At 45.9% G+C, this 54408-nt stretch carries 53 protein-coding genes, 1 tRNA gene, 2 rRNA genes and 1 riboswitch; of the genes, 39 read left to right on the top strand and 17 right to left on the bottom strand.

Translation table 11 applies throughout. The annotated features are described in order from the left end of the window. The 3 genes from R2S67_RS20805 to R2S67_RS20795 all read left to right on the top strand — a co-directional run. Positions 1-83: ribosomal RNA gene (locus tag R2S67_RS20805) — 23S ribosomal RNA — on the top strand; the annotation flags it as partial. A gap of 164 nt (positions 84-247) precedes the next feature. Then, positions 248-364 (top strand): 5S ribosomal RNA (gene rrf, locus R2S67_RS20800). A gap of 70 nt (positions 365-434) precedes the next feature. Next, positions 435-525: transfer RNA gene (locus R2S67_RS20795), tRNA-Ser, on the top strand. 706 nt (positions 526-1231) lie between these two features. Here R2S67_RS20795 and R2S67_RS20790 read toward each other — a convergent pair. From R2S67_RS20790 to hemC, 4 genes are read right to left on the bottom strand one after another with little or no spacing between them, the layout of a single operon-like run. After that, positions 1232-2413 carry a heme biosynthesis protein HemY gene (locus tag R2S67_RS20790; RefSeq protein ID WP_317346857.1) on the bottom strand — a complete coding sequence of 394 codons (1182 nt, stop codon included), beginning with the start codon at positions 2411-2413 and terminating at the stop codon, positions 1232-1234. After that, complete coding sequence (locus R2S67_RS20785; RefSeq protein WP_150915986.1) at positions 2413-3624, bottom strand: uroporphyrinogen-III C-methyltransferase; 1212 nt, start codon at positions 3622-3624, stop codon at positions 2413-2415. The genes R2S67_RS20790 and R2S67_RS20785 overlap by 1 nt, the downstream gene beginning before the upstream one ends. 17 nt (positions 3625-3641) lie before the next feature. After that, entirely contained in the window at positions 3642-4370 is a 729-nt protein-coding gene (locus R2S67_RS20780; RefSeq protein WP_317346856.1) for a uroporphyrinogen-III synthase, read from the bottom strand. Positions 4371-4372: 2 nt separating this feature from the next. Next, positions 4373-5311: a hydroxymethylbilane synthase gene (gene hemC, locus R2S67_RS20775; protein WP_301614990.1), complete on the bottom strand. Its 939-nt coding sequence runs from the start codon at positions 5309-5311 to the stop codon at positions 4373-4375. A 346-nt stretch (positions 5312-5657) separates the two neighbouring features. Here hemC and R2S67_RS20770 point away from each other — a divergent pair, with 346 nt between their 5' ends. Continuing rightward, positions 5658-8186 (top strand): class I adenylate cyclase, encoded by a 2529-nt coding sequence (locus tag R2S67_RS20770; RefSeq protein ID WP_317346855.1) that lies wholly within the window; start codon positions 5658-5660, stop codon positions 8184-8186. Between the two features lie 69 nt (positions 8187-8255). Here R2S67_RS20770 and cyaY read toward each other — a convergent pair whose 3' ends face one another. Further along, on the bottom strand, positions 8256-8570 hold the full coding sequence (gene cyaY / locus R2S67_RS20765) for an iron donor protein CyaY (RefSeq protein WP_012841286.1): 315 nt from the start codon (positions 8568-8570) through the stop codon (positions 8256-8258). A gap of 74 nt (positions 8571-8644) precedes the next feature. Between cyaY and lptM the strand changes: the two genes are divergently transcribed. The 7 genes from lptM to R2S67_RS20730 all read left to right on the top strand — a co-directional run bounded on the left by lptM (position 8645) and on the right by R2S67_RS20730 (position 15890). Then, positions 8645-8761 (top strand): LPS translocon maturation chaperone LptM, encoded by a 117-nt coding sequence (gene lptM / locus R2S67_RS22920; protein ID WP_005378746.1) that lies wholly within the window; start codon positions 8645-8647, stop codon positions 8759-8761. Positions 8762-8822: 61 nt separating this feature from the next. Further along, positions 8823-10076: a diaminopimelate decarboxylase gene (lysA, locus tag R2S67_RS20755; RefSeq protein ID WP_253658801.1), complete on the top strand. Its 1254-nt coding sequence runs from the start codon at positions 8823-8825 to the stop codon at positions 10074-10076. Between the two features lie 10 nt (positions 10077-10086). Then, complete coding sequence (gene dapF, locus R2S67_RS20750) at positions 10087-10917, top strand: diaminopimelate epimerase (protein WP_317346854.1); 831 nt, start codon at positions 10087-10089, stop codon at positions 10915-10917. Continuing rightward, positions 10911-11642, top strand: coding sequence for a DUF484 family protein (locus tag R2S67_RS20745; RefSeq protein WP_006743009.1), 732 nt, complete (start codon positions 10911-10913; stop codon positions 11640-11642). The genes dapF and R2S67_RS20745 overlap by 7 nt, the downstream gene beginning before the upstream one ends. Beyond that, complete coding sequence (gene xerC, locus R2S67_RS20740) at positions 11608-12540, top strand: tyrosine recombinase XerC (protein WP_317346853.1); 933 nt, start codon at positions 11608-11610, stop codon at positions 12538-12540. Before R2S67_RS20745 ends, xerC begins: the two co-directional genes overlap by 35 nt. An 8-nt stretch (positions 12541-12548) precedes the next feature. Beyond that, entirely contained in the window at positions 12549-13265 is a 717-nt protein-coding gene (gene yigB / locus R2S67_RS20735; protein WP_104971062.1) for a 5-amino-6-(5-phospho-D-ribitylamino)uracil phosphatase YigB, read from the top strand. 138 nt (positions 13266-13403) lie between these two features. After that, positions 13404-15890, top strand: coding sequence for an EAL domain-containing protein (locus R2S67_RS20730; protein ID WP_065646002.1), 2487 nt, complete (start codon positions 13404-13406; stop codon positions 15888-15890). Positions 15891-15962: 72 nt separating this feature from the next. Here R2S67_RS20730 and R2S67_RS20725 read toward each other — a convergent pair whose 3' ends face one another. Next, positions 15963-16577 (bottom strand): tRNA-uridine aminocarboxypropyltransferase, encoded by a 615-nt coding sequence (locus R2S67_RS20725; RefSeq protein WP_258645423.1) that lies wholly within the window; start codon positions 16575-16577, stop codon positions 15963-15965. Next, positions 16577-18127 carry a COG3650 family protein gene (locus tag R2S67_RS20720; RefSeq protein ID WP_114324078.1) on the bottom strand — a complete coding sequence of 517 codons (1551 nt, stop codon included), beginning with the start codon at positions 18125-18127 and terminating at the stop codon, positions 16577-16579. The genes R2S67_RS20725 and R2S67_RS20720 overlap by 1 nt, the downstream gene beginning before the upstream one ends. A 47-nt stretch (positions 18128-18174) precedes the next feature. Between R2S67_RS20720 and R2S67_RS20715 the strand changes: the two genes are divergently transcribed. Continuing rightward, positions 18175-18645: an EVE domain-containing protein gene (locus R2S67_RS20715; RefSeq protein ID WP_114324079.1), complete on the top strand. Its 471-nt coding sequence runs from the start codon at positions 18175-18177 to the stop codon at positions 18643-18645. A gap of 53 nt (positions 18646-18698) precedes the next feature. On the opposite strand, the gene R2S67_RS20710 is transcribed toward R2S67_RS20715, so the two are convergent. Then, positions 18699-19523 (bottom strand): Cof-type HAD-IIB family hydrolase, encoded by an 825-nt coding sequence (locus R2S67_RS20710; RefSeq protein ID WP_317346858.1) that lies wholly within the window; start codon positions 19521-19523, stop codon positions 18699-18701. Between the two features lie 236 nt (positions 19524-19759). Further along, the gene (locus R2S67_RS20705; protein ID WP_317346852.1) at positions 19760-20767 is read right to left on the bottom strand and encodes an alpha/beta fold hydrolase; all 1008 of its coding nucleotides are present in this window, start codon (positions 20765-20767) and stop codon (positions 19760-19762) included. 65 nt (positions 20768-20832) lie between these two features. On the opposite strand from R2S67_RS20705, the gene rhtB reads away from it, so the two are divergent. The 7 genes from rhtB to R2S67_RS20670 all read left to right on the top strand — a co-directional run bounded on the left by rhtB (position 20833) and on the right by R2S67_RS20670 (position 27514). After that, positions 20833-21450: a homoserine/homoserine lactone efflux protein gene (rhtB, locus tag R2S67_RS20700; protein WP_005393828.1), complete on the top strand. Its 618-nt coding sequence runs from the start codon at positions 20833-20835 to the stop codon at positions 21448-21450. 24 nt (positions 21451-21474) lie between these two features. Then, positions 21475-22698, top strand: coding sequence for an EAL and HDOD domain-containing protein (locus R2S67_RS20695; RefSeq protein WP_317346851.1), 1224 nt, complete (start codon positions 21475-21477; stop codon positions 22696-22698). Between the two features lie 155 nt (positions 22699-22853). Beyond that, complete coding sequence (locus R2S67_RS20690) at positions 22854-23189, top strand: metalloregulator ArsR/SmtB family transcription factor (protein ID WP_005393826.1); 336 nt, start codon at positions 22854-22856, stop codon at positions 23187-23189. A gap of 42 nt (positions 23190-23231) precedes the next feature. Continuing rightward, positions 23232-24233 (top strand): ArsJ-associated glyceraldehyde-3-phosphate dehydrogenase, encoded by a 1002-nt coding sequence (locus R2S67_RS20685; protein WP_048626822.1) that lies wholly within the window; start codon positions 23232-23234, stop codon positions 24231-24233. Between the two features lie 12 nt (positions 24234-24245). Beyond that, positions 24246-24740: a cyclin-dependent kinase inhibitor 3 family protein gene (locus R2S67_RS20680; RefSeq protein ID WP_317346850.1), complete on the top strand. Its 495-nt coding sequence runs from the start codon at positions 24246-24248 to the stop codon at positions 24738-24740. Between the two features lie 257 nt (positions 24741-24997). Continuing rightward, a complete protein-coding gene (gene arsJ / locus R2S67_RS20675; RefSeq protein WP_005393820.1) occupies positions 24998-26215 on the top strand; it encodes an organoarsenical effux MFS transporter ArsJ in 1218 nt (405 codons plus the stop codon). Positions 26216-26500: 285 nt separating this feature from the next. Then, on the top strand, positions 26501-27514 hold the full coding sequence (locus tag R2S67_RS20670; protein ID WP_005393819.1) for an acyltransferase: 1014 nt from the start codon (positions 26501-26503) through the stop codon (positions 27512-27514). Here the strand turns inward: R2S67_RS20670 and R2S67_RS20665 are convergent. Further along, entirely contained in the window at positions 27511-27840 is a 330-nt protein-coding gene (locus tag R2S67_RS20665) for a DUF2500 domain-containing protein (protein WP_005393817.1), read from the bottom strand. The two genes, R2S67_RS20670 and R2S67_RS20665, sit on opposite strands and share 4 nt — an antisense overlap. 328 nt (positions 27841-28168) lie before the next feature. Here R2S67_RS20665 and R2S67_RS20660 point away from each other — a divergent pair, with 328 nt between their 5' ends. From R2S67_RS20660 to R2S67_RS20645, 4 genes are all read left to right on the top strand, one after another. Then, complete coding sequence (locus R2S67_RS20660; RefSeq protein ID WP_005393815.1) at positions 28169-28537, top strand: hypothetical protein; 369 nt, start codon at positions 28169-28171, stop codon at positions 28535-28537. A 1081-nt stretch (positions 28538-29618) separates the two neighbouring features. Continuing rightward, on the top strand, positions 29619-30239 hold the full coding sequence (locus tag R2S67_RS20655) for a lysoplasmalogenase (RefSeq protein WP_005393811.1): 621 nt from the start codon (positions 29619-29621) through the stop codon (positions 30237-30239). A gap of 69 nt (positions 30240-30308) precedes the next feature. Beyond that, complete coding sequence (locus R2S67_RS20650; protein ID WP_005393809.1) at positions 30309-30530, top strand: YecH family metal-binding protein; 222 nt, start codon at positions 30309-30311, stop codon at positions 30528-30530. 107 nt (positions 30531-30637) lie between these two features. After that, positions 30638-31222, top strand: coding sequence for a YhgN family NAAT transporter (locus R2S67_RS20645; protein WP_005393807.1), 585 nt, complete (start codon positions 30638-30640; stop codon positions 31220-31222). A gap of 57 nt (positions 31223-31279) precedes the next feature. On the opposite strand, the gene R2S67_RS20640 is transcribed toward R2S67_RS20645, so the two are convergent. Next, entirely contained in the window at positions 31280-31546 is a 267-nt protein-coding gene (locus R2S67_RS20640; RefSeq protein WP_005378704.1) for a DUF1145 domain-containing protein, read from the bottom strand. A gap of 25 nt (positions 31547-31571) precedes the next feature. Further along, complete coding sequence (gene rsmD, locus R2S67_RS20635) at positions 31572-32171, bottom strand: 16S rRNA (guanine(966)-N(2))-methyltransferase RsmD (RefSeq protein ID WP_012841297.1); 600 nt, start codon at positions 32169-32171, stop codon at positions 31572-31574. 230 nt (positions 32172-32401) lie between these two features. On the opposite strand from rsmD, the gene ftsY reads away from it, so the two are divergent. The 6 genes from ftsY (at position 32402) to glpG (ending at position 37977) form a co-directional block, all read left to right on the top strand. Next, positions 32402-33631 carry a signal recognition particle-docking protein FtsY gene (gene ftsY, locus R2S67_RS20630; RefSeq protein ID WP_317346849.1) on the top strand — a complete coding sequence of 410 codons (1230 nt, stop codon included), beginning with the start codon at positions 32402-32404 and terminating at the stop codon, positions 33629-33631. A 22-nt stretch (positions 33632-33653) separates the two neighbouring features. Further along, on the top strand, positions 33654-34328 hold the full coding sequence (gene ftsE, locus R2S67_RS20625; RefSeq protein WP_005393800.1) for a cell division ATP-binding protein FtsE: 675 nt from the start codon (positions 33654-33656) through the stop codon (positions 34326-34328). Continuing rightward, on the top strand, positions 34318-35286 hold the full coding sequence (gene ftsX, locus R2S67_RS20620; RefSeq protein WP_005393793.1) for a permease-like cell division protein FtsX: 969 nt from the start codon (positions 34318-34320) through the stop codon (positions 35284-35286). Before ftsE ends, ftsX begins: the two co-directional genes overlap by 11 nt. Before the next feature lie 177 nt (positions 35287-35463). Beyond that, a complete protein-coding gene (gene rpoH / locus R2S67_RS20615; RefSeq protein ID WP_005378693.1) occupies positions 35464-36321 on the top strand; it encodes an RNA polymerase sigma factor RpoH in 858 nt (285 codons plus the stop codon). Between the two features lie 493 nt (positions 36322-36814). Next, complete coding sequence (gene glpE / locus R2S67_RS20610) at positions 36815-37135, top strand: thiosulfate sulfurtransferase GlpE (protein WP_005378691.1); 321 nt, start codon at positions 36815-36817, stop codon at positions 37133-37135. Then, positions 37135-37977: a rhomboid family intramembrane serine protease GlpG gene (glpG, locus tag R2S67_RS20605; protein ID WP_005393785.1), complete on the top strand. Its 843-nt coding sequence runs from the start codon at positions 37135-37137 to the stop codon at positions 37975-37977. The genes glpE and glpG overlap by 1 nt, the downstream gene beginning before the upstream one ends. Positions 37978-38035: 58 nt before the next feature. Here glpG and R2S67_RS20600 read toward each other — a convergent pair whose 3' ends face one another. Then, complete coding sequence (locus R2S67_RS20600; RefSeq protein ID WP_054868132.1) at positions 38036-38446, bottom strand: flagellar basal body-associated protein FliL; 411 nt, start codon at positions 38444-38446, stop codon at positions 38036-38038. A gap of 161 nt (positions 38447-38607) precedes the next feature. Here R2S67_RS20600 and R2S67_RS20595 point away from each other — a divergent pair, with 161 nt between their 5' ends. Then, positions 38608-39147 carry a chorismate lyase gene (locus tag R2S67_RS20595; RefSeq protein ID WP_317346848.1) on the top strand — a complete coding sequence of 180 codons (540 nt, stop codon included), beginning with the start codon at positions 38608-38610 and terminating at the stop codon, positions 39145-39147. Then, a complete protein-coding gene (ubiA, locus tag R2S67_RS20590; protein WP_317346847.1) occupies positions 39148-40002 on the top strand; it encodes a 4-hydroxybenzoate octaprenyltransferase in 855 nt (284 codons plus the stop codon). Positions 40003-40069: 67 nt separating this feature from the next. Here ubiA and plsB read toward each other — a convergent pair whose 3' ends face one another. Then, positions 40070-42496, bottom strand: coding sequence for a glycerol-3-phosphate 1-O-acyltransferase PlsB (gene plsB / locus R2S67_RS20585; protein WP_053807606.1), 2427 nt, complete (start codon positions 42494-42496; stop codon positions 40070-40072). Positions 42497-42864: 368 nt separating this feature from the next. Here plsB and lexA point away from each other — a divergent pair, with 368 nt between their 5' ends. The 3 genes from lexA (at position 42865) to dinF (ending at position 45882) form a co-directional block, all read left to right on the top strand. Continuing rightward, complete coding sequence (lexA, locus tag R2S67_RS20580; RefSeq protein ID WP_005393778.1) at positions 42865-43488, top strand: transcriptional repressor LexA; 624 nt, start codon at positions 42865-42867, stop codon at positions 43486-43488. Between the two features lie 188 nt (positions 43489-43676). After that, on the top strand, positions 43677-44477 hold the full coding sequence (locus tag R2S67_RS20575; RefSeq protein ID WP_411057801.1) for a class I SAM-dependent methyltransferase: 801 nt from the start codon (positions 43677-43679) through the stop codon (positions 44475-44477). 55 nt (positions 44478-44532) lie between these two features. Beyond that, positions 44533-45882, top strand: coding sequence for an MATE family efflux transporter DinF (gene dinF, locus R2S67_RS20570; protein WP_317346845.1), 1350 nt, complete (start codon positions 44533-44535; stop codon positions 45880-45882). A 57-nt stretch (positions 45883-45939) separates the two neighbouring features. Here the strand turns inward: dinF and sthA are convergent, their stop codons facing one another. After that, the gene (gene sthA, locus R2S67_RS20565; RefSeq protein ID WP_005389689.1) at positions 45940-47370 is read right to left on the bottom strand and encodes a Si-specific NAD(P)(+) transhydrogenase; all 1431 of its coding nucleotides are present in this window, start codon (positions 47368-47370) and stop codon (positions 45940-45942) included. 263 nt (positions 47371-47633) lie between these two features. Here sthA and fabR point away from each other — a divergent pair, with 263 nt between their 5' ends. After that, positions 47634-48275, top strand: a complete 642-nt coding sequence (fabR, locus tag R2S67_RS20560; protein WP_005378632.1) for an HTH-type transcriptional repressor FabR — start codon at positions 47634-47636, stop codon at positions 48273-48275. Continuing rightward, a complete protein-coding gene (locus tag R2S67_RS20555) occupies positions 48275-48640 on the top strand; it encodes a YijD family membrane protein (RefSeq protein ID WP_005378634.1) in 366 nt (121 codons plus the stop codon). Before fabR ends, R2S67_RS20555 begins: the two co-directional genes overlap by 1 nt. 66 nt (positions 48641-48706) lie before the next feature. Here R2S67_RS20555 and trmA read toward each other — a convergent pair whose 3' ends face one another. After that, the gene (trmA, locus tag R2S67_RS20550) at positions 48707-49816 is read right to left on the bottom strand and encodes a tRNA (uridine(54)-C5)-methyltransferase TrmA (RefSeq protein ID WP_033907263.1); all 1110 of its coding nucleotides are present in this window, start codon (positions 49814-49816) and stop codon (positions 48707-48709) included. Between the two features lie 184 nt (positions 49817-50000). Then, positions 50001-50201: riboswitch (cobalamin riboswitch) on the top strand. Between the two features lie 55 nt (positions 50202-50256). Between trmA and btuB the strand changes: the two genes are divergently transcribed. From btuB to murI, 3 genes are read left to right on the top strand one after another with little or no spacing between them, the layout of a single operon-like run. Further along, positions 50257-52092, top strand: coding sequence for a TonB-dependent vitamin B12 receptor (gene btuB, locus R2S67_RS20545; protein ID WP_317346844.1), 1836 nt, complete (start codon positions 50257-50259; stop codon positions 52090-52092). 60 nt (positions 52093-52152) lie between these two features. Beyond that, on the top strand, positions 52153-52836 hold the full coding sequence (locus R2S67_RS20540; protein WP_085344494.1) for an ATPase: 684 nt from the start codon (positions 52153-52155) through the stop codon (positions 52834-52836). Positions 52837-52876: 40 nt separating this feature from the next. Continuing rightward, the gene (gene murI, locus R2S67_RS20535; RefSeq protein WP_046874611.1) at positions 52877-53680 is read left to right on the top strand and encodes a glutamate racemase; all 804 of its coding nucleotides are present in this window, start codon (positions 52877-52879) and stop codon (positions 53678-53680) included. On the opposite strand, the gene R2S67_RS20530 is transcribed toward murI, so the two are convergent. Next, the gene (locus R2S67_RS20530; protein WP_031780357.1) at positions 53643-54098 is read right to left on the bottom strand and encodes an RNA-binding protein; all 456 of its coding nucleotides are present in this window, start codon (positions 54096-54098) and stop codon (positions 53643-53645) included. The two genes, murI and R2S67_RS20530, sit on opposite strands and share 38 nt — an antisense overlap. Between the last annotated feature and the right edge of the window lie 310 nt (positions 54099-54408).

Raw genomic sequence — 54408 nt, 5'->3', positions numbered from 1 at the left:
GACTACGACGTTGATAGGCAGGGTGTGTAAGCGTTGTGAGGCGTTGAGCTAACCTGTACTAATTGCCCGTGAGGCTTAACCATACAACACCCAAGGGGTTTTGATGGACTCAATGAAAGAACGTTGAATGTGTAGTAACGAGAATTAAGAAACAGCTTTCCGAATTATTCGATTTGCAAGCAAATCTCACCCTAAAGGGCCGCACTAAAGTGCGTTTGAATTTGCGAGCAAATTGATAAAGAATTTGCTTGGCGACCATAGCGTTTTGGACCCACCTGATTTCCATGCCGAACTCAGAAGTGAAACGAAATAGCGCCGATGGTAGTGTGGGGCTTCCCCATGTGAGAGTAGGACATCGCCAGGCTTTAAATATCGTTATTTGCATAGACAAGTAACAACATCATCAGTGTACTAATCTGTTGATGACAATTTGTGGAGAGATGGCTGAGTGGTTGAAAGCACCGGTCTTGAAAACCGGCATACGTTAATAGCGTATCTAGGGTTCAAATCCCTATCTCTCCGCCACTATTCAGAAGCCTCGCTAGAAATAGCGAGGCTTTCTTCGTTTCTGACGCTTGGAAATTTGTTAGGGACTGGACTTAATCCCTTAGTCGAACGTATCCCTGCACTATGTCACTTGAGAAGCCTTGCTTTAAGCGCGTTCTCGCTATCCACGGGTTGTGCTGCGACAGAAGTTCATAACTTTATCTTCTAACGAGAACCATCAAGTCTGAGTATTGGCATTCCTACCTCTAAGGGTGAAGTGTTTCTGTTAACAAGAGACTTGTCTTTACTCTTTACTCTATGTTACGTGCGTTAGCGATCTTAGTGTTACCTAATGGCTATTCGCTATCTTGCCCTAGTTGGTACAATAAATACGCTCTAAGCATTGTATAGGACAGTCCTTCATTGAAGAGAATGGAGAGTATCGGAGCTTATGTACCTATTTTTGCTTCCTGCACTATTTCAAGTTACCTGTATTTTGTTAGTAGAGCTCCTTCCTAGAAACTTATATTTGGTTGTTCACCTTGAAGAAAGTGTGCAAGCTATTTTTTTAGAGGATTTTAGTGGGCTTAATGGAGTGCTGCTGGAAGCGATGAGGCTCTCAATGAGGTTTAGGCGATTGAAGGGCATTAGCTCTAGTGGATATTGCAGGTTTGTGTAGTGTTGATGAGTGACAGGCAATAAAAAAGCCGACAGTAAACTGTCGGCTTGGTTAGATGACTGCTAATTAGTCGTTCTGAACTAGCGTGAGAGCTTTACGAGAGACTTCGTGAGCGGCTTTAGTTAGATTTTGTTTCTCTAGTGTATCTGCTAGGAATGCATAATCAGAGACGTCAGAGCGAAGCTTTAAGGCGATCTCAAAGTGGTCTTGGGCCTCTTGCCACTTCTCTTGACGGAAATAGAAGTGCGCTAATGCGCTATGCGCAGCGGCGTTATCTGGCTCTTTCTTCACTACTCCCTCTAAGAAAACCACGACAGGGTGGATATCTGGCAGGTTTAGATCTGGCAGTAGTTGATAAAGCTCAGGAGCCGGTTGTTTTTTCAATGCTTCTTTTAGCACAGTAAAGGCTTCAGCATCTGCTTTCCGGGCTATCAACTCACGAGCAAAACAGGCGACTAGGTGTGTGTCTTGTTTTACTTTGCGTGCAAGGCCATTCCAATGAGAGATAAGCCCTTCGCTACCTTGCTGCTGTGCCACTTCATGGAGTAAGCCGCATTGCGCCTTTTGAATCAGCTCTGCGTGTTCTTCTTCCGTGATGAGTCTTGCTTTGGTGAGTTGTGGCAAGAGGTCAATAAGAGGTTGCCACAATTTTAGCTGCATGTACGTTGTTTTCAGCAAGTTCAATACAATCGAATTACTCGCATACTGACCTTTTAACGATTGCAAAGTATCGAAAGCAGCCTCGAACTCGTTATCGCGAATAAACTGTTTAGCACGAGTTAGCTCTACTGCAAGATGAGCATTCTCTTGCTGGCTTGCTAGCTCCAGGTAGTGATCACGTTTTGCTTTATCACCTTGACCTTGTGCAGCTTCAGACGCAACTAAGTAACAAAGTAGCGGCATATCGTGATGATTCGCCCAACGAGTCACTTTTTTCTCGGCACCTTTCCAGTCTCCTTCAAGGAGTTTAATAATGCCTTCATTGGTGTATCGACGGGAATGGCGCATTTTGCGCACACTGAAGTAGTTCCATGTTGTAGAACTTGCGTAAACTAGCTTTTTAATTAGGTACTCAAGTAGAAAAAGACCTGCGAGTGCTGCGATAACGAATACGACCAATGTCGTTACGCTCATCTCGATCGTTTTCTCAGCGATGGAGATGAGTACATAGCCTTGCTGACCAGAAAATTGAGTGCCAACAAATAGTCCTGCACCTAGTACAACAAATAGGAAAATAAGACGAAACATTACTTATCCTCCATACCTGTCATCGTTGTGACTTCGCGACGTAGGCGCTCACGGATGACATCTGATAGTTGAGACTGACTTTGCAGTTTCGTTGGGTATTCCACTTGAATGTTTTGCTGGCTTAACTGGTTAACAGTTTTGTTGAACTCTTTAACGGAATTATCGCCTTGGTTGAAGAAAGCTAATGCCCATTTGTCGGCCGTTTTTAGAGACGTGGTGTAAATTTCACCTTGCTCTTGGTACACCGCTTTTATTGCGGTCTCCAATTTGGCTTTGATGTTTTCTTTTAGGTAAAAGTGTTGCTCAGGAGAAAGCAGTGGAATGACGTTACCATCGCGCGTGCGGAAGGTAATGAAGTTTTCTGAAAAGTCTTTCAGAGATGTCATTAAGTTATCTTGCCAGTTTGCAATATCTTCCGACACTTCAGTGTTCTCTACGGCTTCTGCTTCTGGGAGTAGTGCATTGGCGAGAGGTAGCTTGTCTACTTGCTGTTGCAGAGCAGTTAAGCGTAGTACCAATCCATCACGGTCAATCAGCGGGATAGTACGAAGTTTGGTGATATCGTTCGCCATTGCTTTACGTAGTTTGACGAGGCTAGGGTCATTCAGTGCTGCAATGCGTTGATCAGCACTTTCCATTAGTTGAGTTGCGCTTTCTACGTCATGTTCTAAGAACAGTTTACGACCTGCTAATTTGACGAGGTAATCGGCTTCAGCAAGTAGCCAGTCGTTTGGTCGACGACCTTTCACATCGGCAACGGCAAGCTGTAAGCTTTCAATGCTCTTCTGTTGCTGTCCCAGTACCACTTCCGCTTTGTGTGTCACGGTCGTTGCTTTCTCGATGGTTTCTTCTTGTACCCGGCTGAGCTCTTGCTTCATGGAAGCTTGAGTGCTTTCTAGCTGACTTTTTAGTTGGGCGATCTGCGCTTGGTAATCGGCTTGCTGCTGATGTAGCTTGTATGCGAGGCCACCGCCAAAAATAATCGATAAGATGATAGCGACTGTGCCTAGTTTAACTCCGCGCTTGCCTTGTTTTTCTTCAAATTCGACTTTGGCTGGCTCGGCTGTTTTTGGGGGCTCGGCCACTTTTGGCTGTTCTTTTTTAGGGGCCGCATCCTGCTGCGATGTGCTTTTTTCGGCTAGCGGTGCCGATGAGGTTTCTTCGGAAAGGTTTTTATCGTTATTTTTTTGGTCGTTATTTTTACTTGTCATGCCTATATCCTGTGTAGCTAGGGCTGGAGAGCCGCCAGTAATTCTTGGTTGGATGCGCTTCCCGTGCATCTCACCCGAGTGAACCCCCTTTGAAGTGCGATGTCAGCGATACGCTGACTGGGGATATACAACTCTTGTTGATTAAGCCAAGTCAATTGCTCTGACGTCAATTGGCTGCACAAATAATCCAGTTGCTCACCACTGGTGACGATGATCTGGTCAATTTGTAGGGTTTTCCATAGTGAGACACAGCTTACTGGATCGAATGGGATGAATTCTCTCTTGTAAGTCTCACTATAGTGAACTTTTGCGCCACGTCTCACCAATGCATCTTTGATCAGCTCTCTTCCACCGTTCCCACGAAGGATAAGAACCTGTTGTTGTGCCACATTATTGAGCTCTGGCAGTCGCAATAAATGTTCACTATCACTGACTTGGGGATAGTGTACTTTCTGTTGGGTACATTTGCTTAAATAGTGTGCTGTTTTTTGACCAACGGCAAGGTAAATGGCTTGTTTCGGCCATGATGTCTCGTTGCTGGCTATGATTTGCTGTGCACATTGCACGGCATGTCGACTAACAGCGATAACAATTTGAGCTTGATGCAGGTGTTTAGAGAGGTGCGTGTCCGTGAGATCGGCGACAATGTCGATCAGAGGATGGTGATATGCGGAAATGCCGTGCCTTTCGAGCAGAGAGCAAAGCGCGTTGCCTTGCTCTCCCGGCCGAGTGACCAACACTGCCATGATTATTCGTGATCTGCGTACAGCTTAGTTAGGATTTCACGAGCGCCGTTATCCAGTAGTTCATTGGCTAACTGCACTCCTAACGTTTCGCCGTCTTTACGATGGCCACGGATTTCACCACGAACAATTTCGCTGCCATCTGGTTCGCCAACTAATGCGCGTAGCCAAATGTTGTCGCCGTCTAGTAGGGCATAGCTGCCAATCGGTACCTGACAGCCGCCTTCTAGCGTAAGGTTCATTGCGCGCTCACACAAAACGCGGTCTACGGTGTCTTGGTGGTTAAGTGGCTCAAGCAGCTTAAGCAGTCTTTCATCGTCAAGGCGGCACTCAATACCGACAGCACCTTGGCCAACCGCAGGTAATGATTGCTCTGGCTCGATAAAGCTACGAATGCGCTCTTCAAGTTTCAATCGTTTAAGGCCAGCCGCAGCAAGAATGATTGCGTCATACTCACCCGCATCTAACTTACCAAGGCGAGTGCCCACATTACCGCGAAGCTCTTTGATGATGATGTCCGGACGATATTCTTTCAGTTGGCATTGACGGCGCAAACTGCAAGTACCAACCACGGCACCTTGAGGGAGCTCATCAATGTGGCTATAGGTATTAGAGACGAAGGCATCACGAGGGTCTTCACGTTCACAAATGGTCACGAGGCCAAGACCTTCCGGGAAATCGACGGGCACGTCCTTCATTGAGTGAACGGCAAGGTCTGCACGGCCTTCTAGCATTGCGACTTCAAGCTCTTTTACGAATAAGCCTTTGCCGCCAACTTTTGCTAGCGGTGTATCTAAAATCACGTCACCTTTGGTCACCATGGTTACTAACTCGACTTCCAAACCAGGGTGAGCGGCTTGAAGGGCGTCTTTGACAAAGTAAGCTTGCCATAAAGCAAGAGGGCTTTTTCGAGTTGCAATGCGAATAGGTGTGGATTGTGTCATGATCTTCTCAATGCTGTTTGGATTTGGGTTTATCCTACCATTCTCATCAAGAAATGCTTACTGTTAGTTCGTTATCTCTGAGAGCTATGAATGGAATTACATGACGTTATGAAAATAGTGTGACTGGATTCTCAATTAGACTAAGGACTATTATTAGTAATAGGTAATAAGAGCGACACTACCGCGCGATTAATTTTGTGACTAAAGTATGGTTTTGCATCCTGATTGGTGCGTGGGCGTGAAACTTTACCCGCACCAATAAAAGTGTTAAATTGATCACGTTTTTAGGCCATTTTGGTTTAAAACGTCAGCAGATTTTCGTGATTGTTCAACCAAGGAATTCCCCTTGCAGGCTTACACCCAAAAAATCATTCAGCGACTAGATAATTTGAATCAGCAGCGAGTTGATCGCGCGCTGGCGCTTATGAATTCGCAAAGCCAGCAAGTCTTCCACTTGATTCCTGCCTTGTTGAACTACAACCACCCTGTGATTCCTGGCTATTACGATGCCGATGTCCCGTTTGGTGTACATGGGCTGGCGCTAAATAGCATTCAACAGCAATTCATTGATGACATTCAACTCGCGATTGGTCAGCCACTTAAGACGGCAGAGAAACCGGCTATCTTGGGCTTATACACCATGGGCAGTACCTCATCAATTGGTCAAAGTACTTCTAGTGATTTAGATATTTGGGTGTGTATTTCGCCAGATATGGATTGTGACGAGCGAGAATTGCTGACCAATAAATGCTTGCTGATCACCGACTGGGCACAAAGCCAAGGGGTGGAGGCGAACTTCTTCTTAATGGATGAAGAACGCTTTAGAAGCAACCATTCTGAAGAGATGACGGGTGATAACTGTGGCTCATCTCAGCACTTACTTTTGCTTGATGAATTCTATCGTAGCGCGGTGCGTATTGCTGGACAGCGTTTATTATGGCAAATAGTGCCGCCAGAAATGGAAGAGTGTTACGACGAGTACGTTTCTCAATTGTGCAGTGAAGGTTACATTGACTGTAGTGAATGGATTGACTTTGGCAAATTGAACCGCATTCCTGCTGAAGAGTACTTCGGCTCGAACTTGTGGCAGCTATACAAAAGTATCGATTCTCCCTACAAATCGGTATTAAAAGCCATTCTGCTTGAAGCTTATTCGTGGGAATACCCGCATACGCAACTGTTAAGCATCGATACCAAGCGTCGTTTCTTTGCCCATGAGCCAGACCTTTATGGCATGGATGCATACTACTTAATGCTGGAAAAAGTAACCCGCTATTTAGAGCGAATCCAAGACGACACTCGTTTGGATTTGGTGCGCCGTTGCTTCTATCTCAAAACCCATGAAAAGTTGTCGCGTGAACCAGATGTCGGTTCAGTGGCTTGGCGCCGTGAAGCGCTGAGCGACATGATTGCAAAATGGGATTGGGATGCCAGCGTTGTTGCTGAGCTCGATGATCGCCGCAACTGGAAAGTTGAACAGGTAAAAGTGGTGCATCATGCGTTGCTGGATGCGTTGATGCAGAGCTACCGTAATTTGATTCAATTTGCGCGTCGCAACGACATTACCTCCGCTATCAGCCCGCAAGACATCAGTATTTTGGCTCGTAAGCTTTACGCCGCTTTTGAAGTATTGCCGGGCAAAGTGACGTTGCTCAACCCACAGATTTCCCCTGATTTGCATGAACCGGATTTAAGCTTCATCGAAGTGAAAGATGGTGGTGTGAACAAGTCTGGTTGGTATCTCTATAAACAACCTCTGATCGCGCACCGCATTTTGGGGCAGCCATACTTAGAACATCATGAATACTTGAGCAAGTTAGTCTCTTGGGCATTCTTTAATGGTTTAATCACCGAGTCGACTCGTTTGCACGCGGTGGTGCGTGAAGCGCAACTGGATATCGATAAGTTCTACCAAATGGTGAGCGACTTACGAAATACCTTTGCGCTGCGTAAGCGCCGTCCGACGATGCAGGCATTAGCGAGCCCATGTGAAATAAGCCAGCTAGCGATGTTCATCAACTTTGAAAATGATCCTACGTCAGAGCTTTCGGGCCGTTCACTGAAAGTGGATGTAAAAAATACCGATATCTTCAGTTTTGGTCCGGAACATAAAAACTTAGTCGGCAGTGTCGACTTGGTTTACCGTAACTCCTGGCATGAAGTGCGTACGCTGCATTTCAAAGGGGAAACGGCGATGCTGGACGCACTGAAAACCATTCTGGGCAAAATGCACCAAGACGCGTTGCCACCAGAATCGGTGGATGTGTTCTGTTATGCGAAGAACATGCGTGGTGTGATGCGTAATATGGTCTACCAGCTTTTAGCGGAATGTATCGACTTACGCTTGAAGCCAGTAGAGCAAGAAAAACGCCGCCGCTTTAAAGCGATGCGCCTCGGTAACCAAACTTACGGGCTGTTCTTTGAACGTCGTGGTGTGTCGGTGCAGAAGTTAGAAAACTCCATTGATTTCTATCGCAGCATTTCTACTAACAAACTTAAAGGCTCGCCGCTATTAATGCTCGATCGTGAGCAAGAGTATCAAATGCCAGAAGCGGTGGATGGTTTTGCCAGTGAAGGTCTGGTGCAATTCTTCTTTGAAGATAATGAAGATGGCTTCAATATTTATGTGTTGGATGAGTCAAACCAAGTTGAAGTGTATCACCAGTTTAGTGGCTCCAAAGACGAGATGATTTCGTCTGTGAACAGCTTTTACACATCCGTAAAAGATGACAGTCGTGTTGCGTCGAAATTTATCAACTTTAACCTGCCGCAGTACTACCAGATTATCCATCCTGAAGAGGGCAATGCTTATATCATCCCTTATCGTAATGATGGTTGCTCGCCGCATCGTCCGACGAAAGCGGTAAACGCGTAATTAAACCCGTATCAATAAACAAAAAGAGCACTTCGGTGCTCTTTTTGTTTTGGTGACGATTGACCAGCATTATGCCCAATCAATGGCTTCGCCCGCGTGCTTTTCACACTCTTGCTTCACCATTTCAAATAGCTCCATGCCCGTTTTTGAGCAGGTCCATTTATCTTCAATAAGTTTGAAGTGGAAACCACCAGATTTGGACGCTAGCCAGATCTCATGCATCGGCTCTTGGCGGTTAATGATGATTTGGCTGCGGTCTTCAAATTCCAATGTCATTACGTTGCCAGTGACTTCGTAATCAATGTCTGCGCCTGAATCATCGATGGATTCTTCGATGATTTGCATCTGCGCATCCACCAGTTGATGAAATTCAGTATCGTTCATCCGTCTATCCTATTGCTTTTCCTGAGTGTGGTGCGATTATAGGGGGCATTGATTCAATAATCACGATATGCGAAATGAAAAAATTAGTTACTGTGTTGTTTGTGATGGTTGCCGCGACGTTAGCGGGATGTGGCCAGTCTGGCTCACTATACATTCCAGATGACACTCAACAGAATGAGCAATCACAATAAATAACCGCGCCTTAGGGTGAAATTAGGGTTCAGCAGTCGAATAAAATAAGGGAAGCGAATTTTGGATTACTTCAACTATCAGGATGATGGCCAGCTTTGGGCCGAAGACGTCCCACTTCAAGCTCTTGCAGAGCAATATGGCACTCCTCTTTACGTATATTCTCGAGCCACGCTAGAGCGCCACTGGAAGGCGTTTGATAGTGCTGTGGGTCAACATCCTCATCTAGTTTGCTACGCGGTGAAAGCGAACTCAAACCTAGGCGTATTGAACGCACTGGCGCGTTTGGGGTCGGGCTTTGATATCGTATCAGGTGGTGAACTTGAGCGTGTGATTGCCGCAGGCGGTGATCCGAAGAAAGTCGTCTTCTCTGGTGTTGGGAAAACACCTGCAGAAATGAAGCGTGCTCTTGAGCTGGGTATCAAATGTTTCAACGTTGAATCTGAGCCCGAGCTAGAACGTTTGAATAAGGTTGCGGGTGAGCTTGGTGTGATTGCGCCAATTTCTCTGCGTATCAATCCAGATGTCGACGCGAAAACACACCCTTACATTTCGACTGGTCTTCGCGACAATAAATTCGGCATTGCGTTTGATCGTGCGCCAGATGTTTATAAATTCGCGCAAAGCCTGCCGAACTTGAATGTGCAAGGCATCGACTGCCACATTGGTTCTCAGCTCACCAATATCGACCCATTTATCGACGCGACAGACCGTTTATTAGCCCTGATTGATGATTTAAAAGCGCAAGGCATTAACATTCGTCACCTTGATGTCGGCGGCGGTTTGGGTGTGGTCTATCGTGATGAGTTACCACCTCAGCCTTCAGATTACGCCAAAGCGTTACTAGGTCGTCTTGAAAATCACCAAGACTTGGAGCTGATTTTTGAGCCGGGCCGAGCAATTGCTGCGAATGCAGGTATCTTGCTAACGCGTGTTGAGTTTTTAAAACATACTGAGCACAAGAACTTTGCCATCATCGATGCGGCAATGAACGACTTGATGCGTCCTGCACTATACCAAGCATGGCAAGATATCGTGCCAGTTTCGCCGCGCATGGGTGAAGCACAGACTTACGATTTGGTTGGCCCTATTTGTGAAACCGGCGACTTCTTGGGTAAAGATCGCGCACTCGTTTTGCAAGAAGGTGATCTACTCGCGGTTCGTTCAGCAGGTGCCTATGGTTTTGTGATGTCTTCGAACTACAATACTCGTACCCGAGCGGCAGAAGTAATGGTGGATGGTAAACAAAGCCACTTAGTTCGCCAGCGTGAGGAGCTGACCAGTTTGTGGCAGCTGGAACAGATTCTACCGGAGTAACACACAACAAATGCATTTCCACTTTTCCAAAATGCACGGTTTGGGCAACGACTTCATGGTCGTCGACTGTATTACCCAGAACGTGTTTTTCTCGCAAGACCTGATCCGCCGTTTGGCGGATCGTCATACCGGCGTTGGTTTTGACCAATTGCTCGTGGTAGAAGCCCCTTACGACCCGGAAACTGATTTCCATTATCGGATTTTCAATGCCGATGGTAGTGAAGTCGAGCAGTGCGGGAATGGCGCGCGCTGCTTCGCGCGTTTTGTTCGCTTAAAAGGGTTGACCAATAAATACAGCATCAGCGTAAGCACCAAAAAAGGAAAGATGATTCTCAACATCGAAGATGATGGAGAAGTGACGGTCAACATGGGCGTTCCAGAGTTTGAGCCGAACAAGATTCCTTTTAAAGCCAAGCAAAAAGAGAAAACCTACATCATGCGCGCTGGTGAAAAAACGCTGTTCTGTGGCGCGGTAAGCATGGGTAACCCGCATGTGGTGACGGTGGTTGATGACGTGGATACTGCTGATGTCGATACATTAGGCCCGCTGCTTGAGTCGCACGAGCGTTTTCCAGAGCGCGTCAACGCTGGCTTTATGCAGGTGGTGAGTCGTGACCATATTCGTCTTCGAGTTTACGAGCGAGGCGCAGGTGAAACACAAGCTTGTGGTAGTGGCGCATGTGCGGCGGTAGCGGTAGGGATTCATCAGGGTCTGCTGGATGAAAACGTTAAGGTTTCTCTACCAGGTGGTGAACTGCGAATTGCGTGGCAAGGTCCGGGTAAGCCGTTGTTTATGACCGGACCTACAACGCATGTATTTGATGGTCAATTGTCTTGCTAGTAGAAGAAAAAGGAAACGGTTTGTCTCAAGTAGAAGCAGATGCCTTAACGGCTGAAGTGGTGGCCGAGTACCTCAAAGATCATCCCGATTTTTTTGTGCAGCGTCCAGAGCTTGTGGATCGTCTATCTTTCCCACACTCAGACTTGGGTGCGGTGTCTTTGGTGCACATACAAATGAATCGCCAACGTCAGCGCATTGAAGAGTTAGAGGAAGAGATCACCACACTGATGTCGCTTGCGGCGAACAACGATCGCACCTTTTACGAATTTATGGATTTGCAGGGGCAGATTCTAAAGTGTGGTGACTTTAAACAAGTCATTCATTCTATTGAAGAGAAAGCTAAAGCACTGGGCTTACGCGCGTTTGTTCGACTGTTTAGTCAATGCGACGCATCGATTCAATTGAGTAAGGAAAGTTATCAACGTTTTGCGACCACCCACTTAAATGGCAAAGACGCGTACTTAGGACGTCTTCGCAAAGTGGATCGTGAAGCTTTGTTTGGCAATATGGATGTGCCGGAAATGGGGTCCTATGTGGTACTACCGCTCGTGAAACAGCAAACACTGGGCGTGCTTGCGTTCTCTAGTGAGGATGGCGGTCATTTTCAACCAGATATGGATACCTTGTTTTTGCGTCACCTATCATTAGTAGTGGCACATCTCGCTCAAACATTGGTATGGCAAAGTTACGATGACGACAACTCCCAACACTCCTCTGCCAAATAGTCTGCAAAAGCCTCTTGAGCGCTTCTATGAATTCTTACGAAGCGAAAAGGGGCTCAGCCTACATACTCAACGCAATTACAAACAGCAGCTAGAAACCATGGCGCAGCACTTGGCTGAAATGGGACTTAAAGATTGGTCTCAAGTGGATGCAGGCTGGGTGCGCCAATTAGCAGGTAAGGGCATGCGGGAAGGCATGAAAGCCAGCAGTTTGGCGACGCGCCTCTCATCGCTGCGTAGCTTTTTCGATTTCCTTATTCTGCGTGGCGAGATGTCAGCTAACCCTGCCAAAGGGGTTTCAGCGCCACGTAAAAAGCGCCCGTTGCCGAAAAACCTCGATGTTGATGAAGTGAGCCAACTGCTTGAGGTCAACGAAGACGACCCGTTGGCTGTGCGTGATCGTGCCATGATGGAGCTGATGTACGGTGCTGGCTTGCGTTTGGCTGAGTTGGTGAGTGTGGATGTACGTGATGTACAACTGCGCAGTGGCGAGCTTCGTGTTATCGGTAAAGGCGACAAAGAACGTAAAGTACCATTCTCTGGCATGGCAACTGAATGGGTTGCCAAGTGGTTGAAAGTCAGGTGCGATCTTGCTGCACCAGGTGAACCCGCCTTGTTTGTGTCTAAACTCGGAACGCGTATTTCGCACCGTAGCGTGCAAAAACGTATGGCAGAATGGGGACAGAAACAGTCTGTGGCGAGCCATATTAGTCCGCATAAATTGCGTCACTCGTTTGCGACACATATGCTCGAATCCAGCAATAACTTACGTGCGGTGCAAGAGCTTTTAGGGCACGAGAACATTTCGACGACCCAAATCTACACGCACTTGGATTTCCAACATTTAGCGCAAGCCTACGACCAAGCCCACCCACGAGCACGTAAAAAGAACGGGGAGTGAGCCGAAGTATGAAATTTTATCGCCGTATCGAGCCTATTAAGGCCATGACCTTCGATCTTGATGACACGCTGTATGACAATTACCCGGTGATTATCCGTATGGAGCGTGAGTTGCTAGCTTGGTTGCAGCAAACACATCCAGCCGTGGCGCACATGGATAAGGCTGATTGGATGCAGGTAAAAAAACATGTGCTCCAGCAGAGACCGGATCTCAGAAGCGATGTGACGCTTTGGCGTTTAGTGCAGCTAAAGCATGGTTTTCTTTCAGTTGGCTATGATGAAGCGCAAGCTCAAGCCGCAGCTGAAGAGGGTGTGCAGCTCGCTTTGGATTGGCGCAGTCAGTTTGAAGTGCCCCAATCAAGCTTAGATGTTTTAACACAACTGGGAGAGCGAGTTCCGCTCGTGGCGATCACAAACGGAAACGTCGATTTAGATAAAATTGGCTTAACGCCGTATTTTCAATGTGTACTCAAAGCAGGGCCTGATGGGTTGGCGAAACCCGCCACCGATATGTTTGCTAAGGCGAAACGGTTCTTGGATATTCCAGCAGAGAATATTCTGCATGTCGGTGATCACCTAACCACGGATGTGCATGGTGCAAAGTCGGCTGGTTTTGCGGCTTGTTGGTTCAATGATATGAATAAAAATGTCATTAACCATTCAAAAACACGTACTTTACCTGATATTGAAATCAATAGTTTGCAGCCGTTACTCACACTTTTTTAATTGCTTTCGCATTAATCCATTCTAATCTCATTTTGTGTCTAGAAAAGCAGCGTAAAGCCACGTAAATTATTCACTATTAAGTAAAAAGAGTAACGCCACACGTCGTGGTGAAGATAGTGTTACGGCAGTGGTAGGTGCATGCGAGCTTTTTCAAAACTGGTTTATGATGTCAGTCAGTTAAATGACTTTTTAGTCACTTCTCAGTTCTCTTCAAGTAAACAATATTTGGTGCAAATATTGTCGACTCAATCACGCGACTTTACGACCACACTTGCGGACGCTGTTTTATTGTTGCTGCCGAATGCTCATGTCATGGGGCATAGTACGCGTAATGTCATTCTGGAGGGGGAGATATTTACCTCTGGTTGCCTGATCAGTGTGACTGAGTTCGAACAAACCACGCTTACTTCTGCTGTACAAACCTACTCTTACTCCCCCGATATTGATGGTGGAGAGCTCAAACGCTCGCTTCTGTTGCAGCATAATTCGCAAGTGATCCTCAGCTTTGCTGTGCAAATTGAACGACGTGACTATCCCTTGTTTCAAACGTTCGCTAGTGAAGAAGTCGTGATCTCTGGAGGGTTGGCGCAGAGTATTGATGATGGATGCTGGGTGCTATATCAAAACCGAGTTTACGATAACGCTGTGGTTGCCGTAGCTTTGCACAGCGATACCTTGAAGCTATGGACAGATGCGTATTCGGAATGGAACCCGATTGGCATGCCACATAAAGTCACCCATGCAAAAGGAACGCGCTTGTATTGCTTAGGTGAACAGAAAGCGTTGGACGTATACAAGCGTTACTTGGCGGATGGGCATGACGTGACGCTGAGTCAACTGCTCAGCTTTCCTTTGTATCGAGAAAGTTTGGGGCGTAAGGAAGTTTGCACGGTAACGGAGCTACACGCTGATGGCAGTATGAGTTTCGACAGGCCTTGGTGTCTTGGTGACGAAGTACAATTTTGCTATAACCACCCCTCATTAACGCTCGAACAGGTGCGACATGGTGTGGTTGAGTTAGCCATGCACCAACCTGAAGTCGTGATGATTTTTAACTGCGCGTCACGGTTAGACTTTATTGACAGCAGCGACGAAGTCCAAGCCTTCAAAGATATCGCGACGACGTTTGGTAGTTATTGTATGGGGGAACTGCATGGCGGTATTGGACAGCCAGAAATTCTTCATCACAGTCTGACGTATTTAGCGATGCGAGAGGGAGACGAAGTACAAGCATTGAACTTGCCTAAGTCGCCCGTTAGCTCCTCTATTTCACCATTGTTTAGCTTGATTCGAAATGCGATTGGCGACCTCAACCATATGAACGCGCATATGGGGTATCAACTCGATCGCCAAACGCGCAAGTTACAAGAAAGCTATCGGCGAGATAGTCGCACTGGATTACAAAACCGAGTCGCGCTGCAAGAGCGGCTGAGTAGCATTGATTTGGATGAGCACTTGCTGACTCTAAAGCTACTTAACTTCAGTCATATCAATGAAAAATACGGTTATAGAGTAGGGGATCAGCTACTTAAAGACCTCTCAATGCATTTTACGAATCGACTGCGAAAGCGTTTTGGCATGCCAACGGCTTTGCAGCTTTATAGTATTGGGGTTGGTGAGTGGGCGTTCATATTTAAAGCTGACCAAAGCAGCGAAACCATCAAACAGCACTTTACTCGTTTTGCCGACGCGGTAGAGCAAACTAATTTTGAGCCAATTGGTCTGCGCGAAATAGATTATCTTTCTATCTCGCTGTGCGGTGGCTTAGTGAGTCGTCGAGATTTTCCATCAGCTTCTGCAGATGAGCTATTGCTTAAAGGCATTGAAGCGAGGCGTTCCGGTGTGCGCAGTAATACCCATATCTGCAATGCGAAAGACATCGAAGTCAGTGAAGATGTGCGTAAAGAGCAACTTGGATGGTTGAGTTGCGTCAGTAAAGCCATTCTCAAACAGAACATCATCACCTATAGCCAGCCGATAGTGCATGCGGATAGCCATAAATTGGCAAGCCAAGAATGTTTGGTTCGCATTTTGGAGGAGGATGGAACGGTGATTGCGCCAGGGCGCTTCCTGCCTATTATTTCCGATACGCATCTTTATACTCGATTGAGTCGGCACATGATCCATTCTACGTTATATTACATGCGAGATAAGCAAGGTGACTTTTCTATTAACTTATCGCCGCAAGATTTGCTTAGTGATAAAACTTTAATGCTTTTAGAGCATGAAATTAGCCAGCTCAATGACCCTAGGCGAATTGGTTTGGAAGTGTTGGAGTCTGAGCAAATCAAAGACTACGGTCGAATGATCGAAGTATGCAGTCATTTTAGAAGCTTAGGAGCGCGTATCATTGTTGATGATTTTGGCTCAGGCTATTCCAATATTGATGAAATCCTAAAGCTGGAGCCGGAAGTCATAAAGCTCGATGGTAGCTTGATCCGTGATATCGATAAAGACTTAAAGCAGCGCAAAATAGCTTCTCAGTTGGTGCGTTTATGTCAGGTGTTTAACGCGGAGACGGTCGCGGAGTTTGTCCACAATCGAGAGGTGTGCAAAATCGCGCAGGATATGGGCGTCGACTATCTGCAAGGCTATTATCTGGGTGAGCCGACCCGATTATTTTAATGCTGTTTCACGTGAAACCATTCTAAATAAAAACGCAGCCTTGGCTGCGTTTTTATTTTGAGTAATTCGGTTTTAGTTGCGTGAGCTCGGTGATTGCTTGAGAGCGTGTCCACTTTTTTCGGCTTGAAATAGTGCAAGGTAGTGAGCAAAGAATGTGAGCATTTTTTGCTGGTTATTTTGCTCGCCTAGTTGTCCGAGTAAATGTGCGGCGACTTCAAACGTGCACAAGTTACCTTGTTGTTGGTTGCGTCGCAGCTGATATTGCGAGTCTGCCGATGCAGACAGCTCCATAGTAGGGATACTTTCTAACCAACGGCTCTTGTTGATCATCTTGCGCGCCTCTTGCCAGGTGGCATCCAAAATAATAAACAGCGGATTTTTGGTTTGTTGTTGGCTTTGGAGCGCCACATGTTCGAGTGTGACGCTTTCTTCACTTGGGAATAGAAGCACTGGATACAGCGACGGATCAGCTAATCGAGCGAGCAATTCTGCTGGTGGTTGTTTTCGGTCCCAGATTACTCGCTCAATATTGAGTTGGCACTGCTCTAGTAGCTGGCCGGTATTAGTATCACGCGTCAGTTCATTCGGATGCATCAACAGCAAGATGTTGTGCTCGCTGGTAAGTTTCGGCACCAATGAGCACATACAGTTGAATTTAAAACCACAATTTGGACACGGTTGCGACATTACAGACGAACTCCTTCGCGCACAGGGCTAACCCCATCCGAGAACAGACGCACGCCACTGATTTGGTTTGGCGTTGCCGTTGGTGCCATGCTTGGGTTGAGTGGGTAGCTAACCCCACTGTATTGCATCACGTGTTGCGCTGCCTTAGCTCCGCCACCGCTGACATTAAAAATTAGATCTCGCCAGCCATGAGAGGTTTGTTGGCCGAGCATAATCGGGCTTTGTACCAGTGTGATGCGGCTATTGAAGCGCCACTCTTTTTCGTGATGTTCAAAGATCAGCAATGTACAGCCACCGGAACCACACCAATCCAGCTGTACTAATAGCTCTTCGTTACCATCGCCGTTGAGGTCATAAGTTAGCCAACGGTACTGGTTGTTGTTGGGGTTGGTTTGGTGAATGAAGAAGTAGTTGCGCACGGCGGCATCTACTTTTGAGTCAAACTCCGCACTAGAAGGTACGTCTGCACTGCTGATGGGCTTGTTGGCGCGTTTCTCGGCTGGTTGCATCATGCCCTCATCACGAGTGGTGGCAGGGTAAAGCACTAAACCACCATCGGCGATTGGGTATACCAAGTTACCGACTTTTTCTTTGGTCGCTTTGAGCTGATTGCCTTCTCGCGTAAACAGTCGCTCTGACATCAGTCTTTGTTGTTGATGATGCGTCATGACGACTTGAACCTGAGACGGACTTAATTGTTGCCAGTACCCACGCTCGATTAACGGTGCCTGCCCATTGGCGTAACTGTATTTTGTTGTGGCGCTGTGGTCTGGGTTTAAGGTCATTTGCACCTCAAAACCTTGTGATTGGGTTGAAGTCGCGACATAGGTATTGGCCCAGCTAAGCGTAGCGTCCACGTTTGCAGCCGTACCACAACCTTGATAAGTGTCGCCATCATGTTTTAGCGTCGCTTTCCAGCCATACAAAGAATCACTCATCGTATCTGAGCAGAGGTTTTCTGTTAGGCGAAGTTCACCATCTTGTAGTTGATATGTGCGCTGGCGAGGTTGAAGTTGACTGCTCTTAATCGCTAATTTTTTGGTTTGTTTGCCGATTTGCTGGAATGTCAGTCCATTAGCCTCAAAGCTTGCCGACCAAGAAGGCTCATTACCAAACACGCGAGTTGGTTTGTTTGGTTGCTGACAACGGTTTGGATTTTCCGTTGTGAGGAAGTTCACTTGTTCCACGACAAAGTTAGCATCGAAATCGGCAGAGAACCCATCGATGCCCGGTGGGTTGAGATGGCCGATAACCTCGCCATACATGGTCTGGTAAGGCTCGTTATTTAACTGAATTGCTCGTTGCATTTGCTGTGGTGACAGTTGTAACCAATATTGCTTGTCGCTGCCACAAGGCATGATGTATTGACTCTCGTGACCGACGATCACTTTTCCACGTAGCATAAAGGTTTGAGGTTGAATGGTGTCAGGCTTATCTAAGGTGGCTGGTGGAGAAGTTGGGTCGGCAGCGCCAGATTGTGGCGGCTGCGAACTACATGCTTGCAGAACCAGCAGAGTGGCAAGCGCCACTGGGTTTTTCAAAGCCTTCATGTTATATCTTCCTCATTATTGTTACTCAATCGGCATCGGATGGCATTATGGCATATTGGTTATTTAAAACTGAACCAGATACCTTTTCTATTGACACGCTTCGAACCCAAAAGGTTTCATGTTGGGAGGGAGTTCGTAATTATCAGGCGCGCAATATGATGCGTGACCAAGTAAAGGTGGGCGATTTAGTCCTGATTTATCACTCTTCTTGCAAGAATGTTGGCGTTGCCGGTATTGCTAAAGTCGTGAGAGAAGCCTATCCCGATCATTTCCAGTTCGATCCTGAAAGCGATTATTACGATCCAAAGTCAGACCCAGACAACCCGCGTTGGATTATGGTGGATGTCGAATTCGTGCGTAAAACGACGCGAGTGATTCCGTTATCGGTGATGAAAGCGATGCCAGAACTTGAGAACATGCCATTGGTGAAACGTGGAAATCGTTTGTCGATCATGCCTGTGACAGAAGAAGAGTGGGAAGCGATCCTTGGCAAAGAGAAGTTGCCAAGTCAGCGATAAAAGAAAAGGGCTGCGAATGTGCAGCCCTTTGTTATTGTTTGGAGTATTGCAGCTTACAGCAAGTGATCTTGTAGGTAGTGTGCAACCGCATCTTCTGCATTGCTGCAAATCACTTCGTTATTTGGCAATGCTTTCATCACTTTCTCGTGTGATGTACCCATGACCAATCCTTTACCTGCCATCGACAGCATTTCTACGTCATTCATGCCATCACCAAATGCCACGCAATTTTCTAACGTGAGGCCGAGTTTTTTCGCTACCGCTTCAAGAGCATGGCCTTTAGACACACCTGCACTCATTACTTCCAAGCACCATGGTGTTGAAAACGCAATATTCAGCTTATCGCCAAATTGTTCACGTAGTTTGTTTTCAAACACCACCAAGCGTTCGTGATCTTGTGCCGGATGGGTGAAGAAGATTTTCGCAATACCGTCAGTTGGCGCTTGGTCTTCATCGAATAAGACGTATGTGAATTCGTCATGGAAATCACGCAATGTTTCGTCGTCTTTGTTCATCAACCAACTGTCATTTTGATACATGTGGATAAGTATTTCTTGATCGTGCTTGATCGTGTCGATCACGCCTTGAACCAGTTCTGCAGGGACATTCTCGCTGTACATCAGCTGATCTTCCTGGTCATGCACACGGGCACCGTTCGAGGTGATCATGTAAGCCGGAATTCCGACCTGACGACGGATGCTCGCAACGTCTACGTGGTGACGGCCTGTTGCAAAGACAAAGGTGTAACCCTTTTCATGCAGCGCTTTTAGCGTCTCTTTTGAGTAAGCACTGAGCTGATGGTTTGGTGCGAGTAACGTGCCATCCAGATCAGAGGCAACGATTTTAGTGATCTCTTTGCAAGGTAGCGATGTGCTCATGAAGTCCTCGTAAACGGTTTGGATAGTGTGGAACAGGTGATTGCAAACGGAGTACAGCAGACTGACTAGATCATGCTGCTCCGAATGCGGGGGAACTTTGGTCGGTTGCATCTACGTGGTTCAACGCAGCCAGACCCAAGCAGTGTACGTCAAAATGAGGATGAAAAAGAGGGTAAATCAATGTGCAGACATTTCCTCTTTAATCATGGCCGTGAAATGGTCGCCTAGAGTTCTTATTATGTTTTTTCGTTTAGCGATGATTTCGGGTCATTCATAAAGCGGAAGATTGCATCGAGTGCTTGATTACGATACTGGTCGGTCTCGAATAAGATCTCATGCTGAGCGTCTTCGATAGAAAGTAGCTCCGCATGTGGGTTGGTTTTACGCAATTTATCGATGAAACGTTTTTGCGCCAGATTGCTGACAATACGATCGTTCCCAGCTTGAATCAGGAGCACCGGTACTTTGACTTGGCGAGTCAATAAAAAGCATTGTTTTGCTGCCATTAGCCCTTGCCATACCCATCGTGTGCTCGGTCCACCGACTTGCAGTTCCGGCTTTTCCGTATAGAGATTTCGGAACCATTGGTAGCGACCATAGCTTTGGCTGAGCGGGTTATCTTCAAAGGGCTTAGGAAAGTAGGCCTGATGTCCTGGTGCATAGCGTGGCAAAGTGGATACCGCTGACATAATTTGTGTCACTGGAATCGCTATTGGCGATAAGTACCATGGCAGATTAATACCAAACATAGGCGCACTAAGAATCAAGCCGGTAAAGGGATGTTCTGGGTGAGTTTGCAGATAACGTGTAGCGATTGCGCCGCCCATGGAGTGGGCAATGATGAAACATTGCTGATAATCGCTAAGGTCGTGTTTGTTTACGACCACGTCCATATCGTCAATATAATCAGTAAAGTCATAGACGTGACCCATATCTGAGTCAGACAATAGACGATCTGATAAACCTTGTCCGCGGTGGTCAAAGGAATAGACGTCGAAGCCTTGGCGATAGAGATCGTAAAACAGTTCTTGGTATTTCCAGGAAGATTCAATGCGCCCATTAACGATGAGCACGGCTTTTTTATGTTCTGGGTTGGTCAGTTTGCACCAGTAGATGTTCTTTTTCTCAGTTCCTTTAACAAAGCCTTCTTGGCGAGTTTGCCAAAGTGCCGCGATCGGACCACCAATTGCTTGCTCAAATAATGACTCTTGAGTATAAGTCAAAGGTGAATGGTTAGTAGCCATTAGTCGATTACCTGAAGATACGTTGTTTACGCGATGTATCATCGAAGAATTAGTGAGGAAATGCAATGGATACCCACGTCTGGTTAGCTTATGTAGTAACTGCAATCGTTTTTAGTTTGGCTCCGGGGTCTGGCACGGTGAACTCAATCAGCAATGGTTTGAGTTACGGTACTCGCAAATCTTTGGGGGCAGTGATCGGTCTCCAAATTGGTTTGGCCATTCACATTGCGTTAGTTGGGGCGGGAATTGGTGCGCTGGTCGCACAGTCGGCAACGGCATTTTCTGTCATTAAATGGGTTGGCGCGGCTTATTTGGTTTGGTTGGGTATCCAGAAATGGCGAGACACCTCCAGCTTGGTGGCGGCAGAGAGCCACAAAGACATGTCTGGCATGGCACTCTTGTACAAAGCTATTTTGATTAACCTGACGAACCCTAAATCGATTGTTTTTCTGGTGGCGTTGTTTCCACAGTTTATTGACCCGGCACAAGACCAACTGACGCAACTGTTGGTGCTTGGTGTTACGACTGTTGTGATCGACGCGTGTGTGATGTTGGGTTACACCACCTTGGCGGCGCAAATGGGACGTTTTATTCGCTCTGATAAAATCATGGGGAAAATAAACAAAGTCTTCGGTTCAATGTTTATGGGTTGTGGTGCATTATTAGCAGCTGCAAAGTCATAAGCCATTTATAGGTCCTTCTTTAGCATGAATACAACGTATGTTGCTCGCCAGCCGATCTTTAACCGCAAAAGACAGACGCTGGGTTATGAATTGTTGTTTCGAGATGGGGAGAGTAACGCATACCCTTCGCATATTGAGTCAAACCGAGCAACATACCGATTAATTGTTGAGAATTTCCTATCACTCGGCACTAACCCAGTGATTGCTTCTTCGCGATGCTTTATCAATTTTCCTCATCAAAGCTTGGTGCGCCGCTTACCGCGCAGCTTGCCAAAAAACAAAATCGTCGTCGAAGTCCTGGAAACTTGCCAGCCGACCGATGATCTTCTCGATGCGATTCGCGAGTTGTATCGAGAAGGTTATTTGATCGCGCTGGATGATTTCACCTTAACGCCGGAGTGGCGTCGCTTCTTACCTTACGTGCACATCGTTAAACTCGATATCATGGCAATGGGGCTGGAAAAAGCGTGTGCGTTGGTCAAAGATCACCTTGCTAAACGCGTCAAGTACCACTTTTTGGCGGAACGTGTTGAAACCGCAGAAGAGTTTGAGCAAGCCAAAGCGGCTGGCTTTAAGTTTTTCCAAGGCTACTTTTTTAGTAAGCCATTAGTTTCGCAAACAAAATACGTGAGCCCTGAGCAAGTGTTAGCGCTACAGCTTTTTCGTGAAGTCTGCTCACCAGAGCCAGACTTTACTCGTATTGAAACCATCATTACGCAAGATGTCGCGTTGTCGTACAAATTATTGCGCTTTGTAAATACGCAAGCGCCAAACCTCGCTGTCGAAATCAGCTCGTTTCGTCAGGCCTTGATCTACCTTGGTCAGGATAATCTTAAGCAGTTTGTCTCCTTGGTCGTGGCGTCGTATATCTCTAGTAACAAGCCTCGAGAGCTGTATCACCTTTCATTACAACGAGCGCAGTTCTGCCAATTAATGTCGCGTTATCAGCCATTTTCTCACCTTAACGAACAAGGGTTTATGGTCGGTTTATTATCGATTTTAGATGCGATGCTTGATTTGTCGGTGGAATCTTTAGTCAAGCAATTGCCACTTAGCGAATCCGTACAACAAGCCTTATTACATCGCAAGGGAGTTTATGGTGCGCTGATTTCTCTCGAAGAGTGTTACGAGCGTGCCGACTGGTCAGGCGTTGAAAAAATCACGACGCAGTTGGGATTGTCTTTGGAAGAGGTCAAGCTCTCGTTAGGTGAAGCGGTTCGCTGGAGTCAAAACGTCGCAACTGCGTAAATTTCTTCCGTATCTTTATTCTCTCTAACCGTTCTTCTCTCAATCTTTATTAGCTGTTTCGATGTGAAACTTTTATGACGATGATGGGATCACTCTTGACGACATCTCAGAGTTAAATAAATATATACGCATATCCATATATAGGTATGTTTATTATGCTTCCACATCAGTTTTTCAAGCTGTTATCCGATGAAACGCGCGTACGTTGTTTAATGCTGGTGGCCCGTGAAGGCGAAACTTGCGTGGGTGATTTGGCGTTTGCGTTGCAAGAGAGTCAGCCGAAAGTTTCTCGTCATCTTGCTCAGTTACGCTCTAGTGGCATCTTGGTGGATAAACGCCGAGGGCAATGGGTGTACTACGAGTTATCGCAGCAATTACCAGGTTGGATGCGTAAGCTGATTGAAGACTTAGTGGCATCAAACTGTTTGAAGCAAGAGTACCAAGACGACATCACACGCTTGCACGATAAAAGTCGTGAGGCTTGCTGTTAATAGCAAACAGAGATTCAAGGTAGAAGATTAAAGGGTAAAACTATGACAATTAAAGTAGGCATTAATGGCTTTGGCCGAATTGGTCGTTTAGCACTGCGAGCGGCATTCGACTGGCCAGAGTTAGAGTTTGTGCAAATCAACGATGTCGCAGGTGATGCAGCGACGCTTGGCCACTTATTAGAGTTCGATTCAGTGCAAGGTCGTTGGCACCATGAAGTGCAGGTTGAAGGCAATGAACTCGTCATCAATGGCAAGCGCATCGCCACGACTCAGCAACGTGATATCGACGCTGTGAACTGGTCTGGCTGCGATGTTGTGATTGAAGCGACAGGTGTACACCGCAAAAACTCGTACCTAGACCAATATCTCGATCAAGGTGTGAAGCGCGTGGTGGTGAGTGCACCAGTGAAAGAAGAAGGCATTGCGAACATTGTAGTTGGTGTGAATGACCACATCTTCGATCCTGAAAAACATCGTATCGTGACAGCCGCTTCGTGCACAACAAACTGTATAGCGCCTGTGGTGAAAGTTATTCATGAGAAGTTGGGCATTGAGCAATCCTCTTTCACGACAATTCACGATTTGACCAATACGCAAACCATTTTGGATGCGCCACATAAAGACCTGCGTCGTGCTCGTGCGTGCGGCATGAGTCTTATCCCGACCACTACCGGCAGTGCAACAGCAATTGTGGAAATTTTCCCAGACTTAAAAGGCAAGATTAACGGCCACGCAGTGCGTGTACCGCTGGCGAATGCGTCATTGACCGACATCATCTTCGATGTAAAACGCGATACCACAGCAGAAGAAGTGAATGCTTTGCTGAAAGAAGCGTCAGAAGGTGAGCTAAAAGGCATTCTTGGCTTTGAAGAGCGTCCGTTGGTGTCGATCGATTACAAAGGCGACCAACGCTCAACCATCGTTGATGCACAATCCACCATGGTGGTTGGATCACGAATGGTGAAGATTTACGCCTGGTACGATAATGAAATGGGATACGCAACGCGCACCGCAGAATTGGTTCGAAACGTTGGTCTGGCATAACAGGAGTTCATAATGTTTCATCCTACATGGCAATTAGATTTGGACTCTGGTGCATTAGTTCTGACACCGTGCCCGGGTACCAAAGGCGTCGAGTTGAAAGCGTCGTTGGAACAGTTGAAGGATCAGGGGGTTCAAGCGATCGTTACTGCATTGGACGATAGCGAGTTAGCCGCGAAAGACGTTGCGGCTTTGGGTGACATCACTCAGCAGCTGGGCATGAAATGGTTCCAGATCGAGATTGAAGATGACTGCGCACCAAGTGAAGAATTTTCGGCGAAGTGGCAACAAGCCAGCCCGGAACTGCATGCGATTCTTGCTCAAGGTGGCAAAGTCGCGATGCACTGCATGGGCGGCTCGGGTCGCACAGGTTTGTTTGCGGCTCACTTGTTGCTAGAGAAGAAATGGCAGTTAGAAGATATCGTGCGAGAAGTGCAAGCTCTTCGCCCTGGTGCGTTTACAAAACCGGTGCAGCTTGAGTACATCGAACGCGTGGCGAAAGACGCTTGATCAGCTTAAATAGCTTTTGGAACATCATGATCCAAAAGCTATTTTCCAGTTTATATAATGGAAAATAGGTCAGCAGTAAAACTAAAAATTAAATTTAAGTTTTTGTTTTTTTATTGGTTATCTTTGTCCATTTGTAAATTTCGGTGTGTTTGTGAATTCGAACTAAGGTTGTATCGCCTTATGGTTGGTGTACAGGTTAATAAGCATTTGGCACATGATGATCTAAATGCATCTATCGCTGTACATAAGAGGTCAATATGATTTCTCAATTGAGCAAAAGTATTCGTCAGTACATGTTAGTGACGTTTAACTATTGGAACTTTACCGTGACCGACGGAGCGCTGCGTATGCTGGTGGTGCTCTATTTTCACGACTTGGGTTATTCCACGTTAGCTATTGCCTCACTGTTCCTTTTCTATGAATTTTTTGGTGTGGTGACCAATTTGATTGGTGGGTGGTTGGGCGCAAGGTTAGGCCTGAACAAAACCATGAACATTGGTTTAGCGATGCAAGTGTTTGCGTTGTTGATGCTGGCAGTACCCAACGCATGGCTGACGATTCCTTGGGTGATGGCGGCGCAAGCTTTGTCGGGGATTGCCAAAGATCTCAACAAGATGAGTGCCAAGAGTGCGATTAAAACATTAGTACCAGACGAGCAGCAAGGCGCACTCTACAAATGGGTGGCCATTTTGACGGGCTCGAAGAACGCGCTCAAAGGAGCGGGTTTCTTTGTCGGTGGCTTGCTGTTGTCTTGGGTGGGTTTCCAAAACTCGATGTTTATTATGGCGAGTGTGCTGGCATTGGTGTTTGTTTGCAGCATGATCTGGCTAGAAGCTGACATGGGTAAAGCAAAGAGTAAACCTAAGTTTCGCCAAATTTTCTCCAAATCCGAATCTATAAATATTTTATCTGCGGCACGTATGTTCTTGTTTGGGGCGCGTGATGTGTGGTTTGTGGTCGCTCTGCCTATTTATCTCGGCAGCGTGTTTGGTTGGGATCACTTGTGGGTCGGTGGCTTTTTAGCCGCATGGGTCATTGCTTATGGGTTTGTGCAAGGCTTTGCGCCGCGTATTACTGGTAAAGCGCAAGGTCGCGTGCCTGATGGTAGTGCAGCATTAGTATGGGCAGGAATTCTTGCGTTAATTACGGGCGGTATTGCTTATGGTGTGCAAATCGGCTGGCAGCCTGAGTTGGTGATTGTTGTGGGGTTAATGATTTTTGGCGCTGTGTTTGCCATTAACTCTTCGCTGCACTCGTATCTGATTGTGAGCTATGCCAAAGGCGATGGCGTATCTCTGGATGTGGGTTTCTATTACATGGCCAATGCGATGGGACGTTTGATTGGCACGGTATTATCGGGTTGGATCTACCAAGAGGCTGGTCTTGCGGCGTGCTTATGGGTCTCCTTTGCTTTCTTGGCGTTGACGACGTTGATTTCGATTAAGTTGCCAAAAGCTAACGTTGCCACAGCGTAAATTTTGCCCGGTGTTTTTATCTGTAGATCGTACAAAATGGCTTCAACTTGGAGCCACTTTTTGTTTCTTGTACGTCACACGGCGTAATCAAGTGGTGTGGATTCGGTCTCGTGAGTTCATGCTGATGTTTGTTTTTTGTTCCCGCCAACGGATTAGAGTGGCGATGAAATCCCCGTTGTAGGTCATTGTTGCGTTAAAAATAAGCAAAAACAGATTGTTAACCATTTCACTGGCTGAGATTTACCCTATGCTATAAACGATAAGCGACTCAAAGTAGGGAAAGGTATGAGAGAAAGGGTTCTGTTTTTTGATTTATTGCGCTGCTTTGCTGCGGTGGCAGTGATCGCCATTCACGTCTTGGCCCCTTATCGAAATGAGTTAGGAGTGATTCCGTTTGACCAATGGTTGACGGCGGTAGGTGTTAATAGCGTTACCCGCTGGGCGGTGCCAGTTTTCATTCTGATCACCGGAGCGCTGATGCTCAGTGACACTCGACCATTTGACGGTAAGTATTATATCAAAAGGCGTTTAGGCAAAGTCTTAGTCCCATTTCTTATTTGGTCGATGTTTTATGCATACCTCTCTGGCTGGACGGCTCAAGGGTTTGACTTTGAAACCGTAAAAGAGGTATTGAGCAATAGCCCATTCCACGCGACGTATTACCACCTAGGGTTCTTCTATTACTTTATACCGCTGTATTTTGTGATTCCGTTGTTCCAATGGATGGTACGCAACGTTGATGACAATGTGTTGTATACCTATCTCGCATTTTGGCTTTTCACCAGCACGCTGTTTTTGTTCAAGATTGATGGTCCGTGGAGTAACCAAATGTGGCTCTACATGGGTTACCTTCCTCTGGGTTATGTTCTATTTCAAAAAGTGCCTTTGAACCGCTCTATGGTGACCTTATTTACAGGGTTTGGCCTCGTCGCGTTGGCTGTGACATTTACTATGGTCGTGACGAACAGTTTAGAGGCGGAGAAGTACACGGTTGGACGCTGGCTTTCTTACAAAACACTGAATGTCATTCTAGCGGCTTCGATGATTTTCATGATCGGTCGTTACTTTGGGGAAGGCTTGTCACCAAAAGTACAAAAAGTGGTGAGTGTGATCAGTCAGCACAGCTTGGGGATTTACTTACTTCACCCAATTTTCTTATGGCCGATGAAAGCGTTTGGTTGGTACACCGGACATCCCGCATGGGTGATTCCAGTCTGGATCATTATCAGTGGAGCTGGAGCCTTGGCGATGAGCTATCTCTTTTCTCGCTCTGCCAAGACTCGTTGGTTACTGCCTTAACGTTTGATGGCGAAGTGAAGGAATTTGTTACCACGATAGGTTAGCGTTCCTTTATCTCCAGGGTTGAGTGCATGGTAGTAGTGCACTCCAATTTGGAACTCTCGTTTAGGGCCAATAGAACCGCGTTGGACATAAATCCAATATTCTTGGTCGTCTTGGCCAGGTGGTGCATCTGGGATGTCGATAGCTTGCTTATCTAAAATAGTTACCTGTGCACTTTGTTCTGGAGCATCTTCGCCCACATAGTGCTTGCTATAGAAACGAAAAAATACCCATGCGCCCAAAGCAATAAGGGCGAATAGGGCAACAATAAGTGAGATTGGCATGTTAACCTCCGATGTTTCATTGAGCTCTATTCTACAGAACTCACTGATGAAACGATGAGTTGAGATAACTTATTCATAATCTAATGAAAGGGACATGAATTTTATTCGGCGCACTTCACGGTTTATCTCAATGGGGACGCGATGAAATCGTTGCTTCATCTGCAAGCTACGTCACTAAAGCTGAACTAAGCAGCTTTCACTTGTCTGGCTATATGCGCTCAAGGGCACAAATTGAAAGTAAAATTGCACTTAACGGCTCGAAAAAGCTCTAAATTTATAGAAGAATAAAAATAACGAACACGGGAAGGGTCTGGTAAGGAGGGTTACGATGTCAGATATTGAAAAAGTAGTCATGCGTACCCGAACGATCGAAAAACTTTTGCGTACTCAGTACCATGCAGAAGGGAAAGGGTTACACCAACTTATTAATAGTTGTGAAGAACGTTTACCACATGACGTGATAGCGAAACTTCGTTTTATCGCTACTGTGCGTAATAAAGTGGTTCACGAAGACGATTATAAGCTGGATGATCGGAAAGGCTTTATGGCGGCATGTGACGCTTGCGAAAAAGAGCTAACGCCAAGAAGCTCTCGTTTTATTTGGCGTGCAGCAATTTTGCTAATGACGTTGATTACGCTCGCCGCTCTTGGTTTCTACTATATGCATTGGGATATCTTGTCCAAACACATACAGTAGAAAAGCACAGATAAATAAAAAAGGACGCAWWTGCGTCCTTTTTTATTTTAATCAGTAGGTTAGTACATCATTGGCAGTGTCATTAAACCCACAACCACTGCAATCATTACCAGCCCTTGTTTTTGAGAAGATGAAATCATAACACTACCCCTTAATCTTTGATGAACTCGATGAATTTAATATAGCACTGTTTTTGGGGTTTGATCAACATATGCTCGATAATCTTTTCAAAAAATACACTTAACTTGTCTTTTTTTACGTGTTTTTGACTAATAAAACTGTGTTTTTTGTGTTGTATTTAAAATGCTCGTATTGTGTGATTGTTGTTCGTATTTTATTTAAGTGTATGATTTTAAAGTGTCAATATTGGTTTGTTGTTGACTTGGAAATTGTTTTTTGTTTCGGTTGGTATGTTGATTGCCTATTTTGTCTGTGTTTCTCAAAAATTGAGAAAATAAAAAGATGTGCTATGGAGGTGCATCATTGAGTTGAGGTGTGGAAGGGGAATTTTCTTATCTAATGAGAAAATATGGGCTTAAAAAGTGTTTAGTGATTTGATGGTTTATGAAGTCGGTGTTTTCGATGGTTATTGAGAATGTGGCTTTATTTATCATTGGCTTACGTTCGTTATTTGATGTTTTTGTTATTGAGTTAAGTTTGATTTTTCATGTTGTTCTAATCTGTTCATCGGTGGTTTCTACTATCTTAGCTCGCTACCAAGATGATTTTCTGTTTTGTGTCTGTTATTTATTCTTGTTGCCTGTGATGTATACAGTCTGATGGTTTAGTCATCAGTTTTTGACGTGATGGGTTACCAAGGCCATTGGGCTGCTTTTTAGTTAAATGGCCTGACTAAGCGCGGGTTATTGTGCCGTGTGATTTGATGAACTTGGCTCATGGGATAGGGCTCTGCCCCATATTTATGGCCGTCATTAAGGCTCATCGACTTAATTGTTGTGCAGAGTGAGGGTTACAAAATGTTTCGAATCGCTAGCGAGATCCAACTTTCGCAGATTGTGTCTTTACATCAAAACTGGTCTACCTAGACTAGCGGCGAGTTTAAGTAAAAGGTGTATACGGCATGTGGAGTTGGCTGGCGATAGGGCTATCAGGTGTGTATTCCGTGTTGGGAGCAAAACAAGCTAACCCGACACAATCCCTTGTGTTTAAAATCTTTACTCTGCTACTTCTTCTTGTGTTGGTGTTAACTCAAGGCGCATCCGCAACATATACCTACTGGATTGCGGGTGGGCTTATTGTGTCTATGGTGGCAGATACGCTGCACTCGTTTAAAACTCGCAAGCTAATTTACTTTGCTGCGTATTTGCTTGCTCAGGTGTGCTACAGCAAGTCATTTTGGGTGCAGCTTAATGGTGAGATTGTCTGGTGGCTGTTGGCCCTACTGCTCGCAGCGAGTATCGTGGCGTTCTTTTTGTTGCTACCTCAACTCGACTCTCTGGTGTTTCCTGTTGTGATCATGGGGATGATGTTGGTTCAGCTTGCTTGGGCGGCGGGTGAAGTTTGGTTGCAGGCCCCGAGCTATGCCAATGCTATCGGTTTCAGCGGAACCCTAGTTTTGATCTATTCGGCGTTGGCGTATGCGATACACGGTTACCGAAAACCGATGAAACACGCCTATTTGTGGGTAAGTGGTAGCTACTTCTTTGCCCACGCCCTCATTGTTGCCTCTATCATTTACTAATTTAAGTCAAAGCAGCTCCCGAAGATTTCAGTAAACTGGACGTATTGTTCTTGATGACTGGAGTCAATAATGAGTGAAATCCATGCCCACGAGCTGCTAAACCTACTTCGAGAAACGCCAATGGATCGCGAAGCGCTGGCACAGCACTTTGGCAACACCGTTCGCTTTCACACCTGTAAACTGAATGATCTAGACTTAGATGCATTGCTAGCATTTTTGCTCAAGCGCGACAAAATACGTGAGCTTGAAGGTAAGTTTGTGGTCAATATGGCGCGTGTCTGCAATCACTAAGCGGCGGCTATGATGCGAGGGTGAATATGCTGTTTTCGCCCTCAGCCATGTACTCACGTTGTCAGTTTGCTATACACTGGCCGCCATTTTTTAGGTGAGGCCAGAATATGGACATTCTTTCTGCAGCGACCATGCTGTTTCTAATCATGGACCCTCTCGGTAATTTGCCGATTGTGTTGTCTATTCTCAAGCACATCGATCCTAAGCGTCGCCGTAAGGTATTGATTCGTGAACTACTGTTTGCCTTACTGATCTTGATGTTGTTTCTGTTTGCAGGACAAAGCATCTTAAGTTTTTTGCATGTCCAGCCAGAAACGCTCAGCATTTCAGGTGGTATTATTCTCTTCATTATCGCGATTAAGATGATCTTTCCGAGCGCTGGCAGCATCACTGGACTGGCGGCAGGGGAGGAGCCCTTTATTGTTCCGATGGCCATTCCTATGATCGCGGGCCCTTCAGTGATTGCAGCATTGCTTTTGCTATCTTCACAGCATCCAGAAAAAATGTTGGAAATGTCCGCATCAGTTGTGATTGCGTGGGGCGCAACATTTTTTATTCTAATGTTTTATGGCTTCTTTAATCGTTTGTTGGGCGAGCGTGGTCTAAAAGCGGTAGAGCGTTTAATGGGCTTGTTGCTGGTGATGATCTCCACTCAAATGTTTTTGGATGGTGTTAAGAGTTATCTTGGGTGACGGAAGATACGCAATAAAAAAGCCGCTCTTGAGAGCGGCTTTTTAGTATTTGGGCGATTACATCATGTGTTTACGACGAATATCGAGCAGGGCAAAAATACCAAAGATCAGGATGGAATATTTTTCCCAACTGCTCATTTTAATTTTGTCGCCAAATGCACCAATGAAGATGGCCATTTGTAAACCGTGCATGATGAACAAAAAAGCGGTCATGATGTACAGCGCAATCGCGGCATTACCGGGAAACGGCATAAAGATATTTAGGATCAATACTAACCAAACAAAGGCGATAGCCGCTTTGGCCAGCATAATTAATGCTTTCATTTAAGTGTCCTTTTAAATCGAGGCGTTATGCGGAGGTACGTTCATATAGACGGTAACTCACTTGGCCTGCTGTTTTTTCTCGATGTAACTGCCAGTTTTCTGGTAAGTCGGCAATATTGAGTTCTTTTTCTGTTTCAATATAAATCATCGCATCTTCCGCGAGCCAGCCATTTTGTTCTAGCAGAGCCACGGTCTCATCCAACAGACCTTTGCGAAACGGTGGGTCAATAAACACCACATGATGCGCAGTACCCGGCTGTTTTAAAAAGCTCAAGGCATCTGTATTCACTACTTGGATGTTGTTCGCGTTAAGAGATGCCACGTTCTTCTGTAATTGCTGAAAAGCTTGTGGGTTCAGCTCAACCATGGTCACTTGCTCTGCTTGGCGCGAAGCTGACTCAAAGCCTAAGCCGCCAGAGCCAGCAAACAAGTCGAGACATTTTGCCTGCGGCACATCTTGAGCCAGCCAGTTAAATAGCGTTTCTTTGACGCGATCGGTCGTTGGGCGTAAGCCTTCAGCATCGTGTACAGGAAGTTTTCTGCCTCTCCATAAGCCACTAATAATGCGAACAAAGCCCGTTGTTGGCTTTTTTTGTGATGAGTTTTGCTGGCGACGTCTTACCATAGATTTTTTGACCGCTAATAAAGTGATACTATATCTAATCGCCCAAGCCGTGAGCTTGGAGCTTGGATACAGCCCAGAATATTCAAGATGACAGAGTGTAACACTAATAAGATTAGAATTACCTAATCGGAAAGTTTTCACAACTTTGTCATTAGCCTTTTTTAGACAGATAATAATCTTGTCAAAAAAGAGTCATTAATAGATAAAAGAACAATCTAGGATAGCCCCAGATGACGGAAAAAAAGAAGCGCGGATTACTTTCGTGGCTAGGTTTTGGTGACGAAGAACAAAGCCCAAAACCAAAAACTGAAGAAACAGTAAAAGAAGAAGCAGTGGATGCGCCTTCTGAAGAGCAGCAAACCGACGCGGCTGCTGAGCAAGCGGAAGCAACGCCAGAACTTGAAGAAGAATCGAAAAAAGCGGAGGCTGCCCCAGCAGAAGCAGAAGCAGAAGCAGAAGCAGAAGCAGAAGCAGAAGCAGAAGCAGAAGAGCCTCAAGTGCCTGCTGCACCTCGCGTTCAAGAACAAGAAAAGCCAACAGAGAGCTTTTTTGCTCGCCTCAAACGCAGCCTAAGCCGCACAAAAGCAAACATCGGCGCTGGCTTCTTCGGTCTGTTCAGCGGTAAGAAAATCGATGAAGACTTATTTGAAGAGCTAGAAGAGCAACTGCTTATTGCTGATGTGGGCATGAATACCACAACAAAAATTATCAACAACCTGACAGAAAAAGCCACACGTAGCGATCTGAAAGACGGCGAAGCCCTTTATGGTTTGTTGAAAGAAGAAATGGCTGAGATTCTTTCTAAAGTCGAGCAGCCACTAGAAATCGACAGCAACAAAACGCCTTACGTCATCTTAATGGTGGGTGTAAATGGCGTGGGTAAAACCACGACCATCGGTAAGCTTGCCAAGCAGTTCCAAACTCAAGGCAAAAAAGTGATGCTTGCAGCGGGCGATACTTTCCGTGCCGCAGCGGTTGAGCAGCTACAAGTATGGGGTGAGCGTAACAACGTTCCTGTGATTGCCCAGCATACTGGCGCAGACAGTGCTTCTGTTATCTATGATGCGATTGAAGCGGCAAAAGCACGTGGTGTGGATGTTGTGATTGCCGATACCGCGGGTCGTTTACAGAACAAAGCGAACCTAATGGAAGAGCTGCGTAAGATTGTACGTGTGATGAAGAAAATTGATGACTCTGCACCACACGAGATCATGCTGACGCTAGACGCAGGTACAGGGCAAAATGCCATCAGCCAAGCGAAACTTTTCAGTGATGTTGCCCCTCTAACCGGGATTACCTTGACTAAGCTGGATGGTACAGCGAAAGGCGGCGTAATTTTCGCTATTGCCGATCAGTTTGGTATTCCAATTCGTTACATTGGTGTGGGTGAAGGTATCGAAGACTTGCGTCCATTTGAAACTCAAGAGTTTATTGACGCACTGTTTAGTCGTGAAGAATAAAAAGAGTTAGAGGAAATCAACGGTGATCAAATTTCAGCAAGTGAGCAAAGCTTACCGAGGTGGTCGACAAGCACTGCAAAAAGTCGATTTTCACCTGAGGCGCGGTGAAATGGCGTTTTTAGGCGGGCATTCCGGGGCTGGTAAAAGTACCTTGCTGAAATTGATCTGCGCGATAGAGCGCCCAACCGATGGAAAAATCCATTTTAATGGTCACGATATCACGCGCATTCCAAGCAAAGACATCCCTTTTTTGCGCCGCAATATTGGGATTGTTTTTCAAGATCATCGTCTACTGATGGATCGCAGCGTATACGACAATGTCGCTCTGCCGATGCGCATCGAATCGATTTCTGAAAACGAAATCAAACGCCGCGTTTCTGCGGCGTTAGATAAAACTGGCTTGCTTGATAAGGCTCGTTGCCTGCCGAGCCAACTCTCTGGTGGTGAGCAACAACGCGTCGGTATTGCCCGTGCCGTGGTCAATCGACCAACGTTGCTGGTGGCTGATGAGCCGACAGGTAACCTCGATCCCGAACTATCCAATCGCGTATTGCGGTTGTTCGAAGAATTTAATCGTGCGGGAGTGACCATCTTACTCGCCACGCACGATGTGGGGTTAGTAAACACTCGCCCACAGTATCGTCATTTTGAATTAAACCAAGGCTTCCTAAGTGAGGTAGAAGACTATGGCAGGTAACAAGCACTCCCAAAAGAAGGGGAAAGGCCGCAGTGCCAAGCGTGCAAATACCGATGGTTTTTTCTCTGTCCACGCAAAACAAGCAAAATCCTCTTTTAGCGCCTTATGGCAACGACCTTTAGGTAATATCCTGACCCTAGCCGTGATTTCAATGGCACTTGCTATGCCAGCTTGTTTGTATCTACTGGGCAAAAACGTCGCGGGTGCCGCGGAAGATGTGGCATCTCCCTCGCAAGTTAGTGCTTACTTAGTAGAAGGCATGCCGGATGCACGTGTGATGGTTCTCAAAGATCAAATTGAAACTTGGCCTTTGGTAAAAGAAGTAGAATATATTTCTCCACAGCAAGGTCTGTCTGATTTGAGCCAATATGCAGGATTCGATCAGGCTATCAGCCTTTTAAGTGGCTATGCGCTACCCGGTGTGTTGGTGATTACGCCAGCCTCGGAGCTAAAAAGTGATATTCAGTCATTAGCCAAAGATGTTCGAGAGCAACAAGACGTGACCGACGTGAGACTTGACGAAGACTGGCTGGCGCGTCTTGATGCGATCAAAACTCTCGCGAGTATTATTGTCATTACTCTGACAGTGTTGATGCTCGGTGCGGTATTTTTAATCGTTGGCAACACGTTGCGATTTAATGTGCTGGCGAATAAAGAAGAGATTCAAACCATGAAACTGATCGGTGCAACGGACAGTTTTATTCTGCGCCCTTATTTGTACACGGGGATGTGGTTTGGCGTATTAGGTGCCACCATCGCGTGGTTGGTAACGGCTTTAGTGACCATTGTTATGAATAGTGCGGTGGAAGATCTTGCTGCGTTGTACGACAGCCAGTTTCGCCTGATTGGTCTAAGCTGGGATGAATCTTTGCTATTAATCATCATTGGTAGTCTTTTGGGATGCATTGCGGCGCGCTTTTCTGCGCAACGACATTTAAAAGAAATTGAACCAGTTTAAGTGATGAAGGTCTTACTACTTGGATTTTATTAGCACTAGCTAATCTGGATCCCTTGTTTAGACCGAATGTTTATGGATAATTGCTTCCCCTTCTTGAAACTTGTTCATTTTGAGTTCAAGATATCGAAGCTAAATTTGCAATGTAATGCTCCAGATCAGAGATTGATGAGGAATTGAATGACAAAAGAAGCGTATCCGATGGCTCTAGTCACGCAAGATAGCCTTGATAGCTATATTCGCTCAGTAAACAGCTACCCAATGCTGACTGCAGACGAAGAGCGTGAGCTGGCAGAACGATTACACTACAAAGGTGAGATTGAGGCTGCAAAAGGTCTAATTCTTTCGCACCTACGATTCGTTGTTCACGTTGCTCGTGGTTACTCTGGCTACGGTTTGCCAATGGCGGACCTTGTGCAAGAGGGTAACATCGGTCTAATGAAAGCCGTTAAGCGTTTTAACCCAGAGGTAGGGGTTCGCTTGGTGTCTTTTGCTGTCCACTGGATCAAAGCAGAGATCCACGAATACGTGCTACGTAACTGGCGTATCGTGAAAATTGCGACCACTAAAGCGCAACGTAAGTTGTTCTTCAACTTGCGTAAGTCGAAAAAGCGCTTGGGTTGGTTTAACAACGGTGAAGTCGAAACCGTTGCGCGTGAGTTAGGTGTTGAGCCTTCTGAAGTTCGCGAGATGGAATCACGCTTAGCGGCGGTGGATTCAACCTTTGATATGCCAACTGACGAAGACGACAGCTCAAACGCTTACACAGCGCCAATGCTGTACCTAGAAGACAAATCGTCTGATGTGGCTGACAACATCGAAGCTGCAAACTGGGAAATGCATACCAATAATCGTCTGGGTCATGCATTAGCGAGTTTGGATGAGCGTAGTCAGCGCATCGTGCGTTCTCGTTGGTTAGATGATGAGAAAGCAACATTGCAAGACTTAGCTGATGAGTTCGGTGTTTCTGCCGAGCGTATTCGCCAGCTAGAAAAAAACGCAATGAAGAAACTAAAATTGGCCGTGGGTGAATTTTAATTTCCACTGCTAATTGAAAGTAAGATTTTCATAGAAAGCCGAGATCATGTGATCTCGGCTTTTTTATTGTCGATCGAAAATCGATAGCGTTTGCGATCCGGATTTTATGTGCTACCTGTGTATAACTCTGTGAAGTAATTATTTATCAACTGTTCGAAACCCGGACAAAATAAGGGATTCAAGCACTTTTCCATCTGGGGATAGTTATAGATATACACACAGTTAGATCAGGATCATCACTACATATTGTGGATCAAAAGATCCAAATACACCTTATCAACGCAATTCACAGCTTTATCCACAAATGGTTGGAATGTGTACACTTTTGAAAGCCCTGATTATCCATGTGTCTAAGTTTGCCGTTGGATAGGTTACAATAGCGGCAGTATACCCAAGCGGCTTCAAATATAGATTTTATGCTGTACCACGGGTGCTGATTAGCACGTTAGGTTCGAGGTTGCTTGGGTATATTCATAAGAGAATGAGAAAGTAAATGGATCAGTTTAAGCATATCGATGTACAAGGTGCGCAAGCACTGCTCGAGCAGGGTGATGCAAAGCTTGTAGATATCCGTGACCCTCAATCGTTTGCCGTTGCGCATGCGGAGTCCGCGTATCATTTAACTAACGATACGATCGTTGCGTTTATGGATGAAGTGGAGTTCGAACAACCCATTCTGGTGATGTGTTACCACGGCATTAGTAGCCAAGGTGCCGCACAATATTTAGTTAACCAAGGCTTTGAACAGGTGTACAGTGTGGATGGTGGCTTTGAAGCCTGGCACCGAGCAGAACTACCGATAGTGAGAAGTTAATGAAGAGATTGGTAACGTTAAATAATCCACGTATGGCGCAAGCCTTTATTGATTATATGGCCTCTCGCCAAATTGACATCGAAATGATGCCAGAAGGAGACGGGCAATTTGCGCTGTGGCTGACTGATAGCCAGCATGAAATAGAAGCGGAAGCGGAACTTAAGCAGTTCCTCGCTAACCCATCTGATTCAAAATACAGCGCCGCCTCGTGGGACGTTGCCGATACTCGCAAGAGCACCTTTCATTATTCTAGCCCGAGTATCATGAGCATGGTCAAAGCAAAAGCAGGCCCTATGACTTTGCTGATCATGACGGTGTGTACCATCATCTACTTGTTACAAATGTTTGGCTTTGGCAATGGCGTGTTTAAGTTGTTGCACTTCCCGGCTTTTGAGGGGCAACAATGGCAAGTGTGGCGATGGCTAAGCCATGCGTTACTGCACTTTTCAGTGACTCACATCGTGTTCAACTTACTATGGTGGTGGCAGTTGGGGGGCGACATCGAACGTCGTCTCGGTTCCGGTAAGCTATTGCAACTCTTTGTAGTATCAGCAGCGCTTTCTGGGGCTGGCCAATTCTATGTTGAAGGGGCAAACTTCGGTGGCTTGTCTGGCGTGGTCTATGCACTGCTTGGCTATTTGTGGATATTGGGTTACCGCTTGCCACATTTAGGCCTTACGCTACCCAAGCCAATCATCGTTTTTATGTTGGTATGGTTAGTTCTTGGTTTTGTGCAGCCGTTCATGGCGATTGCAAACACCGCTCACTTAGTGGGTTTACTGTCGGGGATGGCGATTGCGCTGTTTGATTCAGGCAAGATGAAATACCAACAGCAAGCCTAAAGCTGAAATGAAAAGACCGCTCAAGAGCGGTCTTTTTTATGTTCAAAACGATTTGGGTTTATTGGTAAAGGTATTTTGTAAACAACAAATCGGCAATGATGGTTTTACCTGTTTCGGGCAAAAGTGTTTCGTTGAGGGTCGTCACTAAGGTTTTGCGCAGATCTTCTCGGCCAGAAAGGGACTTAATAGTATCTTCTGTTTGCTTACCCAGTAATTCAATTACTGCATCGCGAATCAAAGGTTGGTGATGTTCAACAATCGATAAATCTTGTTGGCTCATTACCATGATGTCGATGCGCACTTGCACATAACCTAACTTTTTGCCTTTGGTGTAAAAGTTAGTAGTGAGATCAGGCTCAAGGGTAAAGTATGCCAACTTAGGTCCAGTTTCTTCCGTTTCAGCCCAACTTGGTGCGGCGAACAGTATGGTTAACGCAAAAATAATTTGGGCTATATAACGTTTGTACATATTTCTAACTTTTCTTTCTCTGGATCGCGATATTCGAATCGCTTCAGTCTTGATACAATGGGCCGTCTATAACAAATAACGGAACTTACGGTTACATACATTACTATGGACGGTAAGTTGTTGCTTTATTGTACGCATAAAGCCTCCAATTGAATACTAGTATGAATCAGCCAACATCACTCTATCTTGCTTCTTTATTGGAAGTAGAGTGGCAAAACCCCGACGAATTCGAATTTCCAAATGAATTTGCCAAGCACTGGCTTGAAGAGCAAGGGTCTTTGTCACGTCGTTTAAAGCAACACTGCCAAGCATTAACGGTAGAATTGCTACAAAATCAGATCGTCACTGCGGCGACGTTAAAACAGGACGAAAGCCAGTTATTGTCCGAACAAGATTGCTTACTGCGAGAGGTAATTTTGTGTGGTGACAATGATAACTGGGTTATCGGACGGACATTGATTCCTCGCTCAACCTTAGTTGATCAGCAGTATGATTTGGCTCAACAAGGGGATATCCCATTAGGACTAACAGTGTTCAGCGCAGACAACGTTGAGCGAGACTCTTTGCAAATGGGATGGGTAGCCGCACCAGAAGGACGTTTGTTAGCGCGACGCTCAAGGTTGTGGATGAATCACAAACCGATGCTGGTCGCCGAGTTATTCTTATCTAATTCACCAGTTTACGCTAAGGAGACAGTGTAAATGTCCGCAGAAAAAGCCAAAGCATATTGGCAACTGATGCGCATGGATCGCCCGATTGGTTCACTGTTACTGATGTGGCCAACGATTTGGGCGCTAATTATCTCAGCCCAAGGGATGCCGAGTTGGGATGTATTTATCGTGTTTGTATTGGGTGTATTCCTAATGCGTAGCGCGGGGTGCGTGATTAATGATTTTGCTGACCGCAAAGTCGACGGCCATGTAAAACGTACCAAGCAACGCCCACTGCCATCAGGGAAAGTGACAGCAAAAGAAGCGATTGGATTATTTTTGGTTTTGGGTATCAGCTCATTCTTGTTAGTGCTGACCATGAACCCGTTGACGATTCAGCTATCCTTCGCTGGCATTGTGTTGGCGTTCATCTATCCATTTATGAAGCGTTACACTCATATTCCACAACTCTTTTTAGGCTTGGCTTTTAGCTGGGCAATTCCAATGGCGTGGGCTGCACAAACCGGGGAGCTACCACTGATAGTTTGGTTTGTGTTTCTGATTAACGCTTTATGGACCATTGCTTATGATACTCAATATGCGATGGTCGATCGCGATGATGATTTAAAGATTGGCATTAAATCGACGGCAATTTTGTTTGGTCGTCATGACAAACTTATTATTGGTGTGTTGCAACTGATTACGCTCGCGATGTTGGTTTGGTTAGGGCAGTTCTACCAATTGGGACAAAGTTACTACTGGACCCTTTTGATTGCAGCGTCGTTGTTTGTTTATCAGCAGCACTTAATTCGTCACCGTGAGCGGGAGTTGTGCTTTAAGGCTTTCCTCAACAACAACTATGTTGGCATGGTGATAGCGATAGGATTATTGGCCGCATTTTGGTAAGCGAAGAAATAGCAAAAAGGCATCCGATTGGATGCCTTTTTTCTTATTTTGGAAGAAGGTAAAACGGTTACGACTGAAGTTGATGAATACTCTCTTCGATCGTCAGTTTCACTTCTGGATAAAGCAGAGTGAATAGTAATCGTGCAAATTGCTGCGTTTTCTTCGTGTCACAGTTACCATCGTTATCGAGGTATTTTTGCTGTTTGAGCGTATTGAACATAGCGGTAAACACACCTTTATCGAAGAATTCTGGCGCATTAATACCGTGTAAGCGTCCTAAACGTTGAGCAATATCTTGGCTCTTCTGTTCTAGGTCCGATTTACCGAGCTCTGGGTAAGCAACAAGCAAGTTCATCGCGATAGAGTAGCGCTGCAGTGTTTCCGTGATTGTACGACCTAGCAGAACCAAAGGCTGGTTGTTCGACTGATTGATCTCCAGCTTATCACCATCGAGGCTAATCATTTTCTGATCGGCAAACTCATGCAGTGTTTTAACGACCAATTCATCCAACTCGTCTTCTTGATAGCTTAAGAACAACTCTTTCTTCAAGAATGGGTAGATTTGCGCGACATTCGCTTGAATCTTTTCTACCGAAAGGTTGCGCTGACGAATGATCATCTGAGCAATTAATGATGGCAGAGCAAACAAGTGGATGATGTTGTTGCGGTAGTAGGTCATCAGGATTGACTGGCTACGATCCAGCGAAATGATGTCACCCATGCTATCGGTTTCAATCACGAACTTATCAAGTGAAATCGCATGATCGACCAACTCCTCAGCACTTTCAGTAGGGATAGTGGAGGTGCTTGAGTACGGGTTGTTTTTGAGTAGCTTTAAGTAACACTCAATCTGGTTGATCAGCGAGTCACGAGAAAGTGCACGTTGACGAGAAGCAAGCAGTGCGGTTGCACACAAGGTCAACGCGTTTGCCGCCGCCGCATCGTTGATGTGCGTCATCATCTTATTAGCAAGGTCGTTGACCACAGGGTTCATCCATTGTGGTTTGTTACCACCCATGCTGTCGATGTCTTTCGTCCATTCAGGAGCGTGCTCGTTCAAGTATTGGTTGAGCTGAATTGGCTCACCGAAGTTCACATAGCCCAAACCAAAGTTACGCAGTTTACGCAGAGTACGCAGTACAAGCCCTGCGTTTTCTTTCTCTTTGCGTTTGCCACGCAGCTCTTTCGCGTAAGTGCCTACTTCCATTACGTGCTCGTAGCCGATGTAGACCGGCACTAGTGTTACTGGGCGGTTTAGACCACGTAGCATTGCTTGGATGGTCATAGCCAGCATACCCGTTTTCGCTTGCAGTAAGCGACCTGTACGTGAACGGCCACCCTCACTGAAGTACTCGACTGAATAGCCTTTGGCAAACAGCTCAGCTAGATACTCGCGGAAAATGGTTGAGTACAGTTTGTTACCTTTAAAGCTACGACGAATAAAGAACGCCCCACCGCGACGGAAAAGAGGACCGGCCGGGAAGAAGTTCAGGTTAATGCCTGCCGCAATGTGCGGAGGCACCATGCCTTCATGGTATAGAACGTAAGACAACAGTAGGTAGTCCATGTGACTACGGTGACACGGAACGTACACAATTTCGTGGCCATCTTGCGCTAAACGACGCACAGTCGAGGCGTTATTGATGTGCAACCCTTGGTACAGCTTGGTCCATAACCAACTCAGGATGCGGTCGCCGTTTTTCACTAGACCGTAGGAGAAGTCGGCGGCGATTTCATCCATGATGTCGTGGGCTTCTTTACGTGCCTTATCAATCGAGATATTTTTGCTCTTGGCTTCGTCAGCGATCGCCAGTTCAATAGCTGGAGATTTTAATAAACGAGCAAACAACACTTGGCGTTGTGGCAGGTTTGGGCCTGAAGCCGCAAGTTTTTGGCGAGAGAAGTGGATACGCGCCACGCGAGCCAATTTGTGCGCAATTGCGCTGTCGGTACCGTGAGAGTCTGCCATATAACGCAGAGATACCACGGGACTAAAGCGAACCAAGCAGTCGCGTCCTGCTGCTATTACCGCTTTCGCCTTTTGCGGGCCATTCATTGGCTGAAGGTAAGGCTTTTGGTTTTCTTCTTTACCTGGTTTACGACCCCAAAGCACGGTTGCAGGGATCATTTGAACGTCCAACTCACTATCCAGCTTATGCAGTTCCAGTAAGTCAGAGAACAGAGAGACAGAATCGGTTGGGACATCATTATCGTTGTTCATCACAGTTGGACGCGCAGCGATAAAGACGAAACGGTTCAGCGTTTTGCCATTGATTTCCAGCGGACTGAGCGGGTCAGGCAGACCAAGGCTCATGGCTTGTTTTTGCAGTGTCAGCAAATCCACGTTCGAGCGGAACGGCAGGGCATATACAATCGGCTTAGCGAGGTCGATATTCAGATCTTCAATCGGGTTCGACGGGATTGTGGTGCCCTTTACCAGTACCGATAAAGGTAGTTTTAGTAATGAACGTGAAAATGATTGTCCAGAAGACATAAAGTTCACAGCCTCAATAGGTATTCAAACAGGCCTAACCTTATTTCAGTGTCCGCTTTGCATGTCTTCTATAGAAAAAGAAATGAGTACGGCAAAAGAAATAAGCCTAGGCGATAAAATTTAAGCGCAGCAAGGATACCAGAAACTGGTCAAACCTTTTAATTTTATTGGCTGTAAATTAGTCTAACTCCTAAGTTGTTGCTTTACTTTGATTAACTGAAAAGGCGGTGTTTTAAACGCATGAATAATGAACTTGGGCAGCAAACGAAGTGCACTCCACAAATAAATTAAAAAACAACCAATTGGGTTTTCATTTGAGCATTTACTGGATATACTCACAGTTAACTGTATAAAAAGACAGGTGAGACATGAAGCCGTTAACGCCACGCCAACAACAAGTCTTCGATTTGATCAAAAGTAAAATCGATGACACCGGAATGCCACCAACTCGTGCAGAGATTGCGCGTGAGCTTGGCTTCCGCTCTGCGAATGCCGCAGAGGAACACCTAAAAGCGCTTGCTCGTAAGCAAGCAATTGAAATTATCCCAGGTGCATCGCGTGGGATTCGTATCCTACTTGATGACTCTGCCGCTAATGACGAACAGGGCTTGCCTTTGATTGGTCAAGTTGCTGCGGGTGAGCCCATATTGGCTCAGGAACACGTAGAAGCGCACTACCAAGTCGACCCTGCGATGTTCAAGCCGCAAGCGGATTTCTTACTTCGTGTAAATGGCGAAAGTATGAAAGACATCGGGATTATGGATGGTGACTTGCTCGCGGTGCATAAGACCCAAGACGTGAGAGACGGTCAAGTTGTCGTTGCGCGTGTTGATGATGATGTGACTGTGAAGCGTTTGGAGCGCAAAGGTTCAACCATATTACTGCATGCTGAGAATGAAGAGTTTGCCCCAATTCAAGTGGACTTAACGTCTCAGCATCTTACGATTGAAGGCTTAGCCGTTGGTATTATTCGTAATACCGATTGGATGTAAGTGTATTTAAGCAGCCCAGTTCATCTGGGCTGTTTTGTCTTTTCTCTTCTTTTCTCTTTTTCTACTTCCTCCAAAAGCTTGCTTATCATCTTGACCTTGTTTGTTTTGACCAATTTATAAGCTTGATAATGTAATTGATATTCATTATCATCTATTTCAATGTCTATGTTTTCTCTCTGGCGCAGGAAATGCCCATGTATCAGTCTAAACATCAAGTTCCTAACCATTTATTAAAGCCACTGTTATTGCGTAGCCGTGAAAGCATGGTCGACAATGGCTTGGTGTACGATCCGATTGCTGCTAAAGCGTGTTTGAGCTGTAAGATGGCGCCGGATTGTTTGAGTGGTGATATTGCGCAGAAGCAATTGCTGCACGTGACGCTGACCCAGCTTTGTGACCAGCAGGTTAGTCACTTCTTACAGCAGTATCCCGATGCTTGGATTATCAATGTCGGAGCTGGGCTGGATACCCGCTTTTATCGTTTGGATAATGGACGCTGCCATTGGATAGAGCTGGATGTGACGGAAAATTTGGTATGGCGTCAGCGCTTGTTCCACAAAAATGAACGTTATGAACATCGCTCTGGCAGTGTGGATGAAATGTCGTGGCTAGAGACGTTAGCCATTCCAGAGCAAGCACCGGTACTCATTTTATGTGAAATGGCACTGCTCGATTGCACAGAGCGTCAAGTCGCGAAATTTATTCAAACCTTGGGTCGACATTTTGTCTCTGCTGAACTGTGTATGGTGCTGGCAGGAGATTTAACGGAAACCAAGTGGGGACAAAAGCTTGGCTCTGATCGCTATGCACATGGCTTTGAAGCGCCCGCAGAACAGATATTGCAATGGTTACCATGGGCACAGTGGGTGAAAGCTTTTTCGCCATTCGATCGATTCTGTTCTCGTTGGAAAGCTTGGCAGCGTTGGCTTAATAAGATTCCAATGTTGAAGCATCGCCTCACGCCAGTCCTCGTTCACATCAAGTGGTAATTGGCTAGTCGTTAAGCGCTCAGGTACACTCGTCGATCTTACTGATGAGGTGCCTGTGACAAATTCAATCTTCTCTCCTTTATCTAACCCAAAAGTTCATCGCCAAGTCTTAGCTTTAGCGATACCTATGGTGCTGTCGAATATTACTGTTCCATTACTCGGTTTGGTCGATGCTGCGGTGATTGGTCATCTAGACCACGCTTGGTATTTGGGCGGTGTTGCGTTGGGCAGTACCATGATCAGCGTGACATTTTGGCTGCTTGGTTTTTTACGTATGTCGACTACTGGGTTGGCGGCGCAGTCCTATGGCGGTGAAGACCGAAAACAACTTGCCTTGGTGTTCATGCAAGGCTCACTCATGGCACTGCTGTTTGCGTTAGTCTTCCTTATTGCCCATAACCCACTTGCTGATCTGATTTTTGGCTGGAGTGATGCCAGTGCTGAAGTGAAGCACTACGGCATGCAATATTTCTCTATCCGTGTGTGGAGTGCCCCCGCAGCTCTAATGAACTTTGTGTTGTTGGGCTGGTTGCTCGGCACGCAAAACTCCAAAGCGCCTATGTGGATGGTGATCATCACCAACGTGACTAATATTGCCCTCGATTTGTTGTTTGTGATGGGTTTGGGGTGGAAAGTAGAAGGCGCTGCGCTGGCATCGGTGATTGCTGACTACTCAGGCATGGTTTTTGGTCTCATGTGTGTCTGGAAAACCTGGCGAGAGAGGCAATTACCATCACCTCAAAAGTTGCTAACCAGCACTCATCACGGTTTAGGGCGCTTCGTGAAATTGAATCGCGATATTTTCTTGCGCTCTTTGTGTCTGCAAGCGGCTTTTAGCTTTATGACGTTCCAAGGCGCAAGCTTTGGTGATGAGGTTGTCGCTGCAAATGCGGTACTGATGAGCTTCCTGATGATTATCTCGTATGGCATGGATGGCTTTGCTTATGCAATGGAGGCCATGGTCGGGAAGGCGATTGGCGCCAAAGATAGGCAACAATTGAGTGCATCGCTTGTCGGTACTTTTTTTTGGAGTTTGGCTATTTGCTTAGGACTGACCGCGCTCTTTGGTTTGGCGGGATCGCAGTTGATCGCCATGATCACTTCAATTGAGGCTGTACAACAGCAAGCAGCGGTGTATCTACCTTGGCTGGTGGTGATGCCACTTGCGTCGATGTGGTGCTTTCTATTGGATGGCATTTTTGTCGGTGCAACCAAAGGCAAAGACATGCGCAATAGTATGTTTGTCGCGACCAGCAGTTTCTTCGTTGTCTTTTACTTGTTCGCCGAGTGGGAAAATCACGCGCTGTGGTTTGCAATGACGAGCTTTATGTTGATGCGGGGTATTGGTTTAGGGGTTATCTTTCTCTACCAATGGCGTAAGGATACCTTCCTCGCACAATGTTGATATAAAAACAGCAGGTCCAAGCCTGCTGTTTTTCTGTTTGCTATCAAGAAGCATAGATTAGAACAAGCGGTTCAAACCATTCAATGCAGCGACACGATACGCTTCGGCCATCGTCGGATAGTTGAAGGTGGTATTGACGAAATACTCGATGGTATTCGCTGAGCCTTTTTGCTCCATAATGGCTTGACCGATGTGGATAATTTCCGCGGCACGTTCGCCAAAGCAGTGAATCCCTAAAATTTCTTTGGTTTCACGATGGAACAATATCTTCAAGCTGCCGATGTCTTTCCCTGCGATCTGTGCACGAGCTAGATGCTTGAACGAAGAGCGTCCTACTTCATACGGTACTTTCGCAGCTGTTAGCTCTTGCTCGGTTTTACCCACAGAGCTAATCTCTGGGATGGTGTAGATACCTGTTGGAATATCATCAATCAGATAGTTTTCTGCCTGACCTTTCGTAATGGCTTGTGCGACAAATCGCCCTTGGTCATAAGCGGCGCTTGCAAGGCTAGGGTAACCGATGACATCGCCTACAGCGTAAATGTGCTCAATATCGGTTTGGTAGTTACGGTTTACTTTTAGTTGTCCGCGAGAATCCGCTTCCAGACCCACTGCACCCAAATTCAACTTATCGGTGTTACCTGTTCGACCATTCGCATACAACAAACAGTCCGCCTTCATCTTCTTGCCAGATTGTAGGTGAATAATCACGCCATCTTCTGTGCCTTCGATTTTTTCATAGGTCTCATCATTACGAATTACCACACCGCTGTTCCAGAAGTGGTAAGACAGCGCATCTGACACTTCGTTATCCAAAAACTCCAACAAGCGGTCTCGGGTATTGATAAGGTCGGTTTTCACTCCAAGGCCGCGGAAGATAGAAGCGTATTCACAACCGATAACGCCTGCACCGTAAATGATGATATGGCGAGGGTCGTGTTTCAGGCTCAAAATGGAATCACTGTCGTAGATGCGCTCATGCAAGAAATCAACGTCGTTAGGCTGATACGGACGAGAACCCGTCGCGATGACAAACTTATCCGCTGAATAGATTTCTTCTGTGCCGTCGCTTTGCATTACTGCAATTGAGTAGTTATCGATAAATCGCGCGGTTCCGAACAAAAGTGTGCATGAGTTACGGTCATAAAAGCCCTGACGAAGTCGAGTTTGCTTATCAATGACCGATTTAGCATGACCTAAAATGTCAGAAAATGTTGCATGAACGCTGGTGTTGTTTCGACAAAATAGCGGGTTGCTATTAAATTCAATGATGCGGCTAACGGCATGACGCAGTGCTTTTGATGGAATAGTACCCCAGTGAGTACAACCGCCGCCGACACTGCTTTCTTTCTCGACAATGGCAACATTCAGTCCCGCTTTGGTTAATCCCATTGCAGCCCCTTCTCCGCCAGGGCCACTACCGATTACGATCACGTCATAGTGATTAACATGCGCCATGATGCCTTCCTTGTTATATTTGCTTAACATTGCTTTAGCGCGATTTTAACTCATTTACTCTATTGGTACACGTCATGCCTGTTAGAGAGTGGAAGTGATCACGCAGAATCGACCAAAAGGATGATTTGGTATGTTGTATGTCTATAAATTGCATCGAGAACATTGCAATTAGATGCATGCCAATAGTAACGTTCTCGGCGCTCAGAGCGAGCGAAGCAACATATCTTTCTCCGTAGGAACAAATTGCGTTATATTGAGGCTCTTGTACCCTACAGAAAAAGAGCAAGTTAAGAATGAAATCGATGGGAATCCGCGCACAGCAAAAAGAGAAGACACGTCGATCATTGATCGATGCGGCATTTAGTCAATTAAGTGCGGATCGCAGCTTTTCCAGCCTTAGCTTGCGAGAAGTCGCCCGAGAGGCAGGGATTGCACCGACTTCTTTTTACCGTCACTTCAAAGATATGGATGAGCTAGGCTTAACCATGGTTGATGAAGGCGGTTTGCTACTACGTCAACTGATGCGTCAGGCGCGTCAACGTATTGTGAAAGAAGGTAGCGTAATTCGTACCTCGGTCGAAACCTTTATGGAATTCATTGAAAGTAGTCCGAACGTTTTTCGTTTATTGTTGCGTGAGCGCTCCGGCACTTCTGCTGAATTTCGTACCGCTGTTGCTCGAGAAATCCAGCATTTTGCGGCAGAATTAACCGAGTATTTAATGAGCACCGGCGTGACCAGAGAAGAGGCGTATACTCAAGCAGAAGCGTCTGTGACTTTGGTTTTCAGTTCGGGGGCTGAAGCTTTAGATTTAGATCGACGTGAGCGCGATGAACTCGCCGAGCGATTGATCATGCAATTGCGAATGATAGCCAAAGGGGCCTATTGGTATCGCAAAGAACGTGAACGTAACCGATTAAAAGGCGGGATAGAATAATGTCGAATGGAAATAAATCTGAAAAGAAAACGCTGATTTTGGCACTGGTTGCAGGTATGTGTGGTGATGCTTTGTTGTCATGGTTGACCATGAGTGAAGTGTCTTTTTCAATCTTCCCATTGATTGCACTCGTACTGGCTGTACAAGCTCTTTACCAAGAGTACCTAAATAATCCGGTATCAGAAGATATCCCATTAGTTGGCTTGGCGTGTTTCTTCGTAGGTGCGTTTGGTCACTCTGCGTTTATTAAAGCGCAATACCCAGAAGCAGGCTCAAACTTCTTTGCGATCATGGTTTCAATGATCTTACTCGCATGGATTGGTAAGAAGCTAGGGTTTGTCAGCAAGAAGACTTCTGCGGAATAAGCAAAACGAATCAAATACAAAAAAAGCGAGCCATTGAGCTCGCTTTTTTGTATTTGACGCCGTGGGTTACGCTTTGCGTTCCAATAGCACGCCCGCTTCCATGTGGTGGGTATAAGGGAATTGGTCAAACAGAGCAAAACGCGTCACGTTGTGTGTTTCGCATAGAATGTCCAAGTTCTCTTTTAGAGTCTCAGGGTTACAAGAGATGTACATGATGCGCTCGTAACCTTGCACCATTTTACAAGTATCGACATCCATCCCAGCACGTGGTGGGTCGACAAAAATCGTGTTGCAGTTGTAGCTCTTCAGATCCACTCCTGCATCTTGTAGACGACGGAATTCACGCTTACCCTCGATCGCTTGAGTAAATTCCTCTGCTGATAGACGTAAGATTTGTACGTTATCAATCTTATTGGCCGCGATGTTGTACTGTGCAGATACAACCGATGGCTTAGCTAGCTCAGTTGCCAGGACGCGGTCGAAATTCTGTGCCAACGCCAGCGAGAAGTTACCGTTACCACAGTAAAGTTCTAGTAGGTCACCAGTGCTTTCTTGGGTGCAGTCGACCGCCCATTCCAGCATCTTCTCTGCGACTTTGCCGTTCGGCTGAGTGAAGCTGTTCTCTACTTGTTGGTAGATGTAGCTTTGACCATTTACATCGAGCTTCTCGATCACGTAGTCGCGGTCTAGGACAATCTTCATCTTACGAGCACGACCAATGATGTTTAGATTGAAGCCTTCATCATTTAAACGCTGTTTAAGGGCTTTCGCGTTTTCAATCCACTCTTCATCAAGTTGGCGATGGTAAAGCAGTGAAACCAGAATCTCACCGCTTAGCGTCGACAGGAAATCCACCTGGAACAGTTTACGACGTAGCGAGTCGTTGTCTTTCATCGCTTCAACCAATAGTGGCATCAGGTCGTTGATAAGACGGCTTGCTGCAGGGAATTGGTCAACACGGTATTTCTCACGAGTTTCTTGGTTGAACATGATGTAGTAAAGATCTTCGCCTTCATGCCAAACACGGAACTCAGCACGCATGCGGTAGTGCTGCTCTGGTGATTCAAACACTTCCAGTTCTGGCATGTTGTATGGCGCGAACATATCCGTGAGACGTTCGACTTTTTCAGCCAGTTGTTCTTGGTAGCGTTGTGGGTTTACATCAAGAGTAGCCATGATCTTACCTTTTATGGTGCATTCAATTTAAGAGCGCAGATTTTATTCAATCTCAATAGGATGTCCAGTTTTGTACTGGAATTGATTTAAAGATAGTGCGTACAGACAGAGTAGAAAGCAAAATCAATCAAAACGTTACAACTTCTAAGGACAATATTGGCTGGACAAATAATCAATAGCTGAATAATATTTGCCTCAAGTTGGTGCTATCTAGCAATCTAGATGGCTGAAATGGGAATCTGGTGTGAATCCAGAACTGACGCGCAGCGGTAAAAGAGAACGAACGCTCATCAGACACTGCATTAGTTTATGTGGGAAGTCGAGCAAGTAGGCGGTACACCCGTGCTCTTGAGTCCGAATACCTGCCAACAACTGAGCCACAGCACTGGACTGTCATGACGACAGGGCTCGGAAGGAATTACGCGATTTAGGACAATACAATGAGAAAATCCGCACTGGCGATCACTTTGGCATCGCTGCTTTCACCTGTCTCTTATCTACAGGCCCAAGAAACCTCCACTGACGAAACCATCGTTGTTACTGCAAACCGTTTTGAGCAAGCCGAAAGCCGTACGTTGGCAGATGTCGAAGTGGTTACTCGACAAGACATTGATCGCATTCAAGCGAAAACCCTACCAGATGTGTTGCGCCGTCTTACGGGTATTCAAGTTTCACAAAATGGTGGTCGTGGTCAGTTAGCGTCTTTATTTGTTCGTGGTACCAGTTCCGACCAAGTTCTAGTACTGGTTGATGGCGTACGTTTTGCGCGTGCAGCGAAGGGCGCTGTGGACTTTAACCAAATCCCACTTACTTACGTTCAACGGATTGAGTACGTGCGTGGTGCGCGTGCGTCACTTTATGGTTCAGAAGCGATTGGTGGCGTGATCAATATCATCACTATTGCGCGTGCTGACGAAGAAGGAACGAAGTTAAGCGCAGGTTTAGGTAGCTTAGATTACCAAGAATTGAGTGTGGCATCTGGCATTAAAGTCACAGAGAGCGGCCAGCTGAATATCGCGCTTGGTAGTGAAAGTGATGATGGTTATAACGTTCGTCCTGTACCGGGAGTTAATGACGGCGATCGCCATGGCTTTGATACAAAGAATGGTCTGCTAGGTTACGTGCATAACTTCAATGACCAGTGGTCTGTATTTGGTAACCTACGTGCTTACGAAAATGTTTATCAATATGACAGCAGCTACGGCAGTCGCGGTTATTACGAAGCAGAAAAAGACGACCTTTCTGCCACTCTGGGCGGTAAGTATCAGTCTGATAATGTGATGTCAGAACTACAAGTAACGGCACAGAAACAGAAGTCTTGGAACTATGAGCAAGCAAAAGGCAAACACTCAGGTACTGAAGATGAACTTGAGCAGCAAAATGTCCAGTGGACCAACAGTTACTTGCTAAACAATAATACGACGTTTGCTGGTGGTATTGATTGGCGTAATGAGTCTTATAAAGACAAGAGTGCGAATAAAACGTTTGATCGTACCAATGGCGCTCTGTTTGGTATGGCAACCACTAGTATTGATAAAGCAATGCTTGAGGGCAGTGCTCGCCTTGATGATAACGAAGAATACGGTAGTGAGTTCACTTACAGTTTAGCGGCTGGTTACCAATTTGTGCCAGAGTTTGGGGTTAAAGCTTCTTTTGGTACTGCGTTTAAGGCTCCAAACCTATATCAACAGTATGACCCAACGTACGGTGAGAAAGATCTTAAGCCGGAAGAGTCAGATGCTTGGGAGCTAGCATTCAGCGGTGATGTCCAAGGCGTTTTTTGGTCCGTAACGGGTTATGACTATAAAATCACGAATCTTATCGATTACCATCCAACCACATATAAATATTTGAATGTCGATGGTGAAACACATATCCAAGGTGTGGAGCTTGTTGCTGAGTTTGATACAGGGATTGTGCAGCACCAGTTGAGTGCGGATTACAAAGATGCTGAAGACAATAAAGGGCATCAGTTGCAGCGCCGCGCTAAAGAAATGTATAAGTGGAACGCTTTAGTGAGCTTCGATAAAGTGGACTGGTCGGTTAGCTATCAGTACGTAGGTAAGCGTCCAGATGTGGATTACAGCACTTGGCCTTCACAAGATATCACGCTTTCTTCTTACTCGTTGGTTGATACGGCTGTGACTTACTATCCGAATGAGTCGACCTCTATTAGTGCTCGTATCGATAATCTATTTGATGAAGAGTATGAGATGGCAAAAGGTTACCCTGCCGCGGAGCGAGCGTACTATCTAAACGTCGGCTACGAATTCTAATCGTGAATGAACACAAACCGCCTTCGGGCGGTTTTTAATATTTTTGTGATGGAAAATCGAATGACGAAACCTAAGCAAGTGGTGATCAGTTGGTCCAGCGGTAAAGATTCGACATTAACGCTTGAGCGCCTTAACGAGAATCCAAATTATCAAGTTGTCGGTTTGTACACGACTTACGTAGGGAAAGAAGTCCCTTTCCAAGCAACTCCGCTTGAGGTTGTACAAATGCAAGCAGACTTACTTGCGCTTCCGCTCATTACTATCGAACTGCCTGAAGTCTTTCCGAGTAACGACATTTATCAATCGACCATCGTTAATGCATTACAAAGTAGTGGTCTGAATATAGAAGCTGTCGCATTTGGCGATATGTTTTGCAATGGCATTGCCGAGTACCGACGCAGCTATATTGAACCTGCTGGCTGGGAGTGCGTCTTTCCGCTATTAGGGGAGAGCAGCGACAAACTAGCGATGGAAATCATAGAGCGTGGTATTCAAACTATGTTGATCACCATCGACGGAAGTGTTCTCCCTCCAGAGTGGTGTGGTCGCTGGTATGACAAAGTCCTAATAGAGTCATTACCAAGTCAAATTGATCCCTGTGGGGAAAATGGTGAATTTCACACACTGGTCACGTCTTCGCCGTCTTTTCAAGGGCATATCGAGCTGACGAAGCGAGATGTAGAATCTGGAGATAGATTCAGCCATCAAAGATACCATGCTAAAGCATTGCCAAAACAAATCTAAGCAGTATGATCGCAACGTTTCTGTTCTTTAGGTAAGGCTCGTGCGAGTAGCAAGTAAGAAAAAAGTCCTAGTTTTTGACTCCGGTGTTGGTGGTCTTTCTGTATTCCAAGAGATACATCGCCTATTGCCGCATCTTGACTACTTATACTTATTCGATAATCAGGCTTACCCTTATGGTGAACTCGATCAGGCGGTACTCATTTCACGAGTTAACCAACTGGTCTCTTCATTAGTCGAAGAACACCAAGTCGACATTGTTGTCATTGCTTGTAATACGGCAAGCACCATAGTGCTTCCTTCCTTACGTGAAAATCTATCGATTCCCGTTGTTGGTGTTGTCCCTGCGATTAAACCCGCATCGCTTTTGGCATCAAAAGGGGTAGGGCTGATCGCCACTCCGGCGACAGTAACACGCCAATATACTCACGAGTTAATACGAGACTTTGCGCAAGGCAAACCAGTTGAGCTGTTGGGATCAACTCGCTTGGTGGATATGGCCGAAGAGAAGTTGCGAGGCAACAGCGTTTCTCTAGACGAACTGACAAAAATCCTGCTTCCGCTTCGCGATAAAGTAGACGTTGCGGTGCTCGGTTGTACTCACTTCCCTTTAATCAAAGAGGAAATTCATCAAGCTTTGGGTGGGGACGTTACTTTAATTGATTCGGGTGCAGCCATTGCACGTCGAGTAAAAGCATTACTATTAAGTGATGAAATTGAGGATACGGAAGAGGGAAGTAAGTCGATTTATGCCAGTGCAACTCCTTGGCAGGAAGATGCACTGAACATTTGTTTAAAGAAGCTAGGTTTTAATCCTGTTCTGGTTTACCACCATCCGGGTGTTTAGGATCGTTCGCAATTCTCACTTTTAGCGTTCTCTCCATATATTCCTTTTCATTCAGTTTAGCGATAGCTGGCTTGGCATCTGCCGCAGCCATCACGACAAAACCAAACCCTCTTCTTTTTCCAGTGCGCTTATCTTTCATTAAGCGTACTGCATAGACCTGTCCATATTCAGCAAACAAATCGCGAACGTGACTCTCATTGGCCTTATAAGGAAGGTTGCCGACATACAGAGTTTTAGTTGATGGATCCGAGTCTGTTGATTGAATAGAAGGTGTCTGGCTAGAAAATGAAAATAAAAAAGCAGTAGCGATAACACCAATGAGAAAACTCAAGGCTGGTGGGATGGTGACTTGAGAGAAGACGATTCCCCCAACGACGGCCAGCCCAGCACATAAAATCAGATTTTTTTTAGACGTCATTTTAATTACTACACATAGTGATAAAGAGATCGATTGTCCATTAACAGAATAGACACATGAATCTTACGTATATGGTTGGTGTTTTTCCAACCAATTGCTGTGATATGTCTCAAATGTGACGAAGAAATATGCAAACATCACGCTTTTGGCTAACTAATGACCTGTTGAAAGTTTTTTTGCAAAAAACGCTTGTACTAATTTCTCAACTCCCTATACTGCGCATCCACCGACACGGAGTGAGACGAAAGTCACACAGCGAGTCGGAAGTGAGAGAAAAAGAAATTTGAAAAAATGCTTGACTCTCTCACGG

It is taken from the genome of Vibrio sp. T13N, from assembly GCF_032970445.1.
Taxonomy (GTDB): Bacteria; Pseudomonadota; Gammaproteobacteria; order Enterobacterales; family Vibrionaceae; genus Vibrio; species Vibrio diabolicus.
Note: the sequence above shows the minus strand (reverse complement) of the source record. Positions and strands in the feature narration are given on the sequence as shown.

Excerpts from the sequence above, each read along its gene's own strand:
- dapF (WP_317346854.1), top strand. The coding sequence starts at position 10,087 with ATGCATTTCCACTTTTCCAAAATGCACGGTTTGGGCAACGACTTCATG.
- hemC (WP_301614990.1), bottom strand. The coding sequence starts at position 5,311 with ATGACACAATCCACACCTATTCGCATTGCAACTCGAAAAAGCCCTCTT.
- R2S67_RS20660 (WP_005393815.1), top strand. The coding sequence starts at position 28,169 with ATGTCAGATATTGAAAAAGTAGTCATGCGTACCCGAACGATCGAAAAA.
- R2S67_RS20730 (WP_065646002.1), top strand. The coding sequence starts at position 13,404 with ATGCGAGCTTTTTCAAAACTGGTTTATGATGTCAGTCAGTTAAATGAC.
- R2S67_RS20785 (WP_150915986.1), bottom strand. The coding sequence starts at position 3,624 with ATGACAAGTAAAAATAACGACCAAAAAAATAACGATAAAAACCTTTCC.
- ftsX (WP_005393793.1), top strand. The coding sequence starts at position 34,318 with ATGGCAGGTAACAAGCACTCCCAAAAGAAGGGGAAAGGCCGCAGTGCC.
- yigB (WP_104971062.1), top strand. The coding sequence starts at position 12,549 with ATGAAATTTTATCGCCGTATCGAGCCTATTAAGGCCATGACCTTCGAT.
- R2S67_RS20555 (WP_005378634.1), top strand. The coding sequence starts at position 48,275 with ATGTCGAATGGAAATAAATCTGAAAAGAAAACGCTGATTTTGGCACTG.
- ubiA (WP_317346847.1), top strand. The coding sequence starts at position 39,148 with ATGTCCGCAGAAAAAGCCAAAGCATATTGGCAACTGATGCGCATGGAT.
- R2S67_RS20540 (WP_085344494.1), top strand. The coding sequence starts at position 52,153 with ATGACGAAACCTAAGCAAGTGGTGATCAGTTGGTCCAGCGGTAAAGAT.
- R2S67_RS20670 (WP_005393819.1), top strand. The coding sequence starts at position 26,501 with ATGAGAGAAAGGGTTCTGTTTTTTGATTTATTGCGCTGCTTTGCTGCG.
- sthA (WP_005389689.1), bottom strand. The coding sequence starts at position 47,370 with ATGTTAAGCAAATATAACAAGGAAGGCATCATGGCGCATGTTAATCAC.
- R2S67_RS20725 (WP_258645423.1), bottom strand. The coding sequence starts at position 16,577 with ATGTCGCAACCGTGTCCAAATTGTGGTTTTAAATTCAACTGTATGTGC.
- R2S67_RS20640 (WP_005378704.1), bottom strand. The coding sequence starts at position 31,546 with ATGAAAGCATTAATTATGCTGGCCAAAGCGGCTATCGCCTTTGTTTGG.
- R2S67_RS20780 (WP_317346856.1), bottom strand. The coding sequence starts at position 4,370 with ATGGCAGTGTTGGTCACTCGGCCGGGAGAGCAAGGCAACGCGCTTTGC.
- fabR (WP_005378632.1), top strand. The coding sequence starts at position 47,634 with ATGAAATCGATGGGAATCCGCGCACAGCAAAAAGAGAAGACACGTCGA.
- R2S67_RS20790 (WP_317346857.1), bottom strand. The coding sequence starts at position 2,413 with ATGTTTCGTCTTATTTTCCTATTTGTTGTACTAGGTGCAGGACTATTT.
- R2S67_RS20680 (WP_317346850.1), top strand. The coding sequence starts at position 24,246 with ATGTTTCATCCTACATGGCAATTAGATTTGGACTCTGGTGCATTAGTT.
- lexA (WP_005393778.1), top strand. The coding sequence starts at position 42,865 with ATGAAGCCGTTAACGCCACGCCAACAACAAGTCTTCGATTTGATCAAA.
- ftsY (WP_317346849.1), top strand. The coding sequence starts at position 32,402 with ATGACGGAAAAAAAGAAGCGCGGATTACTTTCGTGGCTAGGTTTTGGT.
- R2S67_RS20705 (WP_317346852.1), bottom strand. The coding sequence starts at position 20,767 with ATGGCTACTAACCATTCACCTTTGACTTATACTCAAGAGTCATTATTT.
- R2S67_RS20710 (WP_317346858.1), bottom strand. The coding sequence starts at position 19,523 with ATGAGCACATCGCTACCTTGCAAAGAGATCACTAAAATCGTTGCCTCT.
- rhtB (WP_005393828.1), top strand. The coding sequence starts at position 20,833 with ATGGATACCCACGTCTGGTTAGCTTATGTAGTAACTGCAATCGTTTTT.
- R2S67_RS20695 (WP_317346851.1), top strand. The coding sequence starts at position 21,475 with ATGAATACAACGTATGTTGCTCGCCAGCCGATCTTTAACCGCAAAAGA.
- R2S67_RS20530 (WP_031780357.1), bottom strand. The coding sequence starts at position 54,098 with ATGACGTCTAAAAAAAATCTGATTTTATGTGCTGGGCTGGCCGTCGTT.
- R2S67_RS20715 (WP_114324079.1), top strand. The coding sequence starts at position 18,175 with ATGGCATATTGGTTATTTAAAACTGAACCAGATACCTTTTCTATTGAC.
- arsJ (WP_005393820.1), top strand. The coding sequence starts at position 24,998 with ATGATTTCTCAATTGAGCAAAAGTATTCGTCAGTACATGTTAGTGACG.
- R2S67_RS20595 (WP_317346848.1), top strand. The coding sequence starts at position 38,608 with ATGAATCAGCCAACATCACTCTATCTTGCTTCTTTATTGGAAGTAGAG.
- R2S67_RS20600 (WP_054868132.1), bottom strand. The coding sequence starts at position 38,446 with ATGTACAAACGTTATATAGCCCAAATTATTTTTGCGTTAACCATACTG.
- R2S67_RS20650 (WP_005393809.1), top strand. The coding sequence starts at position 30,309 with ATGAGTGAAATCCATGCCCACGAGCTGCTAAACCTACTTCGAGAAACG.
- btuB (WP_317346844.1), top strand. The coding sequence starts at position 50,257 with ATGAGAAAATCCGCACTGGCGATCACTTTGGCATCGCTGCTTTCACCT.
- rpoH (WP_005378693.1), top strand. The coding sequence starts at position 35,464 with ATGACAAAAGAAGCGTATCCGATGGCTCTAGTCACGCAAGATAGCCTT.
- glpG (WP_005393785.1), top strand. The coding sequence starts at position 37,135 with ATGAAGAGATTGGTAACGTTAAATAATCCACGTATGGCGCAAGCCTTT.
- R2S67_RS20575 (WP_411057801.1), top strand. The coding sequence starts at position 43,677 with ATGCCCATGTATCAGTCTAAACATCAAGTTCCTAACCATTTATTAAAG.
- lptM (WP_005378746.1), top strand. The coding sequence starts at position 8,645 with ATGAAAAAATTAGTTACTGTGTTGTTTGTGATGGTTGCCGCGACGTTA.
- plsB (WP_053807606.1), bottom strand. The coding sequence starts at position 42,496 with ATGTCTTCTGGACAATCATTTTCACGTTCATTACTAAAACTACCTTTA.
- trmA (WP_033907263.1), bottom strand. The coding sequence starts at position 49,816 with ATGGCTACTCTTGATGTAAACCCACAACGCTACCAAGAACAACTGGCT.
- glpE (WP_005378691.1), top strand. The coding sequence starts at position 36,815 with ATGGATCAGTTTAAGCATATCGATGTACAAGGTGCGCAAGCACTGCTC.
- R2S67_RS20720 (WP_114324078.1), bottom strand. The coding sequence starts at position 18,127 with ATGAAGGCTTTGAAAAACCCAGTGGCGCTTGCCACTCTGCTGGTTCTG.
- R2S67_RS20690 (WP_005393826.1), top strand. The coding sequence starts at position 22,854 with ATGCTTCCACATCAGTTTTTCAAGCTGTTATCCGATGAAACGCGCGTA.
- R2S67_RS20655 (WP_005393811.1), top strand. The coding sequence starts at position 29,619 with ATGTGGAGTTGGCTGGCGATAGGGCTATCAGGTGTGTATTCCGTGTTG.
- R2S67_RS20665 (WP_005393817.1), bottom strand. The coding sequence starts at position 27,840 with ATGCCAATCTCACTTATTGTTGCCCTATTCGCCCTTATTGCTTTGGGC.
- cyaY (WP_012841286.1), bottom strand. The coding sequence starts at position 8,570 with ATGAACGATACTGAATTTCATCAACTGGTGGATGCGCAGATGCAAATC.
- R2S67_RS20685 (WP_048626822.1), top strand. The coding sequence starts at position 23,232 with ATGACAATTAAAGTAGGCATTAATGGCTTTGGCCGAATTGGTCGTTTA.
- xerC (WP_317346853.1), top strand. The coding sequence starts at position 11,608 with ATGACGACAACTCCCAACACTCCTCTGCCAAATAGTCTGCAAAAGCCT.
- R2S67_RS20645 (WP_005393807.1), top strand. The coding sequence starts at position 30,638 with ATGGACATTCTTTCTGCAGCGACCATGCTGTTTCTAATCATGGACCCT.
- rsmD (WP_012841297.1), bottom strand. The coding sequence starts at position 32,171 with ATGGTAAGACGTCGCCAGCAAAACTCATCACAAAAAAAGCCAACAACG.